Annotated in this window: 52 protein-coding genes, 2 rRNA genes and 1 other RNA gene (2 of these 55 only partly in view); 32 read left to right on the top strand and 23 right to left on the bottom strand. The window is 33.7% G+C overall.

Going from position 1 to position 55,000, the window contains the following annotated elements; translation table 11 throughout:
- The 4 genes from U5A88_RS03465 to cmk form a co-directional block, all read left to right on the top strand.
- A 23S ribosomal RNA gene (locus U5A88_RS03465) occupies window positions 1-2,404 on the top strand; it begins 482 nt to the left of the window's first position.
- Between the two features lie 174 nt (window positions 2,405-2,578).
- A 5S ribosomal RNA gene (gene rrf, locus U5A88_RS03470) occupies window positions 2,579-2,688 on the top strand.
- Between the two features lie 109 nt (window positions 2,689-2,797).
- Window positions 2,798-3,829 (top strand): type IX secretion system protein PorQ, encoded by a 1,032-nt coding sequence (gene porQ / locus U5A88_RS03475; protein WP_354203801.1) that lies wholly within the window; start codon window positions 2,798-2,800, stop codon window positions 3,827-3,829.
- Window positions 3,829-4,530 carry a (d)CMP kinase gene (gene cmk / locus U5A88_RS03480; protein ID WP_354203803.1) on the top strand — a complete coding sequence of 234 codons (702 nt, stop codon included), beginning with the start codon at window positions 3,829-3,831 and terminating at the stop codon, window positions 4,528-4,530. Before porQ ends, cmk begins: the two co-directional genes overlap by 1 nt.
- Here the strand turns inward: cmk and U5A88_RS03485 are convergent.
- Genes U5A88_RS03485 through U5A88_RS03495 form a run of 3 tightly spaced genes read right to left on the bottom strand, consistent with a single transcriptional unit; the run spans window position 4,527 to window position 6,650 of the window.
- A complete protein-coding gene (locus tag U5A88_RS03485; RefSeq protein WP_354203805.1) occupies window positions 4,527-5,525 on the bottom strand; it encodes a DUF3179 domain-containing (seleno)protein in 999 nt (332 codons plus the stop codon). The genes cmk and U5A88_RS03485 overlap by 4 nt on opposite strands.
- Window positions 5,526-5,566: 41 nt before the next feature.
- Window positions 5,567-6,196, bottom strand: a complete 630-nt coding sequence (locus U5A88_RS03490) for a 7-carboxy-7-deazaguanine synthase QueE (protein WP_354203807.1) — start codon at window positions 6,194-6,196, stop codon at window positions 5,567-5,569.
- A 1-nt stretch (window position 6,197) separates the two neighbouring features.
- Entirely contained in the window at window positions 6,198-6,650 is a 453-nt protein-coding gene (locus tag U5A88_RS03495) for a RidA family protein (RefSeq protein ID WP_354203808.1), read from the bottom strand.
- Between the two features lie 121 nt (window positions 6,651-6,771).
- On the opposite strand from U5A88_RS03495, the gene U5A88_RS03500 reads away from it, so the two are divergent.
- From U5A88_RS03500 to U5A88_RS03520, 5 genes are all read left to right on the top strand, one after another.
- Window positions 6,772-8,274 (top strand): helicase HerA-like domain-containing protein, encoded by a 1,503-nt coding sequence (locus tag U5A88_RS03500; RefSeq protein WP_354203810.1) that lies wholly within the window; start codon window positions 6,772-6,774, stop codon window positions 8,272-8,274.
- A 9-nt stretch (window positions 8,275-8,283) separates the two neighbouring features.
- Window positions 8,284-8,829 (top strand): hypothetical protein, encoded by a 546-nt coding sequence (locus U5A88_RS03505; protein WP_354203812.1) that lies wholly within the window; start codon window positions 8,284-8,286, stop codon window positions 8,827-8,829.
- Window positions 8,829-9,326, top strand: coding sequence for a YkgJ family cysteine cluster protein (locus U5A88_RS03510; RefSeq protein WP_354203813.1), 498 nt, complete (start codon window positions 8,829-8,831; stop codon window positions 9,324-9,326). Before U5A88_RS03505 ends, U5A88_RS03510 begins: the two co-directional genes overlap by 1 nt.
- Window positions 9,327-9,393: 67 nt before the next feature.
- Window positions 9,394-9,846 carry a DUF6174 domain-containing protein gene (locus U5A88_RS03515; RefSeq protein WP_354203815.1) on the top strand — a complete coding sequence of 151 codons (453 nt, stop codon included), beginning with the start codon at window positions 9,394-9,396 and terminating at the stop codon, window positions 9,844-9,846.
- A 27-nt stretch (window positions 9,847-9,873) separates the two neighbouring features.
- On the top strand, window positions 9,874-10,332 hold the full coding sequence (locus U5A88_RS03520) for a DUF6174 domain-containing protein (protein ID WP_354203816.1): 459 nt from the start codon (window positions 9,874-9,876) through the stop codon (window positions 10,330-10,332).
- Window positions 10,333-10,380: 48 nt separating this feature from the next.
- On the opposite strand, the gene U5A88_RS03525 is transcribed toward U5A88_RS03520, so the two are convergent.
- Window positions 10,381-11,478 (bottom strand): serine hydrolase domain-containing protein, encoded by a 1,098-nt coding sequence (locus U5A88_RS03525; RefSeq protein WP_354203818.1) that lies wholly within the window; start codon window positions 11,476-11,478, stop codon window positions 10,381-10,383.
- The gene (locus U5A88_RS03530) at window positions 11,478-12,737 is read right to left on the bottom strand and encodes an exo-beta-N-acetylmuramidase NamZ family protein (protein WP_354203820.1); all 1,260 of its coding nucleotides are present in this window, start codon (window positions 12,735-12,737) and stop codon (window positions 11,478-11,480) included. The genes U5A88_RS03525 and U5A88_RS03530 overlap by 1 nt, the downstream gene beginning before the upstream one ends.
- Window positions 12,738-12,742: 5 nt before the next feature.
- Between U5A88_RS03530 and U5A88_RS03535 the strand changes: the two genes are divergently transcribed.
- The 5 genes from U5A88_RS03535 (at window position 12,743) to menD (ending at window position 19,704) form a co-directional block, all read left to right on the top strand.
- A complete protein-coding gene (locus tag U5A88_RS03535; protein WP_354203822.1) occupies window positions 12,743-13,975 on the top strand; it encodes an ABC transporter permease in 1,233 nt (410 codons plus the stop codon).
- Between the two features lie 69 nt (window positions 13,976-14,044).
- Window positions 14,045-15,430, top strand: a complete 1,386-nt coding sequence (gene lpdA / locus U5A88_RS03540) for a dihydrolipoyl dehydrogenase (RefSeq protein WP_354203824.1) — start codon at window positions 14,045-14,047, stop codon at window positions 15,428-15,430.
- A 268-nt stretch (window positions 15,431-15,698) separates the two neighbouring features.
- Complete coding sequence (locus tag U5A88_RS03545; protein ID WP_354203825.1) at window positions 15,699-16,556, top strand: PPK2 family polyphosphate kinase; 858 nt, start codon at window positions 15,699-15,701, stop codon at window positions 16,554-16,556.
- A gap of 68 nt (window positions 16,557-16,624) precedes the next feature.
- Complete coding sequence (locus U5A88_RS03550) at window positions 16,625-18,016, top strand: M20/M25/M40 family metallo-hydrolase (protein WP_354203827.1); 1,392 nt, start codon at window positions 16,625-16,627, stop codon at window positions 18,014-18,016.
- A 26-nt stretch (window positions 18,017-18,042) separates the two neighbouring features.
- Window positions 18,043-19,704: a 2-succinyl-5-enolpyruvyl-6-hydroxy-3-cyclohexene-1-carboxylic-acid synthase gene (menD, locus tag U5A88_RS03555; protein ID WP_354203829.1), complete on the top strand. Its 1,662-nt coding sequence runs from the start codon at window positions 18,043-18,045 to the stop codon at window positions 19,702-19,704.
- A 58-nt stretch (window positions 19,705-19,762) separates the two neighbouring features.
- Here the strand turns inward: menD and U5A88_RS03560 are convergent, their stop codons facing one another.
- Window positions 19,763-21,010, bottom strand: a complete 1,248-nt coding sequence (locus tag U5A88_RS03560) for an alpha/beta hydrolase (protein ID WP_354203831.1) — start codon at window positions 21,008-21,010, stop codon at window positions 19,763-19,765.
- A 96-nt stretch (window positions 21,011-21,106) separates the two neighbouring features.
- Here U5A88_RS03560 and U5A88_RS03565 point away from each other — a divergent pair, with 96 nt between their 5' ends.
- The 3 genes from U5A88_RS03565 (at window position 21,107) to U5A88_RS03575 (ending at window position 23,103) form a co-directional block, all read left to right on the top strand.
- Window positions 21,107-21,946 (top strand): 1,4-dihydroxy-2-naphthoyl-CoA synthase, encoded by an 840-nt coding sequence (locus U5A88_RS03565; RefSeq protein WP_354203833.1) that lies wholly within the window; start codon window positions 21,107-21,109, stop codon window positions 21,944-21,946.
- 77 nt (window positions 21,947-22,023) lie between these two features.
- Window positions 22,024-22,632 (top strand): fumarylacetoacetate hydrolase family protein, encoded by a 609-nt coding sequence (locus U5A88_RS03570; protein WP_354203835.1) that lies wholly within the window; start codon window positions 22,024-22,026, stop codon window positions 22,630-22,632.
- Window positions 22,633-23,103 carry a CYTH domain-containing protein gene (locus tag U5A88_RS03575; RefSeq protein WP_354203837.1) on the top strand — a complete coding sequence of 157 codons (471 nt, stop codon included), beginning with the start codon at window positions 22,633-22,635 and terminating at the stop codon, window positions 23,101-23,103.
- 112 nt (window positions 23,104-23,215) lie between these two features.
- Here the strand turns inward: U5A88_RS03575 and U5A88_RS03580 are convergent, their stop codons facing one another.
- From U5A88_RS03580 to U5A88_RS03600, 5 genes are all read right to left on the bottom strand, one after another.
- Complete coding sequence (locus U5A88_RS03580; protein WP_354203839.1) at window positions 23,216-24,031, bottom strand: aminotransferase class IV; 816 nt, start codon at window positions 24,029-24,031, stop codon at window positions 23,216-23,218.
- A gap of 2 nt (window positions 24,032-24,033) precedes the next feature.
- Window positions 24,034-25,602 (bottom strand): ribonuclease Y, encoded by a 1,569-nt coding sequence (gene rny / locus U5A88_RS03585; protein ID WP_354203840.1) that lies wholly within the window; start codon window positions 25,600-25,602, stop codon window positions 24,034-24,036.
- Between the two features lie 98 nt (window positions 25,603-25,700).
- Window positions 25,701-25,824: non-coding RNA, 6S RNA (ssrS, locus tag U5A88_RS03590), on the bottom strand.
- Between the two features lie 54 nt (window positions 25,825-25,878).
- Entirely contained in the window at window positions 25,879-26,169 is a 291-nt protein-coding gene (locus U5A88_RS03595) for a cell division protein ZapA (protein WP_354203842.1), read from the bottom strand.
- Window positions 26,170-26,174: 5 nt separating this feature from the next.
- Window positions 26,175-26,465: a hypothetical protein gene (locus U5A88_RS03600; RefSeq protein WP_354203844.1), complete on the bottom strand. Its 291-nt coding sequence runs from the start codon at window positions 26,463-26,465 to the stop codon at window positions 26,175-26,177.
- A gap of 174 nt (window positions 26,466-26,639) precedes the next feature.
- Here U5A88_RS03600 and U5A88_RS03605 point away from each other — a divergent pair, with 174 nt between their 5' ends.
- From U5A88_RS03605 to U5A88_RS03630, 6 genes are all read left to right on the top strand, one after another.
- A complete protein-coding gene (locus U5A88_RS03605) occupies window positions 26,640-28,328 on the top strand; it encodes a M23 family metallopeptidase (RefSeq protein ID WP_354203846.1) in 1,689 nt (562 codons plus the stop codon).
- A 126-nt stretch (window positions 28,329-28,454) separates the two neighbouring features.
- Window positions 28,455-30,869 (top strand): TonB-dependent receptor, encoded by a 2,415-nt coding sequence (locus U5A88_RS03610; protein ID WP_354203848.1) that lies wholly within the window; start codon window positions 28,455-28,457, stop codon window positions 30,867-30,869.
- Between the two features lie 58 nt (window positions 30,870-30,927).
- On the top strand, window positions 30,928-31,467 hold the full coding sequence (locus tag U5A88_RS03615) for an RNA polymerase sigma factor (RefSeq protein ID WP_354203850.1): 540 nt from the start codon (window positions 30,928-30,930) through the stop codon (window positions 31,465-31,467).
- Window positions 31,468-31,507: 40 nt separating this feature from the next.
- Window positions 31,508-32,089, top strand: coding sequence for a hypothetical protein (locus U5A88_RS03620; protein ID WP_354203852.1), 582 nt, complete (start codon window positions 31,508-31,510; stop codon window positions 32,087-32,089).
- Window positions 32,089-32,547, top strand: coding sequence for a sensor of ECF-type sigma factor (locus U5A88_RS03625; protein WP_354203854.1), 459 nt, complete (start codon window positions 32,089-32,091; stop codon window positions 32,545-32,547). Before U5A88_RS03620 ends, U5A88_RS03625 begins: the two co-directional genes overlap by 1 nt.
- A 65-nt stretch (window positions 32,548-32,612) precedes the next feature.
- On the top strand, window positions 32,613-32,963 hold the full coding sequence (locus tag U5A88_RS03630) for a DUF6515 family protein (RefSeq protein ID WP_354203856.1): 351 nt from the start codon (window positions 32,613-32,615) through the stop codon (window positions 32,961-32,963).
- A gap of 388 nt (window positions 32,964-33,351) precedes the next feature.
- Here U5A88_RS03630 and U5A88_RS03635 read toward each other — a convergent pair whose 3' ends face one another.
- Entirely contained in the window at window positions 33,352-34,977 is a 1,626-nt protein-coding gene (locus U5A88_RS03635; protein ID WP_354203857.1) for an ABC-F family ATP-binding cassette domain-containing protein, read from the bottom strand.
- Window positions 34,978-35,118: 141 nt separating this feature from the next.
- Between U5A88_RS03635 and U5A88_RS03640 the strand changes: the two genes are divergently transcribed.
- A complete protein-coding gene (locus U5A88_RS03640) occupies window positions 35,119-36,522 on the top strand; it encodes a hypothetical protein (protein ID WP_354203859.1) in 1,404 nt (467 codons plus the stop codon).
- A gap of 149 nt (window positions 36,523-36,671) precedes the next feature.
- Window positions 36,672-38,444, top strand: coding sequence for a DEAD/DEAH box helicase (locus tag U5A88_RS03645; protein WP_354203861.1), 1,773 nt, complete (start codon window positions 36,672-36,674; stop codon window positions 38,442-38,444).
- A 101-nt stretch (window positions 38,445-38,545) separates the two neighbouring features.
- Here U5A88_RS03645 and U5A88_RS03650 read toward each other — a convergent pair whose 3' ends face one another.
- Together U5A88_RS03650 and U5A88_RS03655 are read right to left on the bottom strand one after the other, a co-directional pair.
- A complete protein-coding gene (locus U5A88_RS03650) occupies window positions 38,546-39,850 on the bottom strand; it encodes an MFS transporter (RefSeq protein WP_354203863.1) in 1,305 nt (434 codons plus the stop codon).
- A 165-nt stretch (window positions 39,851-40,015) separates the two neighbouring features.
- Entirely contained in the window at window positions 40,016-40,837 is an 822-nt protein-coding gene (locus tag U5A88_RS03655; RefSeq protein WP_354203864.1) for a M48 family metallopeptidase, read from the bottom strand.
- 95 nt (window positions 40,838-40,932) lie between these two features.
- Here U5A88_RS03655 and U5A88_RS03660 point away from each other — a divergent pair, with 95 nt between their 5' ends.
- From U5A88_RS03660 to U5A88_RS03675, 4 genes are all read left to right on the top strand, one after another.
- Window positions 40,933-41,781 (top strand): alpha/beta fold hydrolase, encoded by an 849-nt coding sequence (locus tag U5A88_RS03660; protein ID WP_354203866.1) that lies wholly within the window; start codon window positions 40,933-40,935, stop codon window positions 41,779-41,781.
- Between the two features lie 2 nt (window positions 41,782-41,783).
- Entirely contained in the window at window positions 41,784-42,284 is a 501-nt protein-coding gene (msrB, locus tag U5A88_RS03665; RefSeq protein ID WP_354203867.1) for a peptide-methionine (R)-S-oxide reductase MsrB, read from the top strand.
- Between the two features lie 56 nt (window positions 42,285-42,340).
- Entirely contained in the window at window positions 42,341-42,895 is a 555-nt protein-coding gene (locus U5A88_RS03670) for a DUF1572 family protein (RefSeq protein ID WP_354203869.1), read from the top strand.
- 212 nt (window positions 42,896-43,107) lie between these two features.
- On the top strand, window positions 43,108-44,481 hold the full coding sequence (locus U5A88_RS03675) for a phospholipase D family protein (RefSeq protein ID WP_354203871.1): 1,374 nt from the start codon (window positions 43,108-43,110) through the stop codon (window positions 44,479-44,481).
- A 48-nt stretch (window positions 44,482-44,529) separates the two neighbouring features.
- On the opposite strand, the gene U5A88_RS03680 is transcribed toward U5A88_RS03675, so the two are convergent.
- Complete coding sequence (locus U5A88_RS03680) at window positions 44,530-45,795, bottom strand: Y-family DNA polymerase (protein WP_354203872.1); 1,266 nt, start codon at window positions 45,793-45,795, stop codon at window positions 44,530-44,532.
- 96 nt (window positions 45,796-45,891) lie between these two features.
- Between U5A88_RS03680 and U5A88_RS03685 the strand changes: the two genes are divergently transcribed.
- Window positions 45,892-47,694 carry a TonB-dependent receptor gene (locus U5A88_RS03685; protein ID WP_354203874.1) on the top strand — a complete coding sequence of 601 codons (1,803 nt, stop codon included), beginning with the start codon at window positions 45,892-45,894 and terminating at the stop codon, window positions 47,692-47,694.
- 40 nt (window positions 47,695-47,734) lie between these two features.
- The gene (locus U5A88_RS03690; RefSeq protein WP_354203875.1) at window positions 47,735-48,841 is read left to right on the top strand and encodes a serine hydrolase; all 1,107 of its coding nucleotides are present in this window, start codon (window positions 47,735-47,737) and stop codon (window positions 48,839-48,841) included.
- A gap of 9 nt (window positions 48,842-48,850) precedes the next feature.
- Here U5A88_RS03690 and U5A88_RS03695 read toward each other — a convergent pair whose 3' ends face one another.
- From U5A88_RS03695 to U5A88_RS03705, 3 genes are all read right to left on the bottom strand, one after another.
- Entirely contained in the window at window positions 48,851-49,303 is a 453-nt protein-coding gene (locus U5A88_RS03695; RefSeq protein WP_354203877.1) for a YciI family protein, read from the bottom strand.
- On the bottom strand, window positions 49,300-49,659 hold the full coding sequence (locus U5A88_RS03700) for a TfoX/Sxy family protein (RefSeq protein WP_354203879.1): 360 nt from the start codon (window positions 49,657-49,659) through the stop codon (window positions 49,300-49,302). The genes U5A88_RS03695 and U5A88_RS03700 overlap by 4 nt, the downstream gene beginning before the upstream one ends.
- A 242-nt stretch (window positions 49,660-49,901) precedes the next feature.
- Entirely contained in the window at window positions 49,902-50,801 is a 900-nt protein-coding gene (locus U5A88_RS03705) for a polysaccharide deacetylase family protein (RefSeq protein ID WP_354203881.1), read from the bottom strand.
- A 55-nt stretch (window positions 50,802-50,856) separates the two neighbouring features.
- Here U5A88_RS03705 and U5A88_RS03710 point away from each other — a divergent pair, with 55 nt between their 5' ends.
- Window positions 50,857-51,279, top strand: a complete 423-nt coding sequence (locus U5A88_RS03710; RefSeq protein WP_354203883.1) for a secondary thiamine-phosphate synthase enzyme YjbQ — start codon at window positions 50,857-50,859, stop codon at window positions 51,277-51,279.
- Between the two features lie 6 nt (window positions 51,280-51,285).
- Here the strand turns inward: U5A88_RS03710 and U5A88_RS03715 are convergent, their stop codons facing one another.
- The 5 genes from U5A88_RS03715 to thrS form a co-directional block, all read right to left on the bottom strand.
- Window positions 51,286-52,089: an HAD family hydrolase gene (locus U5A88_RS03715; protein WP_354203885.1), complete on the bottom strand. Its 804-nt coding sequence runs from the start codon at window positions 52,087-52,089 to the stop codon at window positions 51,286-51,288.
- Between the two features lie 108 nt (window positions 52,090-52,197).
- A complete protein-coding gene (gene rplT / locus U5A88_RS03720; RefSeq protein ID WP_354203887.1) occupies window positions 52,198-52,542 on the bottom strand; it encodes a 50S ribosomal protein L20 in 345 nt (114 codons plus the stop codon).
- Window positions 52,543-52,649: 107 nt separating this feature from the next.
- Window positions 52,650-52,847, bottom strand: coding sequence for a 50S ribosomal protein L35 (gene rpmI, locus U5A88_RS03725; protein ID WP_354203889.1), 198 nt, complete (start codon window positions 52,845-52,847; stop codon window positions 52,650-52,652).
- Between the two features lie 34 nt (window positions 52,848-52,881).
- Window positions 52,882-53,397, bottom strand: a complete 516-nt coding sequence (gene infC / locus U5A88_RS03730; protein WP_354208125.1) for a translation initiation factor IF-3 — start codon at window positions 53,395-53,397, stop codon at window positions 52,882-52,884.
- 51 nt (window positions 53,398-53,448) lie between these two features.
- Window positions 53,449-55,000, bottom strand: the 3' portion of a protein-coding gene (gene thrS, locus U5A88_RS03735; protein ID WP_354203891.1) for a threonine--tRNA ligase. 398 nt of this gene lie beyond the right edge of the window; 1,552 of the gene's 1,950 nt are visible here — the last part of the coding sequence; its start codon lies beyond the right edge, outside the window — the gene reads right to left on this strand; it ends in the stop codon at window positions 53,449-53,451.

The following is a 55,000-nucleotide window of genomic DNA, read 5'->3' on the forward strand; positions in this document are numbered from 1 at the left end:
GTACCGTGAGGGAAAGGTGAAAAGAACCCTAAATAAGGGAGTGAAATAGATCCTGAAACCGTACGCCTACAAGCGGTCGGAGCAACTTCGTGTTGTGACGGCGTGCCTTTTGCATAATGAGCCTACGAGTTACTGTTGTTAGCAAGGTTAAATGTTTAAGACATGGAGCCGTAGCGAAAGCGAGTCTGAATAGGGCGACATAGTTAGCAGTAGTAGACGCGAAACCGAGTGATCTACCTATGGGCAGGTTGAAGCTGTGGTAACACATAGTGGAGGACCGAACCAGTTGACGTTGAAAAGTCTTTGGATGACCTGTGGGTAGGGGTGAAAGGCCAATCAAACTCGGAAATAGCTCGTACTCCCCGAAATGCATTTAGGTGCAGCGTTGAGTATAGTTTTATAGAGGTAGAGCTACTGATTGGATGCGGGGGCTTCACCGCCTACCAATTCCTGACAAACTCCGAATGCTATAAAATGATTCTCAGCAGTGAGGGCATGGGTGCTAAGGTCCATGTCCGAGAGGGAAAGAACCCAGACCATCGGCTAAGGTCCCCAAATATATACTAAGTTGAATAAACGAGGTTGGATTGCACAGACAGCTAGGATGTTGGCTTGGAAGCAGCCATTCATTTAAAGAGTGCGTAACAGCTCACTAGTCGAGCGATCCGGCATGGATAATAATCGGGCATAAGTATATTACCGAAGCTATGGCTTCTATACACGAGTATAGAGGGGTAGGGGAGCATTGTAACAGGGTTGAAGGTGTACTGTAAGGTATGCTGGACTGGTTACAAAAGAAAATGTAGGCATAAGTAACGATAATGCGGGTGAGAAACCCGCACACCGAAAGACTAAGGTTTCCTCAGCTATGCTAATCAGCTGAGGGTTAGTCGGGGCCTAACGCGAACCCGAAAGGGGTAGTGGATGGACAACAGATTAATATTTCTGTACTACTTTATATTGCGATGGGGTGACGGAGTAATGACAGCACCGCGAACTGACGGAATAGTTCGTTAAACCGAGTAGGTATAAGTTTAATAGTTAAATGCGTTAGACTTGCTAAATCGGGATAGTACCACAAAGCTTCGGCAGCGTGGATAGTGTGTGTAAAGGCTTCCAAGAAAAACCTCTAAGCTTCAGATATAAAGTACCCGTACCGTAAACCGACACAGGTAGTTGGGATGAGAATTCTAAGGTGCTCGAGAGATTCATGGCTAAGGAACTAGGCAAAATAGACTCGTAACTTCGGGAGAAGAGTCGCCCTACTTCGGTAGGGCCGCAGAGAAATGATCCAGGCGACTGTTTATCAAAAACACAGGGCTATGCTAAATCGAAAGATGATGTATATGGCCTGACACCTGCCCGGTGCTGGAAGGTTAAGTGGAGTTGTTATCCTTTGGAGAAGCAATGAAATGAAGCCCCAGTAAACGGCGGCCGTAACTATAACGGTCCTAAGGTAGCGAAATTCCTTGTCGGGTAAGTTCCGACCTGCACGAATGGTGCAACGATCTGGATACTGTCTCAGCCATGAGCTCGGTGAAATTGTAGTATCGGTGAAGATGCCGATTACCCGCTACGGGACGAAAAGACCCCGTGAACCTTTACTATAGCTTAGTATTGACTTTGGATAAGTAATGTGTAGGATAGGTGGGAGACTTTGAAGCGGCGTCGCCAGGCGTTGTGGAGTCACTGTTGAAATACCACCCTTTGCTTATTCGAAGCCTAACCCCGAGTTCTCGGGGGACAGTGCTTGGTGGGTAGTTTGACTGGGGTGGTCGCCTCCAAAAGAGTAACGGAGGCTTCTAAAGGTACCCTCAGCACGCTTGGTAACCGTGCGTAGAGTGCAATGGCATAAGGGTGCTTGACTGCGAGACTGACAAGTCGATCAGGTTGGAAACAAGAGCATAGTGATCCGGTGGTTCCGTATGGAAGGGCCATCGCTCAAAGGATAAAAGGTACTCCGGGGATAACAGGCTGATCTCCCCCAAGAGCTCATATCGACGGGGGGGTTTGGCACCTCGATGTCGGCTCGTCACATCCTGGGGCTGGAGAAGGTCCCAAGGGTTGGGCTGTTCGCCCATTAAAGTGGCACGCGAGCTGGGTTCAGAACGTCGTGAGACAGTTCGGTCTCTATCTGTAGCGGGCGTTAGAAATTTGCGTGGATCTGATTCTAGTACGAGAGGACCGAATTGGACTGACCTCTGGTGTACCAGTTGTTCCGCCAGGAGCACTGCTGGGTAGCTACGTCGGGAAGGGATAAGCGCTGAAAGCATATAAGCACGAAACCCACCACAAGATGAGATTTCTTTAAAGGGTCGTGGAAGATTACCACGTTGATAGGCTATAGGTGTAAAGGCAGTAATGTCATAGCCGAGTAGTACTAATAACCCATAGGCTTATGTACGAATCCTCCCTGTTGGGCAACCAACAGGGAGCGAAACTCTTTTTTTTATGATTGCACCAAAGCTTTAAGCGACGGTGTATAAAAAAGTCTATTTTAATTTAATTACGATTTTCGATATTATTATTTTCTATATGTCAACTTTTACAGTACCGAGGCTTCGGGACTGAAACAGTTTAAGGTGATTACAACGATAGGGCTCACCTCTTCCCATACCGAACAGAGAAGTTAAGCCTATCAGTGCAGATGGTACTGCCAACAGGTGGGAGAGTATGTCATCGCCTTTCTTTTAAACCTTCATTATTAAATTAATGAAGGTTTTTTTATACTCAAAAGTTAAAATATCATTAAATAATTACGTTATAATTTATATTTCTAGTTTCTTTGTCAAAATATATGAAACAAAAATTAGTCATATTGGTTTTGTTAATGTCCAATACTTCTTTTGCACAAATTGGAGGAGAGCAAGTATTTAATTTTTTAAATGTAAGCACTTCTGCTAGACAAGCGGCATTGGGAGGAGAGGTTTTGACTCTATATGACGATGTTAATCAACCTTTTTGGAATCCATCAACAATTAACAAAGAAATTGACAATCAAGCTTCTGTAAGTTATGTGGATTTTTTAGCTGATATTAATTATGGATCGGCTAGTTTTGCCCACCTAATCAATAGACGTTTTGGGACGTTGCATGGTGGTGTTACTTATGTAAATTATGGTAAATTTATTGCTGCAGATGAAACAGGGCAAGAAACAGGCACTTTTTCTGCAAGAGATTTAGCATTGTCTGTAGGATATGCCTACAGATTACCTAAAAGCAATTTTTATGCAGGAGCTAATTTAAAATATATTAGTTCGAGTATTGAAAACTATACATCAAGTGGTGTAGCTGTAGATTTTGGAATTACTTACTTTAATGATATCAAACCTTATGTTTTTTCGGCTGTAATTAGAAATATAGGTTACCAGTTAAATGTATTTGATGAAGAAAGAGAGTCGTTGCCTCTTGAAATAGCTGTAGGTGCTTCGTACAAATTAGAAAATGTTCCATTGCAATGGCACATTACTATTAATAATTTGCAAAAATGGAAAGTTGCGGTAAGAAACCCTTCTGATAGCCAAACAACAATTGATGGAGAAACAACAAATGATGGTATTACATTTTTGGATAATGCGTTTAGACATGTAGTTGTTGGAGCAGAATTATTTCCCGATAAGGTGTTTAATTTACGCTTAGGATATAATTTTAGGAGAGGAAAAGAATTACGTTTGACTGAAAGTAGAACTTTTGCTGGACTTTCTGCTGGGTTTGGTCTACAATTGGGCAGGTTTAAATTTAATTATGCATTTACAAAATACCATCCTGTAACCAATACAAATACATTTACTCTAAATATTAATTTAGCCAAGAAAAATTTTAATAAATAATGTCGAAAAGAATAATTATAGCAATAGATGGGTTTTCATCTACAGGAAAGAGTACCATTGCCAAACAACTGGCTAAAAAATTGGGTTATGCTTATGTGGATACAGGGGCTATGTACAGAGCAGTGACATATTATGCTATGCAGCAGAATCTGGTGGGTAATGATTTTTTAGAAAAAGAAATTTTAATTGAAAAACTTAGCGATATCAATTTAAAATTCAGGTATAACGAGAAATTAAAATTTTCAGAAATGTATTTGAATAATGAAAATGTAGAAAAAGAAATTAGAACTATGGAGGTTTCTCGTTTAGTAAGTAAGATTTCTGCAATTTCTGAAGTAAGAAAAAAATTAGTTGAACAGCAGCAAGAAATGGGCAAAGAGAGAGGGTTAGTTATGGATGGTAGAGATATTGGCACCGTAGTTTTCCCTGATGCGGAATTAAAATTATTTTTGACTGCATCTGCAGAGAAGAGAGCAACTAGACGTTATAAAGAATTACTAGATAAAGGCGATAAAGTTACCTTTGGAGAAGTATTGCAGAATGTTCAGCAGAGAGATCATATAGATTCTACTCGAAAAGATTCTCCTCTTGTAAAAGCCGTTGACGCAATTGAGATTGATAATAGTGACATGAGTCTAAGCGAGCAATTTGACAGAATTTTATCTTTAGTAACGATGAGACTTAAAGCAATAAACGATTAATCGTTTATGTTAAGGTTAGTAAAAAAGTCTTTCCATGCCCAATTTTGAGCTACATAAGCTACAGGTGATTCTAATTGAGTTCCAGTATCAGGACCTGATACTACATATCCAAAAATATTATATACATTTCCTTTAGAATCAGTAATTATATTTGGAAATTCATCGTCATTTAAAAGTGATAATGTGCTATTGTCAGGAGCATAATATGAAGTAAAAAACTTCTTGTTTTCGCTTCCAATTATTAAAACAGGTCTTTGATTCATTATAACATTAACAGATTGTATTCCTTCAGAGAAATTATCATATTTATAGAGCTCAACCTCTTCATTAATTTTTTTATTAAAAATACCATATGCAAAATCAGCATTATCAAGAGTTGTTTTATTACTTTTTTTAATTTTAGATTTAGTTTTAATGTTGTGGTTAAAGACCTTAGCGTAAGGAAAATAATCTTTTACTAGTTTCCAACGAGTTTCAATTAAGTTAAAATTATCTAATTTCTTATCTGCAAATTCTCCTTTTATACCTTTCATCAACATTTGAGACCAATACATAGCGTAATTTTCGTCAGAAGGCACCATATTGTCTTTATATAAATAACCTGAAGCTACTAAATTATAAACTTTGTTATCAATTTTCCGATTAAAACAAATGGCACTTTTGGTCAACGGACAAAATGATACCGCTATATACTTGTCGTCAAAAAAATCGTTTATTATTTCAAAATGATTTGTGTAATGGTAGGGATAGACACGAACTTCATTTTTAAAACTTACCAATGCCACTTTAGAACTGTCGCGTAAATCGGTAATTTCACTAACAGAATTGAAATTGGGGCTATTCATTAAGTCATAAAGACCTATGGCCCCAGAAATATTACTATTATCAACTGTCCATTCATCCTGAGGTAATTCGGATTCATCAACAATATTAGAGTTGTCTTGGCATGACCAAACTATTATTATGAGTAATATGCTTAAAATATTTCGTATCATATTAAAAGTTCGACGGCAAAAAATAAAATCCTTACATTATTTTAAGGAATGTTCAAATATTTATGAGTTTGCAATGAAATTTTCCATTTAGGATGTTTCATTACATAATCAACTATAAGTGGAGTCATTTTTTTCTGATTACTCCATTCCGGTTGTAAAAAAAGCACACAATCTTTGTTTACTTTGCTTGCTTGCTGTTCGGCAAACTCAAAATCGTTTTTGTTATAAACGATTACTTTGAGTTCGTTAGCTTTATCATAAGCTTTCTGCAGGGGTAATTTGTTCTTTTTAGGAGAAAGGCAAATCCAATCCCATTTACCTGTCAAATCATAAGCCCCAGAGGTTTCGATATGGGTTTTTAGGCCAGACGACTGAAGATGGTTTGTTAGATAGTCCATATTGTACATCAATGGCTCGCCACCTGTAACTACTATTGTATCACAATATTTTTTTGCATTATTGACGATTAAATTTGTTTGTGTTACAGGGTGTAAATCGGCATTCCAACTTTCTTTCACATCGCACCAATGACATCCCACATCACATCCACCAACTCTAATAAAATAGGCGGCAGTACCTGTATGATATCCTTCGCCTTGAATGGTATAAAACTCCTCCATTAAGGGGAGTGTTTCTCCTTTATCTAATAATATTTTGTCTTCTTTTTTCATATTATTCTACAACAGCTATTGCTTCAATTTCTATCTTTGCACCACCTACCAAATTTGCTGCAAAAGTGGTACGAGCTGGATAATTATCATTAAAGTAAGTTTTGTAAATACTGTTCATTGCAGAAAAATCTTCAATACTATCTAATATAACGGTACATTTTACAACCTTGTCTAGACTTGTTCCGTTTGCTTCTAAAACACTTTTAATGTTTTCCATAACTTGCTTGGTCTGATTTTCTATTCCGCCTTTAACCAATTTTCCAGTTTTAGGATCTTTACCTATTTGTCCAGCTAAAAACAATAAATTTCCTGTTTTAACAGCTTTGGAAAACGGATACTTGTTAGGTTGGTCATTGGTAATATTTAAGAATTGGATACTATTGTCATTGTTAGTTTTACAAGAATAAAATGTCATTAACAGCCCAGCAATACATATGATAAATAGCTTTTTCATCTTTAAATAGATTTGTCGCAAAGATATAAAATAGTAAATGGGTTAAGATGAATACTAACTTTTATTAACAGGTAATTTTCTAATTGATAGAATAGCCTTATTTTTGAAAAAATATTAACCTATGTCAGTAACTGAAACGTTTACCAAATCTATTCAAGAAGGATACAAAACAAAGGGTGAATCAATTACACTTGGTTCGGCTATGTTAGGCGAAAATACTATAACAAATGCTTTTATCAATATTCCCCTCAAGACATTAAATAGGCACGGTTTAATTGCCGGTGCTACGGGGACAGGTAAAACAAAAACACTACAAGTTTTGGCCGAAAACCTATCAGAAAACGGAATACCCGTTCTGTTAATGGATGTTAAGGGCGATTTAAGTGGATTGGCAAAAGCAAGTCCTGGGCATCCTAAAATTGATGAACGCCATGAAAAAATTGGTTTACCGTTTGAGGCAAAAGGGTTTCCTGTTGAAATTTTAACCTTATCGGAACAGGATGGAACTAGATTAAGAGCTACCGTTTCAGAATTTGGTCCGGTATTGTTATCGAGAATTTTAGACCTGACCGAAACCCAGAGTGGGATTGTTGCTATATTGTTTAAGTATTGTGACGATAATAAATTACTCTTATTAGATTTAAAAGATTTTAAAAAGGTATTGCAATATGCCACCCAAGAAGGAAAAAAAGAACTAGAAAGTGAATATGGACGGATTTCAACATCATCTACAGGTGCCATTTTGCGTAAAGTTGTAGAAATTGAACAACAAGGAGGCGAACTCTTTTTTGGTGAACGTTCTTTTGAGGTAAACGATTTAACAAGAGTTGATGACAATGGTAAAGGTATTATTTCTGTATTGAGACTGACGGATATTCAAGATAAGCCTAAGTTGTTCTCAACCTTTATGTTGCAGCTTTTGGCAGAGATTTATGATACTTTTCCGGAGCAAGGAGATTCAGGTAGGCCGGAGCTTATTCTGTTTATAGACGAAGCTCATTTGATATTTAATGAAGCATCCAAAGCATTGCTCAATCAGATTGAAAGTATTGTTAAACTAATTAGGTCTAAAGGGATTGGTATTTATTTTGTAACTCAAAATCCTAAAGATGTACCTTCGGATGTGTTGTCGCAGCTAGGTTTAAAAATACAACATGCTTTACGTGCCTTTACGGCAAATGACAGAAAAGCTATTAAACTGACCGCAGAAAATTATCCTGATTCTGAATATTACGATACTGCCGAAGTATTAACGCAATTAGGGATTGGAGAAGCCTTGGTTTCTTGTTTAAATGAAAAAGGAATACCTACGCCATTGGCCAGAACAATGTTAAGAGCACCAATGAGTAGGATGGACATTTTAACAGATAAGGAATTATCTGAACTGATAGCAGATTCCAAACTAGCTAAAAAGTACAATGAAGAAATAGATAGAGAAAGTGCTTATGAAGTGTTAAACGAAAAAATTGAACGAGCAGAAGAATTAGAAGCAAAAGAGAAAGCTAAAACAAGCCGTAAAACATCTTCTAGAAGAAGCACAAGAATGAATCCGGTTGTAAAACTCTTGACCAGTGCTACTTTTATGAGAGGTGTATTGGGGATATTAAAAAAAGCAATAAAATAAATAACACTTATGAAAAAGGCAATATTAATAATTTTGGCAGCTATTGTTCTAGTACAATGTAAAGAGGAATCCAACTTTACTCTGGCCAAAGAGCAAGTTGGTAAAATAACTTCAATTACTCAAATAAAAGAGTTAAAATCCATTTTTGAAAAAGACTCTTTAGTTACGCATTTAGGAGAAGATAACATAGCAGAATCTTCTTATGACGAGTATTTGGTATATAACAAACAAGGAGATCATTTATTGACAATTATTCCTAAAACAGAGCAAGATTCGTCTTCTACCATTGAAAATATTCAAATATTTGATAAAAACTATAAGACTGTAAAAGGGTTGAATATAAAAGGTGTTTTCAAAGATATTGTTGATAATTATACTGTAAATAAAGTGCAATCCACCTTTAGCACTGCTGTTTTATTTGTTGATGAACTGAATGCAACCATTACCATTGACAAGAAAGAATTAGGAATTAAGGATTTTGGTACACAAAAAATTAAATTGGAGCAAATACCTGATTTAGCAAAAATTAAGGGGATTACCATGTGGTTTAAGTAATGAGAGCAATACCAGAGAATTTAGCAAAACTATCTAAAGAGAAAAAAGCTGAAAACGCTAAGTACTTTGCAAAACTTAGAAAGAGAAAACCAAAACGGTTAGATTTAATTATGCAGGATTTGCATAACGAAGAATTTGAAAAATTTGATTGTTTAACATGTGCCAACTGCTGTAAGACTACAAGCCCCATTTTTACCGATAAAGATATTTCCAGAATTTCAAAACATTTTAGAATGAAGGAAATAGACTTCATTTCTAATTATTTACAACGGGACGAAGATGATTTTATGGTTTTAAAACAATCGCCATGCACTTTTTTAGATGTAAGTGACAATACTTGTTCTATTTATGATGTACGACCAAAAGCGTGCAGCGAATACCCGCATACCAATAGAAGGAAATTTATACAGTTAACTCATCTTTCCTTAAAAAATACTGAAGTTTGCCCTGCAACTTATAATATAGTTGAGCGTTTAAAGGAAAAAATACCGCTATAAGCAAGTTAAATTTTGTTCACGCAACTACTAGTTGACTTTTGCATCATAAAAGTATAAAATCAAAAAAATGTTGCGAAGACTTCTTTTTCTACTTTCTATTACCACTATGTTTATTGCTTGTGATGGCGACGATGAAGGCATGACCGAATTTAAACTAGCAAAAGCCAAATGGCAAAAACTCCAATTTGATGAGTATATTATACAAGAAAATTTATGGTGTTTTTGTGGCGGATTGTTGGAATGGACAACTAAGGTGTCAAATAATGAAAAGGACACTATCTATTTTAATGAAGCTAACTTGCCCAAAGGGCAAACTTACCAAATGGTTTTTGATGGAGCAAAAACAGTAGAAGAAGCATTTGATTTTATTGAAAGCTTTGATACTAAAAAAGTAGCATCTTTTGAAGTGGAGTATGATGAGCAATTTGGTTTCCCCAAGAGCATTGCTATTGATCATATTAAAAACGCTGTTGACGATGAGATTACTTATGTGTATAGTAATTTTACACCTACAAAATAAAGGCTTTCATTTAAAAAACTAAAAATAATGTTGAATAAAATTTTAATTCTAACAATTTTAAGTTTCTTTTTTATTTCATGCAGTACTGACGAATTTTCTGATCAAAGGGAAGATTTACATCGGGCGAGAAAACAATGGAAAAATGCTCAAATTAAAAATTATAAATGGACTGAAAATATTAGCTGTGAATGTGGTGGTCCATACATGAGGGATATTCTTGTGGTAAATAGTGTCAAGGATAGCGTTGGCTTTGATGAATCGCTATTGTTTGAGAGGTACACTAGCGAAGATGTTTATAATGCATCCAAAACTATAGAAGAAGCTTTTGTTTATATTCAAGACTTGATAAATCAAAATGTGGCATCATTAGAAGTAGAATATAATGATATTTATGGATTTCCTACTATTATAAGTGTTGACTATAACGTTGATTTTATTGACGACGAAGTATTGTATCGATATATCGACTTCGAGATTCAAAATTGATGAGATTTAGTTTGTTTTATTAACTTACGCTTTGGATGTTTATATAATTTAATGGACAAAGATTGATTCCAATTTATTGCCTAAATCTCTTATTTTAACACCTGATAAGTTCGTTAAGATAACAATAACAATTTTTTCTTCTGGATACATTAAAAGTAGGGCAGTAGCACCAATACCACCACCGGAATGCGAATAGCGGGGCGTATCGTTTTTTGATTTATCCGTAACAAAACCAATCCCGTAGGTGGTTTTCTTGCCATTACTCAATGTCTGAGGCGTAACCAGTTTAGTAGCCGTCTCTTTTTTAATTAAAGTTGGGTTTATTATTTCATTTCCAAAAAGAATCAAATCTTCTGATGTAGATAGAAAACCTCCTCCAGCAGCTTTAAATTCATTATTTACTTCGCGACCTAGCACTATTTTGTCTTGATTGGTTTTGCGGTAAAAATCAGTTTTAAATGGAAGTTGTTTGTCTGAGGTTTCTAAAACCGTATTATTCATTTTTAATGGTTTAAAAACCACCTCTTCCATGTAATCTGCAAAGGGCTTGTCAGCGACTTTCTGTACCACTTCACTTAGTAGGTTCCATCCATAGGTACTGTATTTGTAATCTGTTCCGGGTTTAAATAATAAGGGATCATCTTTAAAAATACCTAAACCTTCTGTAATGGTCATTTTCTTATTTAAAATAAACTCAGAACCCTTGTAATGTCTTATTCCGGCAATATGCCCGCCAACTTGTCTAACGGTAAAGTCATATTTCTTTTTGGGATAGTTTGGTAGGTAATTATATATACTTTCATCAAAATCTAATTTTTCTTTATCTGCTAATATTGCCATAGCAAAAGCTGTCAATGATTTGGAAATACTAGCAATTCTAAATAGGGTTTTGGAGGCATTAACCTTTGTTTGTTTTTCAATATTGGCATATCCAAATCCTTCTGAATACAGAATATCACCTTTTTTAGAGATAGCAATAGTCATTCCGGGAATTTTTTCTTGATCTAAAAACCGTAAAGCTATGGCTTTAACAGAGTCTATTTCTCTATGATAGTCTGTGGGTGGTGGAATATGCTTGGGTGGAGCTACTTGAGCTGAGCCAAAATTAAATATTAAACAAGAGAATATAAGCAGTAATTTTTTCATTAGTTATAGATTAAGTATTTAGCCCTAGTTTTTTTAAAATTTTCAATATCGTTTTTCCATGTTTTTCTGATTTGATCGGTGGTCAGGCCGCTTTCAATTTGCTCCTGCATTTTTTTGGTTCCGGACAATCGCTCCAAATTTTTAAAAAAGGCAGCTTTGTTGTTGCTGTTATTATAAGTTTCAATAAGCCAATCTAAATTAATGGATTTCAAATTTTTAACTTTTCTTAAATCTTTTCCATAACAAAGAACTCCATTATGTTTTGGGTTTTTAGCTCCCTCATTAGGTCGCGGTGTAAATGTAAAAGAGAATTGATCTTTTGGCAGGTTTGGAGATCCAAATATTTGAAATTGCATTTCGGTGCCACGGCCTGCACTAATATCGGTTCTTTCAAAAAAGCAAAGACTGGGGTATAAATTTATAGATGTATCGTTCGGTAGGTTTGGCGATGGTTTTATAGGTAAACTGTAAGGTGTTTGGTGCGTATAGTTTTTTAAAGACATAACGGTTAAATCACATTGCACACCTTTATCAAGCCATTTTTCTCCGTTAATCATTTTAGCGTATTCGCCTATGGTCATACCATATACAATGGGTACGGGGTGCATAGCCACAAAGCTTTTATGTTCTTCTTCTCTAATTGGACCATCAATATAGTGAGCGTTAGGGTTGGGTCTGTCTATTACAATTAATGGAATATTGGCTTCAGCACAAGCTTCCATAACATAGTGTAGGGTAGAGATGTAGGTATAGAACCTGGCACCAACATCTTGAATGTCAAAAATAACAATATCTAAATCTTTTAATTGCTCAGGTGTGGGCTTTCTATTTTTACCATATAATGATATAGAGGGTAGTCCTGTAATAGGATCTTTACCATCGGCAATTTTTTCACCAGCATCAGCTTTTCCTCTAAATCCGTGCTCGGGTGCAAACACCTTTTTCACATCAATATTTAACGAAATTAATGTATCAACTAGGTGTGTAAAACCATTATTTTCATTTTTCACAACACTAGTGTGGTTACCTACAATACCTACATTTTTTTGTTTAATTAAAGATAAGTAATCTACTGGTTTTGTAATTATTATGTCTTTGTTGAAAACATTGTATGACAAGCTGTCATGTACTGAATTTTGACTAATTTCATCATTTTTTCTGGTATTTTCATTTGCTGATTTCCCTTTGCAGGAAATCAATACAAAAACCAAAATAAAAACCCAAAAGAAATACGTACTTTTGAAATTGAAATTTATCATAAGATTTGAATTACGAGTTATTTATAGCTAAGAGAATTATTGTTGGAAAACAGTATAAAAGTAGTATATCTTCATCAATAATAAAAATTGCCATAACGGCAATTGCCTTGGGAATTATTATTATGCTAATTTCTATTGCCACTACCGTTGGTCTTCAAAAAAAGATTAAAGAAAAAATATCAGGATTTAATGGACACATTCAAATTGCGAATTATGAAGATAATAACTCACAAATTAGCATAAGTCCAATTTCCATTCACCAAGATTTTTATCCTGAATTTAAAAATGTTACAGGAATAAAAAATGTGCAAAGTTTTGCCACTAAAGCAGGGATAATAAGAACAGAATCAGATTTTGAAGGTGTAATTTTTAAAGGTGTAAATAGCGATTATGATTGGTCATTCTTTCAAAATTATTTAATAGAAGGTGACTTGTTGGAAATTACAGATAAAACATCTAATAACGTTTTGATTTCTAAACATATTTCAGATAGGTTAAGACTAAAACTTGGTGATAAGTTAAATCTGTTTTTTATAAAAGAAGATGGTTCTCCGCCCAATAGAAGAACACCAAAGGTTGTGGGGATATATAACTCAGGCTATAAAGAGTTTGACGAAAATTATCTTATTGGCGATATAAAGCATGTGCAACGTCTAAATAAATGGCAGTCAGACCAAATTGGTGGCTTTGAAGTATTATTGGATGATTTTGATAGGTTAGAAGAAAAAGGAACAGAAGTTTACAATCAAGTAGGTTCAACGCTTAACGCACAAACTATTTCTGAAAAATACGGTCCAATTTTCGAATGGTTGGAGTTGTTGAATACCAATATTGTTGTAATTATTGTAATTATGATTTTAATTGCTGGTATAAATATGATTACAGCTTTGCTTGTTTTGATTTTGGAACGTACGCAAATGATAGGTATTTTAAAATCGTTGGGTAGCAACAATTGGAGTATCAGAAAAGTATTTTTATATAATGCATCTTACCTAATCGCCAAGGGCTTATTTTGGGGTAATATCATTGGTATTGGATTATTGTTGGCACAAAAATATTTTGGCTTTATAAAATTGAACCCTGAAAATTACTATGTGAGTGAAGCCCCTGTCTATATTAGTATTGGGGCAGTTTTAATACTTAATATTTGTACATTAATTTTATGTATGTTAATGTTGTTAATTCCTTCATATATAGTTAGTAAAATTAACCCTGTAAAAGCGATAAAATTTGATTAAATTTGTAAACTTTTCTTTGTATAAAGAATCTAGTATTAGATTTATTAATAAATTGATAAAAATCATAAAATGAAGTACGACATTATTATCATTGGAAGTGGACCTGGAGGTTACGTAACTGCCATTAGAGCATCTCAATTAGGTTTTAAAGTTGCTGTTGTTGAAAAAGAAAATCTGGGCGGCATATGTCTCAATTGGGGCTGTATCCCAACAAAGGCGTTGTTAAAAAGTGCTCAAGTATATGATTATTTAAAGCATGTAGATGCTTACGGTTTAAAAGCAAAAGAAATTGATAAAGATTTTTCTGCGGTTATTAAACGTAGCCGTAATGTAGCAGACGGTATGAGCAAAGGCGTTCAGTTTTTGATGAAAAAAAACAAGATAGATGTCATTGACGGATTTGGAAAAGTAAAAGCGGGTAAAAAAGTTGATGTTACCCATAATGATAAAACTTCGGAGTATACAGCAGATCATATTATTATTGCTACTGGTGCACGTTCGCGTGAATTACCATTTTTACCTATTGATGGTAAAAAAGTAATTGGATATAGAGAGGCTATGTCTTTGCCAAAACAGCCTAAAAAGATGATTGTAGTTGGTTCGGGTGCCATTGGGGTTGAGTTTGCGTATTTTTATCATGCTATGGGTACAGAAGTAACGATTGTTGAGTATTTACCGAATTTAGTGCCGTTGGAGGACGACGATGTTTCCAAACAATTTGGACGTTCTTTTAAAAAGTCGGGTATTAAAGTGATGACCGAAAGTAGTGTAACCAAGGTAGATACTTCAGGTAGTGGAGTAAAAGCGACAGTTAAAACCAAAAAAGGCGAGGAAATATTGGAAGCGGATATTATATTGTCAGCCGTTGGTATTAAAACCAATATTGAAAATATAGGGTTAGAAGATGTAGGCATTGCCACAGATAAAGACAAAATCATCGTAAACGATTTTTACCAAACCAATTTGCCAGGGTATTATGCCATTGGTGATGTAGTTGATGGGCCAGCCTTAGCTCACGTTGCTTCTGCAGAAGGTATTACTTGTGTAGAGAAAATTGCAGGGTTAAATCCCGAAGCTATTGATTATGGTAATGTTCCGGGTTGTACTTACGCTACACCAGAGATTGCCAGTGTTGGTATGACTGAGGCTCAAGCTAAAGAAGCTGGTTATGAACTGAAAATTGGAAAATTTCCATTCTCGGCATCAGGTAAGGCTCAAGCTGCTGGAAATTCCGAGGGATTTGTAAAAGTAATTTTTGATGCCAAATATGGCGAATGGTTGGGTTGCCACATGATTGGTGCCGGCGTAACCGATATGATTGCAGAAGCCGTTTTAGGAAGAAAATTAGAAACTACTGGTCATGAAGTGTTAAAAGCCATACATCCACATCCAACAATGAGCGAAGCTGTAATGGAAGCTGTTGCTGATGCTTATGATGAAGTGATACATTTGTAGAGGTTAGAGGTTCTTAGATTATAAGTTATTTCAATATTTTTTACTTTAGGATGTTATTATATATTAATTTCCAGTAAAGCATTTGTGGTTTCTTTTATTTTTTAAAAATGTTATTTATTTTGATAATAATTATGTAAATAGTACAAAGATTTAAGTATTTTCTATATTTCTACACTATGTTTTTCAGTAATTTTCATCAGAATGAAAAAACAACAGTTTTACTTAACACATATTATTTCCCTAATTTTAACCCTACTAAACGAAATAAATGAGCATAAATAAATATATAGTTACGAGCCCTATAAAACTAGAAAAAAAAACAACAAAAGAAGTTGATGCCGAGGCTCAAGAAAAACTCAAAAAAGCTAGAAAACAACTGAGCGAACTTCAAGATACCATGTATGCCCATGGTAAATATAGTATGTTGGTTTGTTTACAAGGAATGGACACTGCGGGCAAGGACAGTTTAATACGCGAAGTTTTTAAACAGGTAAATGCTAGGGGAGTTGTGGTACATAGTTTTAAAGTGCCTACGGATAAAGAATTAAAACACGATTTTTTATGGCGTCATTATATTGCTCTTCCAGAAAGGGGTAAAATTGGCGTGTTTAATCGTACTCATTATGAAAATGTGTTGGTTACTAGAGTACATCCTGAATACATTTTAGGAGAAAAAATTCCTTCGGTAAGAGAAATTGAAGATGTCAATGATGATTTTTTCCATAAAAGAATGGAGAATATCAATAATTTTGAAAACCATATTGTTGAAAATGGAACTATCGTTTTAAAATTCTTTTTACACATTTCAAAAGAAGAGCAAAAAAATAGATTATTAAGACGTATTGAGAAGAAAAGTAAAAACTGGAAATTTTCTTCGGGTGATTTAAAAGAACGCAAACTTTGGGATAAGTACCAGGAATGTTATGAAGATGCTATCAACAGAACTTCAACAGAAAAAGCACCATGGTATATTATTCCTGCTGATGATAAACCTACCGCAAGAGCTATTGTAGCACAGACTATTTTAGAAACTTTAGAAAATTATAAAGATATTAAAGCTCCCGAATTGGATGATGAGACCAAAGTTAGGTTAGGGGAATTTAAAGAGCAATTAAGAAATGATTAAATAACTTAAACTCAAAAAGGATTCGTAATTCTTTCTAGGTTTAGTTTCAATTAAAGATAAAATAAGAAATGAAAAGAATAATATTATTACCTATTATATTACTATTCGCTATAAGCTTGTTCGGCCAAACAGAAGCTCAGAAGGACTCGGTACAATTAAGACAAATTTATACAAAAGCACTGACCAAAGGGAAAAGTCACCAATGGCTTCATCATTTAACCAAAAAAGTTGGTCATCGCTTAGCAGGTTCGGAAGGCGATAAAAACGCTGTGGCATGGGCAAAAGCAGAGCTGGACAAGTTAGGCCTTACTAAGGTTTGGCTACAGCCCGTTACAGTACCGCATTGGGTTCGAGGTGATAAGGAAGCAGCTCATATAGAAACCCAATATGGCAATTTTAATATTGATATAAGAGCATTGGGCGGATCTATTGCAACTCCTAAAGAAGGTCTTTTGGCCGAAGTAATTGAGGTTAAAAGCTTAAAAGAGGTTGAAGAATTGGGCGAAAAAGTTAAAGGTAAAATAGTTTTTTACAATGGTACAATGCCAGCCGAAAAAATTGAAACGTTTAGAGCTTACGGTGCTTCGGTTGGTCAGCGTGTTAATGGTGCGGCAGTTGCCGGAAAATATGGTGCCGTTGGTGCCATAGTGCGTTCAATGACTACTAAATTGGATAATGTACCGCATACGGGTACTATGCGATATGGCGATATTGAAGAAAATCGAAAAATTCCTACTGCGGCTATAAGTACCAATAGTGCAGAAATGTTGAGTAAATTATTAGAGCAAAAAGATAAAATGAAGCTTAAGTTTTATTTTAAGCAAAACTGCAAAAATCTACCAGAAACTCAATCCTATAATGTAATTGGTGAAATTGAAGGGCTTAACTACCCTAATGAAATTATGGTAGTTGGAGGGCATTTAGATTCTTGGGATTTAGGAGAGGGTGCTCATGATGACGGTGCAGGTGTTGTACAATCAATGGAAGTATTAAGGTTGTTCAAAGAACTAAAAATAAAACCTAAAAGAACATTAAGAGTAGTATTATTTGCCAACGAAGAGTTTGGATTAAGTGGGGGAACAGCTTATGCCGCTGAAGCCGAAAAGAAAAAAGAGAACCATATTGTAGCTCTGGAATCAGATGCTGGAGGGTTTACCCCACGTGGATTTGGTTTTACAAGTAATGACAATAATTACAATCAGGTTTTGAATTGGAAATCACTATTTGAACCTTACAATATTCACATATTTGCTAGAGGTGGAGGTGGAGCCGATATTGGTCCATTAAAAAAGAACGACAATGTGTTATTGGGATTAAGACCGGATTCTCAACGTTATTTTGACTATCATCATACCGAGGCTGATGTTTTCGAAGCCGTTAATAAACGCGAATTAGAGTTAGGAGCAGCATCAATGGCTTCAATAATCTATTTATTTGATAAATATGGAATTAATAATTAGCAACCTCAATTAAAGGAATTAACTTAATGACCTACTCTAAAAAGCAACTTTCTCAATTAGTCGTAGAAAGCTGTGTGGCTTTTAATATAGAACACGTAATTATTTCTCCAGGTTCTCGTAATGCACCTTTAACTATAGGTTTTACAAATCATTCTAAAATTAAAACATATAGTGTTGTTGATGAACGCTGTGCGGCTTTTTTTGGATTAGGTATTGCTCAGCAAACTCAAAAACCAGTAGCCTTAGTTTGTACTTCTGGTTCTGCGTTGTTGAATTATTATCCTGCAATTGCCGAGGCATTTTATAGTAATATTCCGTTAATTATTGTTTCTGCTGATAGACCTGAGCACATGATTGATATTGGTGATGGACAAACCATACGCCAAGAAAATGTATTTGCTAATCACAGTCTTTTCAATGCAAATTTAATCGAAGATGAAAATTCCTTAAAGAAAAATATTCGATTGGTTTCTAACGCTTTAGAAATTTGTATCGAAAAAAACGGACCTGTGCATATAAATGTGCCTTTTGATGAACCATTATACGAGACAACTGAAAGTTGTAGAATAAATACTATTGATGGAAAGATTATGTCTGTTAAAAAGGAGATAGATTATAATTTGAAAGATTTTATTGACATCTGGAATAAATCAGCGAAAAAAATAGTTTTAATAGGTTCTCATTATCCTGATGAAAGGTTGGAACAATATTTAATTGAATTGGTATCAGATGAATCTGTATTGATGTTTACAGAAACCACTTCTAATGTCCATCATCCAAAATTTATAAATAGTATTGATAAACTGATTTTCCCTTTAGCAGATAATGATTTTGATAAGTTAAAGCCAGATATTTTACTTACACTGGGCGGAATGATAGTTTCAAAAAAAGTAAAGCAATTTTTAAGAATTCATCGACCAAAACATCATTGGCATTTAGATGGTGAGAATGCACCAGACACCTTTCACTGCTTGACACATCATTTTGAAATAAAATCGAGCTCGTTTTTCAGCCTTTTTTTAAAAGAAACAAAACCTGTAAAAAGTACTTATCAAAACTATTGGTTAACTGTTAAAAGGGACAGAAGTAAAAAACATAAACAATTTTTGGAACAAGTCGTGTTTTCTGATTTTAAGGTTTTTGATATTATTTTAAGTAAGCTTCCTAATAATGTGCACTTACAATTGGGAAATAGTTCGATTATACGTTACGCACAGTTATTTGAAAACAATCCAACAGTTAAAGTCTTTTGCAATAGAGGTACAAGTGGTATAGATGGTAGTACTTCTACGGCTATTGGTGCGGCATATAGTTCAACGGAACAAACTATTTTCATAACAGGAGATGTTAGTTTTTTTTATGATAGTAATGCATTATGGAATAAATACATACCCTCAAATTTTAGGGTTATTGTAGTAAATAATGGAGGTGGGGGCATTTTTAAAATTTTACCAGGACCTCAAAAAACAGAGGCTTTGGATTATTTTGAAACTCCTCACAACCTTTCTGCTGAACATTTATGTAAAATGTATCAGTTGGAATATAAAAAGGCTACCAACAAGGAGGAATTGTTATATCAATTAGAAACTTTTTTCAATAATTCTAAACAACCAAAAGTATTGGAAATTTTTACTCCAAATACTATAAATGACAAAGTACTAAAGAACTATTTTAAAACTATTCAATAAAAAACCTCGATTGGTTTGAGCCTAATCGAGGTTTTTTAATTTTGTCTAACGTATAAGCTTAACGTCCAGTCCCTTCACCTTCTTCTGATTCAATAATTTCTTCTTCAAACTCTTCCTCAGGTAATTCACCGTTATTTAAGCTTTTTTGTTTGGCTAATACTCGCTCAACATTTTGATAATAACCATCTGAATTTGTATCTTCAGATGAGATTTTAGCAAAACCATTTTTGTAGTATTTTAAGGCTCTTTTATAATCATTGCCAGTTTCGTAGTACTGACCAATATAGTAATCACCAATTGGAGATTCAGGATATAATCTGTTAATCATTTTACCAAACTCTTCTAAATAAGCTCCATCTTCTTTATCTAGAACAATAGATTCAATGGCAAAAATATCTCTTTGTCTAATTTTTAAATTCGCTCCAAAAAGAAATTGAATTTCAACATACTTTTTTTCTACATATTCTATAGCTTCTGCAGGAGACAAATCTGCAATATTGTTTTCAAACTCTTCTTTAGAAATAGAAGAATACATGTCAAAAATATGAGCCATAGCACCTGGAATTGCCTGACCTATTGACGATATATTTGTAGAGCTATTGAATTCATCGTATTTATACTTAAAATTTTCATTCTCAAAATTTTTAAGCACGTAGTATAAGGTTTCAATACTTTTGCTTTTTTGTTCACCTAAAAATTCACCATTGTTTAAATAATAGTAGGTGTGCCTATCCATAGTTGGCACTTTACCTCGAAATAAATCTGCTATATCTTGCGAATATCTTGGGTTTATATTTACATATGCATTAAATATTGGTGATGGTTCTACCATAAAATAATTGATAAAATTTGCCGTAATAGTATTACCTACAATGGTTCTAAACGGAGAAATTCTATAATTACCTTCAATATAACCAATTAGTTCATTTTTGATGAACTTATAAAATTTTGAGCTGGTTTCGGTTAGCATACTATTCAAATCTACAGCACAATCTAATTTTCGCTCATTTTTTTGATTTTGAAATATACCAACAACAATTTGTTCGGGTGCCTTATCTTTTGCCGCAAATAATTTAGAATTTGCTACATATATATCAAAAAGATATTCTGCATCTAATACAATAGCTAAAGGATAAACCCTAGTTGAATCTTGCTGATAAGAATCGGGTACATAAATTTTTAAAGTTCTGGTGCTGTTTAGCTCGCCACTTAATTCAGATGACTTAAAAGCTTCTAATGAAACGTTCTGTGCAAAGGCATTAAAACTAAATGCTAACACAAGTAATATAGAGTAAACTAATTTCATATTACACAATTTTTGGATTTTTAATCTGGTTAATTTTTTTTCTCTTCCCTTAATTCTATCTTTACAAACGATTAGAATCATATAAAATTGTAAGCAATGATGAAGCCAAACTGGAAAACAGTTAAAAAATTTACGGATATTACCTATAAAAAATCCAACGGAGTGGCCAGAATAGCCTTTAATAGGCCCGATGTTAGGAACGCTTTTCGTCCAAAAACAACAAGCGAATTGTATGATGCTTTTTACGATGCTCAAGAAGACACAAGTATTGGCGTGGTATTGCTTTCTGCAGAAGGACCTTCATCGAAAGATGGAGTATATTCATTTTGTAGTGGTGGGGATCAAAAAGCGAGAGGGCATCAAGGGTACGTAGGTGAAGATGGTATGCACCGCTTAAATATTTTAGAAGTACAACGACTAATTCGATTTATGCCAAAGGCTGTTATTGCTGTTGTTCCCGGCTGGGCTGTTGGAGGCGGGCATAGCCTGCATGTAGTTTGTGATTTGACATTGGCAAGTAAAGAACACGCAATTTTTAAACAAACCGATGCAGATGTTACAAGTTTTGATGGTGGTTACGGATCGGCATATTTGGCAAAGATGGTGGGGCAGAAAAAAGCACGTGAAATTTTCTTTTTAGGACGTAACTATTCTGCACAAGAAGCTTATGAAATGGGGATGGTAAATGCAGTAATTCCTCATGATGAACTAGAAGATACAGCTTATCAATGGGCTCAAGAAATTTTGGAAAAATCGCCAACATCCATAAAAATGTTAAAATTTGCTATGAACTTAACTGATGATGGTATGGTCGGTCAACAGGTTTTTGCAGGAGAAGCAACACGATTAGCGTATATGACCGATGAAGCCAAAGAGGGGCGTAATGCCTTTTTAGAAAAACGAAAACCTAATTTTGAAAAAAAATGGATACCGTAAAATTTTTAAGTCTTAAGCTTGCAGTAGCAGTAAAAACTTTCATTTTTTTTGATTAATTCAATAACTCATTAATAACTATGAAAATAATTTGCATTGGTAGAAATTATGCCAAACACATAGAAGAATTAGCTAATGAAAAACCGGAAAATCCCGTAGTTTTTTTAAAGCCCGATTCGGCTATTCTACCTAAAAAAATGCCTTTTTTCAGACCCCCTTTTTCTGACGATATTCATTATGAGGTTGAGGTATTGGTCAAAATAAATAAAGTGGGCAAACATATTGAAACCAAATTTGCTCATAAATATTACGACGAAATAGGCTTGGGTATAGATTTTACGGCCCGTGATGTTCAAACCCAATGTAAAGAGAAAGGACTACCTTGGGAAAAAGCTAAAGCTTTTGATGGTAGTGCTGTGGTAGGACAATTTTACTCTAAAGAACAATTTAACCTTGAAAATTTACAGTTTCAGTTGGTGAAAAATGAAATTGTTGTTCAAAATGGGAATACGAATGCCATGCTTTGGAAAATTGATGAATTAATTAGTTATGTTTCTCAGTTTTTTACCTTGAAAAAAGGAGATATTATTTTTACTGGAACTCCTGCGGGAGTTGGCAAGGTGAAAGAGAATGATGTTTTGGTTGGTAAGTTACAAGATAATGAAGCGTTTAGCATCAAAATTAAGTAAATGACACTGGAAATTGAACGTAAATTTTTGGTAAATAGTGATGCTTTTAAAAAAGAAGCCTTTAAAAATAAAAAGATTATTCAAGGGTTTTTATCTTCTGTTCCAGAACGAACCGTTCGAGTTCGAATTATTGGTGAAAAGGGTTTTTTAACTGTTAAGGGATTGGGAAACACTTCTGGGACTACAAGGTACGAGTGGGAAAAAGAAATTTCTTTAAGAGATGCAACGGATTTGCTAAAAATCTGTGAGCCAGGTGTTATTGATAAAACCAGATATTATGTAAAATCTGGAGATCATACATTTGAGGTCGATGAATTTTATGGAGAAAACAAAGGATTAATTATAGCAGAAATAGAACTACTTTCAGAAGATGAAAGCCATGAAAAACCCAATTGGTTGGGTCAAGAAGTAACAGGAATTACAAAATATTATAATTCTTCATTAATAAAAAAACCTTATAAAAATTGGTAGTCAGTGTCCTGAAGTGTCGGAAGAAAGCTCCTCATTTACAAAATTTAAATAAGTTTCTAAGCCGATCAACCTGACAGTCATAAAACTTTTTTTCTGAGCTAAATAATACTGATTAAATATTAATTTCGTTCAAACAAAATGTTTTAAATTGTGTATGCAACGCTTTGTAGACGGGGCCAATTTTTCCGTTGCCTATTGATTTTTCGTCAATTTGCACAACGGGCATCAATTCTTTGCTAGAACTTGTTATAAATACTTCGTCCGCATGGTACAATTCATCTAACGTTATAGTTGTCAAACTAATTGAAGGCTGAAGCTCTAACAGTTTTTTACGGGTAATACCTTCTAGAACGTTGGCTGTTGGAGTTGCTATTTTTCCCTTTTTCACGCAAAAAACATTGGAACGTGATGTTTCGGTAACATAATCGGTATGATACAGCACATCGGTGGCACCAGCTTCCTTTAACTCCTGATGCAGCATTTGGGGAAAGAAATAGTCCGTACTTTTTATGTTGGGAAAGGCCCTTTGGTATTTTTTACTGATAAGTTTAATTCCTTCGATATAATTATTAGGATTGTTTGCCTCTAAAACACCTGATAAAATAATCAATGTAGAAGATGATAAGGAACCAAAATTCAATGAAGTCCCTGCCGTTAAGGTTATTCTTATAAAACCGTGTTGGACATTATTGATGTTTTGCAGTTCTAAAACTTTTTGACGCAATTCATCTTTTGTATATGGGTTTGGTATTTTAGAAAGTTGAATGGAATTTATAAACCGCTTTAAATGATCTTCTAAAAAACGAAATTCACTATTGATGATCCTAAAAAAATCGAAAACAGCATAACCTCTATTTAAGCCAAGATCGTAAGCACTTATTTGTGCAGTATCACAATCAATCAGGGTATCGTTTATATAGCCTTTCACATTTACTTTGCAATATTCACAGCTCGGGTTTCTCTAATCACGGTTACACGAACCTGACCAGGATAAGTCATGTCATTTTGAATTTTTTGCGAAATGTTAAATGAAAGCTCTGATGCTTTAATATCATCAACTTTTTCACTTTCTACGATAACACGCAACTCTCTACCTGCTTGGATTGCATAAGCTTTTTGAACACCAGAAAATCCAAATGCAACATTTTCTAAATCTTTTAAACGTTGAATGTATGAGTCTAATACTTGTCGTCTTGCACCCGGTCTTGCACCAGAAATAGCATCACAAACTTGAACAATTGGAGCAAACAACGATTTCATTTCTATCTCATCGTGGTGTGCACCAATGGCATTGCAAACATCAGGTTTTTCTCCATATTTTTGAGCCCATTCCATACCCAACAGAGCATGTGGTAACTCACTTTCAGTTTCAGGTACTTTACCAATATCGTGTAACAATCCAGCTCTTTTGGCCACTTTAGGGTTCAAACCTAATTCGGCCGCCATTAAGGCACAAAGGTTTGCCACTTCTCGCGAGTGTTGTAATAAATTTTGACCGTAAGAAGAACGGTATTTCATTCTCCCAACTACTTTTATTAATTCTGGATGAAGACCATGAATACCTAAATCAATTACCGTCCGCTTACCAACCTCAACAATTTCTTGATTGATTTCTTTTGATGTTTTGGCGACAATTTCTTCAACACGAGCTGGGTGAATTCTACCATCGGTTACCAATTTATGCAAGGATAACCTAGCAATTTCTCTACGTATAGGATCAAAACAAGAAAGAATTATCGCTTCTGGTGTATCATCAACAATAATCTCCACACCCGTGGCGGATTCCAACGCCCTAATATTTCGTCCTTCTCTACCAATAATTCTACCTTTAACATCGTCCGATTCCAAATTAAAAACAGACACACAATTTTCAACTGTTTCTTCAACACCCACACGCTGTATAGTACTTAAAATAATCTTTTTCGCTTCGTTTTGTGCAGTAAGTTTAGCTTCTTCAAGGGTGTCTTGAATATAGCTCATAGCATCAGTTTTGGCTTCCTCTCGTAATGAAGTGACTAATTCTTTTTTGGCTTCCTCAGCGGAAAGGCCAGATATAACCTCTAAATGCTCAACGTGCTTTTTATGCAGTTTTTCAGCTTCTTTTTGTTTCTTTTCCAAAAATTCGACTCTGTAATCGTAATCCGAAACTTTTTCTTCTAATCTTTTATTGAGTTTATTAGTTTTATCAAGTTCTTGAGCTACTTTAGATTCCTTTTCGCGAATCCTTTTTTCTGCTTCTGAAACTTTTCTGTCCCTACTCAAAATCACCTTTTCATGCTCAGCCTTTAATTCGATAAACTTCTCTTTTGCCTGAAGTACTTTGTCCTTTTTTAATACCTCAGCATCTGTTTTTGCTGTTTTAATTATCGACGAGGCTTGCTTTTTTGCATCTTTTAAAATAGCTGAAGCTTTGTTTTTCTCAAGAGTTTTGGCAATTATAAAGCCGATAATCAAACCTACTACAATACCAATTATAATTGGTAATATCATTCCATCCATTGTTTTAGTTTTAGTTTTTGGTAAATTGGTGTTATTAAACTCACCTCTGCAAACAGAAATGAATCCATAAAAAAAGCCTACATCTAGAAAGGTTTTTTAAACTCCTTGTAAGACAAGTTTAGGGCTAACCGGCTGATCAAGGATCCGCTGAAATGCTGAAACAGCAAATACGGCGTGCTTTACTAGCTTAGACTCACCCTTTTTAAAAAAATAATGTTGAGTTTAATGAACAAATAACTAAATGTAGGCAGTAATTGTTATATTTTAAAGAACGTATTATAAATGAGCATCTAAGGCAACACTCATCTCTATTAATTTTTTTTCTATTTCTTCTCCATCTTGGTCATTATAAATACTTTTTACTTCTTGTAACGATGCAAATTGCAGTGCACACATTGCTAAAACATCTTGTTTATCTCTAACTTCATAATTCTCTTCAAAACGCTTTATCAAATCGTTTATTTTTTTTACAGCTTTTCTAACCCCTTCTTCTTCACCCTCGCTATTTATCGTTAATGGATAAACTCTGTCTCCAATAGTTACCTTAATCTTTAACTTCTCTTCCATTGGTTTTACTCACTTAGCTGCAATATGCACTTATCAATTTCTCGTATTAATGTATTTATTTTCAATTTGGTTGTATGTTTATCTTCTTTGCTGCCTACCATCGCATTTGCAACCCTTAATGATTCGTATTTATTTTCAATAGCACTTATAGATTCTTGCCCTTTTTGAACTTCTTGAACTAATTTTTCACTTTTCTCCAACAGTTGTTGGTTTTCTATCTTCAATAATTCGTACTTGGTCAGTAAGTTTTCTAACTTACCTTGCAGGGAATCAACTATTTCTAAAACGTTACTCATTAAATACAGAGATTCTAAACATTACCAACAAATTTAGTATTCTATTTAGAATTAACCAAGATTTTTTAAACTATTATTAAATATTAACGTTAAAGTTTTGACAATTAACACATTAATCAACGTTATGCATAATATTTTTTAATTCAATCTTGAATGATTATTTTTGCCGCTATCATGAGAAAAATATTTTTAACTACACTACTTTTTTTTGTTATACACCAAGGGTTTACACAGGCTAATTATCCTAAAAACTATTTTAGAAGCCCTTTAGAAGTACCTCTAATTTTGTCAGGTACTTTTGGCGAGTTACGTAGCAATCATTTTCATGGAGGGTTAGATATTAAAACACAACAACGCGAAGGATTGGATGTTGTAGGTATTGCAGACGGATATGTTTCTCGAATAAAAATACAACATTGGGGCTACGGTAAAGCCTTATATGTTAAGCACCCTAACGGATACACTTCTGTTTATGGGCATTTAAAGAAGTTTTCTCCTGAAATTGAGGCCTATGTTAAAAAGCAACAATATGCGAAAAAAAGCTATACTATAGAGTTGTTCCCTAAAGCTAACGCACTAAAAGTTGAAAAAGGAAAATTGATTGCTTACAGTGGTAATTCCGGTAGTTCGGGAGGCCCCCATGTGCATTTTGAGATTCGCGATGGCAATTCCAAGCCTATAAACCCTATGTTTTTTGGTATTGACATCCCAGATTCTCAAAACCCTTTAATTAGGGCAGGTGTGGTATATTCTTTTGGAGATTCTACGCATGTTGATGGTACCAATGCTTTAAAAGAACTAATTATCAAAAATAAAAATGGAAACTTAGTAGCAAACCCCATAGAAGCCTATGGTAAAATAGGTATTGGCGTAAACGCTGTTGACAAATTGGATGGAGCACTAAATAACAATGGTATTTTTAACCTAAGGATGACGGTTAATGGTAAAAAAGTATATGAACACGAAGTAAATACCTTTAGTTTTGCCGAAACAAGGTATCTTAACACCTTGATAGATTATGAAAGGTATCACAAAAAAAGGCAAAAAATCCAAAAATGTTTTGTAGAGCCTTCCAACAAACTAAGTATTTATAAAGCTCTGGAAAATAATGGCTATGTAACCATTGAAGGTGGGTTATCTTATAATATCGAAGTTATTGCTAAAGATTTTAAAGGGAACTCAACCAAACTTATTATTCCCGTTAAAGGTAAAAAAGCAGATAAAATTGTAAAAGAAGAAATCAAAAAAACACCGCATTTTTTCAGGGCTAATGAATTTAATAAGCTCAACAAAGAAAACGTTAGTGTGGCCTTTCCTAAAAACAGTTTTTACAAGGACATTTATTTTGATTTTAATTACGACGGTAGAATTGCCAAATTACATAATGGTGGCATCCCTTTGCATCGCAATTTTACCTTGACTTTTGATATTTCCAACCATCCTGCCAAGGATAAAAGCCAGGTTATTATAACCTCTATTAATAAAAAAGAGAAGCTTTCCTATGCTTCGACCAGACGTAAAAACAATAAAATTTATACGTTAAGCAGAAGTTTGGGCAATTATACTTTAGCAATTGACTCTATAGCTCCAAAAGTAAAACCTGTTAATTTTAAAAATAAACAATGGTTATCTAATTACAGGTATTTAAAACTAAAGATTACCGATAATTTATCTGGAATCAAATCGTATAGAGGAGAAATTAATGGTAAATGGGTATTATTTGAATACGAACCGAAAAAAAACTTGTTAACTTACGATTTTAACGACGGTAAATTAGAAGGTAAAAAACACGAATTAAAACTGACGGTAGTTGACAATGTAAACAATACTAATGTGTATATTGCAACGTTTAATACTAAATAGAAAGCCCACCCATCCCGATGATTTTTGGGACTCCAACATGGAGGGAGTTTCATGAGATAATAAAGAAACCGTTGACCAGTGAACCAGAAAATCTTCATTTTCTTTTTTATGTTTTGTTTTTTGACAATGTCCATCATTGCACAAACGGCAACCATAAAAGGTACTGTAAAAGATGAAAAAGGCAAACCCATTGAAGGTGTTTCGGTAACCTATAATCAACAAGGAACGACTACGGATAGTAATGGAAAATACGAACTTAATATTCCCGCAAACATTGAAGTTACTATAACGTTTAGTCATATTGCTTATACCACCCTTACTAAAAAGGTAAAAGTTCCCAAAAACAGAAATCTGTTTTTTTCTCCCAAACTCAAAATAAAAATCGAGGAAATAGAAACGGTTACTATCAAAGATAAAAAAGATGATGCCCAAGGCATTGACAAAGTACCTATAGAAACCATAAAAAAATTGCCCAGTGCCAATACCGGAATTGAAGGCACGTTGAAGAATATTGGTTTGGGCGTAAGCGGTAATAACGAGCTGAGTACACAGTATAATGTCCGTGGTGGTAATTACGATGAAAACTTGGTGTATGTAAACGGAATAGAAGTGTATCGTCCATTTTTGGTGCGTTCAGGGCAACAGGAAGGGCTAAGTTTTGTAAACCCTAACCTTACGCAAAATGTAAAATTTTCAGCAGGTGGATTTCAAGCAAAATATGGTGACAAACTCTCGTCCGTACTAGATATTACTTACAAAAAACCTCGAAAGTTTGGTATTGGTTTGGAAGCGAGTCTTTTAGGCGGAAGCCTGACTTTAGAAGGCACGTCTAAAAATAACAAGCTTTCGGCAATTTTAGGTGCCAGATATAGAAACAACAGTCTTTTTGTCAATAAAAAAGATATTGAAACCAATTTTAAACCCAATTTTACGGATATTCAAACGTATGTTTCTTATCAATTTAATAATAGATTTGGTCTCGATTTTTTAGGAAATTTCTCCTTAAATAATTACAACTACACACCAATTAGCCGACAGACAAAATTTGGAACATTAGCCGACCCAAAAGCTTTGGTTGTCAATTACAGAGGTAAAGAGGTTGACCAGTATTTAACACTTTTTGGAGCACTAAAAGGTTCTTATCTAGTTAATGATAATTTAAAACTAGAGCTGACTACATCTGTTTATAATACACAAGAAGAGGAATATTACGATATTCTGGCGTTTTATGGCATTGGCGATGTCAATGCCGATTTTGGCAGTGATAATTTTGGCGATGTTGAATTTTCTCAAGCTATTGGTTCACAATTAGATCATGCCCGTAACGATTTGGATGCTTTAATTACAAATATCCAATTAAAGGCAACATTGAAAAAAGATGAACATCTTTTTGAATTTGGAGCAAAGTATCAATTGGAAGACATTAAAGACAGGATCATTGAATGGGAAGTGATTGACTCCGCCGGGTTCTCTATACGACCTCCTCACTTATTACCTAGAAATGACGAACCTTACAATCCTTACACAGGGCCAATTGTACCTTTTACAAGCCTTCGGGCGACAAATAATGTTCAAATCAATAGAATTTCTGGTTTTGGACAGTGGAGCAAAACGGCTTATGTCAATGACCATCAACTATGGTTTAATATGGGCGTTAGGGCTCAAAACTGGAAGGTAAAAGCAGATGGTGTTGAAGAAAAAGGACATACGGTTGTAAGCCCTAGGGCTCAATTTGCCATAAAACCCGATTGGGAAAAAGATATGCTTTTTAGAATTTCTGGCGGATACTATTATCAACCTCCATTTTATAGAGAGTTACGAGATTCTTTGGGTACGGTTCATCCTGAAGTAAAAGCACAACGTTCCATTCACTTTGTACTGGGCAACGATTATAGTTTTAAATTATGGAATAGACCTTTTAAATTGGTTACCGAAGCCTATTATAAAACCTTGTCGGATGTAAATCCGTTTACGGTAGATAATGTACAGATACGTTATCGTGCCAAGAACAACGCAACCGCGTATGCCGTTGGTTTCGATGCCCGTATCAACGGAGAATTCGTGGAGGGCACGGAATCGTATTTTAGTTTTGGGTATTTGAAAACCGAAGAAAATATTAACAATCAAGGTTATATCTCTAGACCCACCGACCAGCGATTAAAATTTGCTGTGCTGTTTCAAGATTATGTCCCTAATTATCCCAACCTAAAAATGTATTTGAATATGGTTTATAATACGGGTGTTCCCGGCGGTTCACCCTCGTATGCCAATCCTTACGTTTTTCAGAATAGATTAAAAGATTATTTTAGATCAGATATTGGTATTTCGTATGTATTTAAAGATGTCGAAAACACAACCAACATAAAATGGCTAGAAAATTTTAAAGAATTTTCACTCGGTATAGAGCTTTTTAACATGTTTGATGTTCAAAATTCCATAACCAATACTTGGGTGCGTGATATCGCTGCATCACGCTCCATAGGTATTCCAAATTTTTTATCGGGTAGGGTGCTGAATGTAAAATTGAAGATTGGGTTGTAAATTTAATCCAATTTTAAACCTTTCTTAACGTTAATAGTCTAAAGACAAAACCTATTTATTGGTAGCCGAAACTGAACTTATATCAGAATTAAAAAACCCGCTAACGCAAGAAAAAGCGTTTAGGGGGCTTATGTCGTTATATAAAGAACGTTTGTACTGGCATATTCGTAAAATAGTAATTTCTCATGATGATGCCGATGATGTGCTGCAGAATACTTTTATTAAAGTGTATAGAAATATTGATAAATTTAATGCTGAAAGCAAAATTTATTCTTGGATGTACCGAATTGCCACAAATGAGTCCATTACCTTTATCAATAAACGGGCTAAAACTCAAAATGTAGATGTAAATGAAATGCAGGGCCAAATGGTTCAAAATTTAGAATCAGATGTGTATTTTGATGGTGATGAAATTCAACTAAAATTACAAAAAGCAATTGCTACATTACCTCAAAAACAGCAGTTGGTATTTAATATGAAATATTTTGATGCTATGAAGTATCAGGATATTTCAGATATATTAGAAACATCGGTGGGTGCATTAAAAGCGTCGTACCATCATGCCGTAAAAAAAATTGAGAAATATATAACTGAATAACTATTAAACCATTGTAAGTAAATCTAGTCTTATAAACAGAATGACAAAAAATAAACTAGAACATATCAAAAAATCGGGATTTACAACACCAAAAGGGTATTTTAATACGCTTGAGGATGCTGTTTTTGATGAAATGGCTAGTGAAAAGTTTTCTAAAAAAGATGGATTTGAAAGTCCAAAAGGATATTTCTCTACCCTAGAAGATAATGTGTTTAAGAAACTGAAGCTAGAAGAAGATAAAAAAGAAACAGGATATAAAATTCCTGAAAATTATTTAGAAACTGTTGAAGATAAGGTATTTACCACTATTAATGATAAACCTAAAGTAATTGATTTTAAAACTATTTTATTAAAGAGGTTAATCCCAATTGCGGCGGCGGCTTCGTTGTTATTGTTTATTTTTATAAACTATAACCAAACAACTGATGATGTTAACTTAGATCAATTGGCTTCAACCGAAATAGAACAATGGATTGATGATGATTTGATTACCTTTGACACTCACGAAATTACGGAAGTATTTAATGACATAGAATTGGAAAGTCAACCCATTTTTGAAGAAGAAGATCTTGAAGACTATTTAAATGGCACGGATATTGAAAGCTTAATACTAGAAAATTGATGAATATAAAAAAATTCATATTTGGAATATTATTATTTACGGTGTTTACTGGAGTTGCACAACGTACTGACAATGATAAAATAAAAGCGTTTAAAACTGCTTTTATAACAGATGCGTTAGAACTCACTGTTAAAGAAGCCGAAAAATTTTGGCCAGTCTATAATGCCTATGAAAAGGAATTTCAAAAAATAAAGATTGTTAAAACACGTCAACTATTCAGGAAAGTTAGGGCTGCTGGTGGTATTGACAAGTTAAGTGATACTGAAGCAGATGCTATTTTAGAGGAGTTATTGGAAGTAGACGTTAAAGTAGCTAAGGCTAGAGAAAAATTAAAAAAAGATTTGACGGGCATAATATCGTCCAAAAAAATGATAAAATTAATAAGTGCAGAACAGAATTTTAATAAAGAATTATTAAAACGATTCAGAAATAGAGCGGGCAACCCCAAAAGAAAGTAAGTTACCAAGAATTTGGCAGGATGCCTTTATTTTTTAAATTTGCACTGGAAAAAGGAAAGAAAAAGATGAAAAAGTTACAATTTATTGCCGTTTTAGCCATTGTTTTGTTGTCGTTTAATAGCTTAAATGCTCAATCTGATACAGATACTAAAACAAAAAAAGCTACCATTAATAGTTCTGAAAAAAAGCCTGAGAAAATTACACACAAAAACATTGATTATTATATAATTGACGGTGTTTGGTATGCTAAAATCAATAAGCGTTTTGTCTTAAGAACTGCTCCTAAAGGTGCAAAACTTAAAAAATTGCCCGAAGGTGGTGAAAATGTGGTGATGGGAGGTATAAAATACTACAAATATCACGGTGTTTTTTACAAAAAGTCAAAAGGTGGTGGTTACGAGGTGGCTAGACCTTAAGTTTATTAACTTTTCAGTATAAAAAATATTAGCTTGATAGTTTCTTAAATTTCATTGGGATTTATTTTTCGTAAATTTGTTTTATTACTTCATTTTGAAGAATTAATGTCCAAACAAAATGAGTGAATACTGAACTAATAGTTCCAAAAATCCAAAAGCTAAGAGTTACTCCCATTATTGGCATTCCACAATTTACTCCATCCGTTCTTGGTTCAGGATAAAAATAAGATGGAAAAACAAAAAAATGCCCGATCAAAATTATAGCCAGAATAATGCTATTTGGAATTTTGTTTTTAAATTTTCCATTGAGATAATACAGTGATAGTTGAATTATTATTAATATTCCTAGAAACTTTAATATCATAATGGTTCAAGACTTCTATAACATTTAACTCGTAACCATATACATTTTCTCACGTTGCTCTTTTATTTTGGCATTTTCAAAATACTCATCAAAGGTCATATACCTATCAATAGCTCCTTGTGGGGTTAATTCTATAACTCTATTGGCAACTGTTTGAGAAAATTCATGATCGTGCGTTGCAAACAACACTGTTCCTTTAAAGTTTTTTAATGAGTTATTAAATGCTTGGATGGATTCTAAATCTAAGTGATTTGTAGGTTCGTCTAGCATTAACACATTTGCTCTTAACATCATCATTCTTGATAACATACAACGTACTTTTTCACCACCAGAAAGTACATTGCATTTTTTTAGAGCTTCTTCTCCGCTAAAAATCATTTTGCCTAAAAATCCACGAATATATACCTCTTCACGTTCTTCTTCAGTAGTTGCCCACTGCCTTAGCCAATCTACCAAACTTAAATCATTATCAAAAAAATGAGAATTTTCCAAAGGTAAATAGGCTTGTGTAGTAGTTACTCCCCAAGCAAATTTCCCTGAATCTTGCTTTAAGTTTCCATTAATAATTTCAAAAAAAGCAGTTACCGCTCTTGAATCTTTTGAAAAAATTACAACTTTATCTCCTTTTGCCAAATTAATATTGACATTATCGAACAACACTTCACCCTCAATGGATTTCTGTAAACCTTCAATATTCAATATCTGGTCTCCAGCTTCGCGGTCACGATCAAAAATTATTGCAGGATAACGTCTGCTAGAGGGTTTAATATCAGAAATGTTCAATTTTTCAATCATCTTTTTTCTACTCGTTGCTTGTTTAGATTTAGCAACGTTGGCAGAAAACCTACGTATAAATTCTTCCAGTTCTTTTTTCTTTTCCTCAGCTTTTTTGTTCTGTTGGGAACGTTGACGAGCAGCCAATTGACTGGACTCATACCAGAATGAATAATTACCAGAATAATGGTTTATTTTTCCAAAATCAATATCAGAAATATGTGTACAGACTGCATCTAAAAAGTGCCTATCATGCGAAACAACAATTACCGTATTTTCATAATTAGCTAAGAAGTTTTCTAACCATTTAATTGTTTCATAATCCAAATCATTGGTCGGCTCATCCATAATCAATACATCAGGATTTCCGAATAAAGCTTGTGCCAATAGCACTCGTACCTTAGCTTTACCGTCCATATCCTTCATCAGTGTATAATGTTGCTCTTCTTTTACACCTAAATTGGACAATAATGCAGCTGCATCGCTCTCGGCGTTCCAACCGTTCATTTCTTCAAATTCAACTTGCAATTCACCAATTCGTTCCGCATTCTCATCTGAATAATCGGCATATAGTGCATCAATTTCAGTTTTAACTTTAAAGAGTTGTTTGTTACCTCTTAATACTGTTTCCAATACTGGATACTCATCCGCAGCGTTATGGTCTTGTGACAATACGGACATACGTTTTCCTTTCTCTAAAGACACGCTACCTGAAGTAGGGTCAATATCTCCGGCCAGTATTTTTAAAAAGGTTGATTTTCCTGCACCGTTAGCACCGATTATCCCATAACAATTACCTTGTGTAAAAATGGTATTTACATCATCAAATAATACACGTTTTCCGAATTGTACCGATAAGTTAGAAACTGATAACATTCTTGTTTTTTTAAATTCCGTGCAAAAGTAAGCAATGCTTAGTAATTGGCGAAACTAACAGAGTCATAATTTAACATCACATTAACTAAATTTAGCATTATGAATGGCTAATTTTGTCTTGTTGAGCAAAACCTGATGAATTTGGCAAAACTATTACATTCATTTTTTTCTTATAGATACTTCTTTTTATTTTTTGCAACGCTTCTTACAGTTGGTTGTAATGATAAAGCAGCGACTAATGTTGCCTACTTTGGCGGACAAATAATTAATCCTAAATCCGACAAGGTTTATTTTTTCAAAAATGATGAACTATTAGATTCTTCAAAACTATCTATTAACAATAAATTTTTAATAAAATTAAACGATTTTTCCGAAGGGTTTTACAAGTTTGAACACGGCAACGAATATCAAAATGTATATATGGAGCCCGATGACAGTTTGCTTATTCGGTTAAATACATGGGACTTTGACGAGTCGTTGGTTTTTAGTGGAAAAGGTGCTGAGCGTAATAATTTTCTAATCAATTTGTTTTTAATTAATCAAAAAGAAGACAGGGCTTTTAATAGATTTTACAAACTTAATGACAGTTTATTTCAACTGAAAATAGATTCGGTATTAGCATTAAAAAACCTACTTTATTCACAATTTAAATCTGAAGTACCTGAAAACCCTGCACTGTTTGACAAGTTGATAAATGCTGCAATTAATTACCCCATCTATACAAAAAAGGAAATCTATCCTTATAACAATATGAAAGTTCTAAAGTCGGAAAAACATCCTGAAATTGATCCGATCTTTTTTAGATTTAGAAAAAACATTAACCTTGATGATGAAGAATTGTTCGGATTTTATCCTCATGAAAGTTATGTAAGAGCTTATTTGATTCATTTGGCTTATGAAAAACAGGTGCTGGATAGCTTTAAAAGTGATCTGGATGTAAATATGATGCAAGCTGCACTTGAAAATGTTAAAAATGAGACCGTAAAAAATAAATTTTTACATATTGGCATTTGGTACACGTTGTTGAACCAAAACATTTCTCCAAAAGAAAAAGAAAGAGCAATACGTCTGTTTTTTGATCATTCAACTGATAAAAAAAGTGTAACGGAAATATCTAATTTAATAGAGGTTTCTAAAAAATTAGCAAAAGGAAGTGCATTTCCAAGAATATCGCCTTATGACTATGAGAATAATACCGTTAATCTTAATAAGGTTATTAAAAATAAAAATACAGTAATATGTACTTGGCCCGATGACTCTAGCCAAATGGATAATTTTGCCAAGCGTATTAATTATTTAGAAAAAAAATATTCTGACATTTTGTTTATTGGTCTTACTTCCGCCTATCAAGAAAACGAATGGAGAAATCAAATTAAAATAAAAAAATTAAATAAAGACCATCAATATCGCATTGACAAAGGTATTGATTGGTTGGACATTAACTTCCCAAGAGCAATTTTAATAGACAAAGAAGGCAAAGTTCAGAACAACATGACGCATTTAGCAAATCGTAGTTTTGAAAAGCAACTAAAACAGCTTAAATAATTTACCAGTTTATCAAATTTTACAATTATTGTTTAAATTAAGCGTAAATCGTTAAAATAAGTCTACTTTTGCACACTCATAAACAAAAAGGCTTATTTATCTGCTAGGACAGCACAATTGGGAAGCCTTAGTTTGATAAATTTTAATAGATGTCTTTATTTAATGAACTTGGCTTACGTCAAGAAATTGTCAACGCTTTGACAGATTTGGGTTACGAAAAACCTACCCCTATTCAACAACAAGCCATACCACAAATAATAAGTGCCGCTGATGACTTAAAAGCATTTGCACAAACTGGTACAGGTAAAACCGCTGCTTTTAGTTTACCCATTTTAGAAAAACTGAATACTGAAAGCAAAACCACTCAAGCAATAATTTTATCACCTACACGGGAGTTAGCCATTCAAATTGGAAAAAACATAGAAGAGTTTTCTAAGTACATGAAGCGTGTTAATGTAGTTACTGTTTACGGAGGAGCTAATATTGACGAGCAAATTCGTGGACTGAAAAAAGGTGCACAAATTGTTGTGGGCACACCGGGCAGAACGGTCGATTTAATTAAACGCAAACAGCTAAAACTAAAAGATATTGAGTGGGTTGTACTTGATGAGGCAGATGAGATGTTAAACATGGGCTTTAAAGACGACTTGGATCAAATTCTAGAAGTTACCCCAAGAGAAAAACAAACCCTGTTATTTTCAGCTACTTTTCCCAGAGAAGTAGATGCAATTGCTAAAAACTATATGACTAAACCTGTTGAAATTAGTGCAGGTAAAAAGAATGCCGGTGCCGATAAAGTTTCGCATGAATATTATTTAGTTTCAGAAAAAAACAGATACCCAACGCTAAAAAGATTGGCAGATGTAAACCCTGATATTTATGCCATAGTATTTTGTAGAACGCGTAGAGAAACTAAAAATGTAGCGGCAAATTTAATTGACGATGGTTATAATGCAGATGCTTTACACGGCGATTTATCGCAAGCTCAACGTGATATAGTTATGGAAAAGTTCCGATCTAAACATTTGCAAATTTTAGTTGCTACCGATGTTGCCGCAAGAGGTTTGGATGTGGATGACCTTACTCACGTAATTAACTATAAATTGCCCGATCAAGCTGAAAATTACACGCACAGAAGTGGTAGAACAGGTAGAGCGGGCAAAGAAGGAATATCTATTGCTATTATTAATAATAGAGAAAAGAATGCTCTAAAACCTATAGAGAAAAAAATTGGTAAAAAATTCGTTCACCAACAAGTACCTGGTGGGAAAGAAATTTGCGAAAGACAATTGTTTAAACTGATAGAAAAGGTAAAAGATGTTGAAGTAAACGAAGAGCAAATCAGTCCCTATTTAGAAAGTATTTATGATCAATTAAAGGATATTGACCATGACGAATTGATAAAACGATTTGTTTCTATTGAGTTTAACTCATTTTTATCCTATTACAAAGGTGCACCAGATTTAAATGGTGATGATTCAAGAGAACGTAGAAGAAGTGCAGATGAAAACTTTACAAGATTCTATATTAACATCGGTAAGATGGACGGATTGAATCCTGCTAAGTTAATGGGATTAATCAATGAATATCTTAAAAAGAGAGATGTAGAAATTGGTCAGATAGAAATTCTTAAAAGTTTCTCTTTTTTTGAAATTGACAAAGCCTTTGCTGATAAAGTAGTAGATGCTTTTAAACATGCAGAATTTGGAGGCAGATCGTTAATTGTAGAAGTAACCACAAAACCTAAAGGTGGTGGAAGAAGAAGTGGTAAAAAACGAGGCTTTGGTGGTGGAAGATCTGGAGGTGGCGGCAGAGACAGACGTTCTGGCGGAGGAGGTTATAAGGGTAAAAACTCTGGCGGAGGCTACAAAGGAAAAAAGAAAGGTGGTTTTGGCGGAGCCAAAAGAAGTGGAAGACGCTAAATAGACAAGAGGTGCGAAGAAAAAAGTTCTGAATTTGGAGTTATGAGTTCAGAGTTTTTTAAGTTCGACATACTGTCAATTACCCTATTAGCACTAAAATATTACTTCACATACTTTGATGCTTTCATAAAACTAAGTACGATAAAACCTGCAATAAAAAATACACCTAAAATTAATATGAACAACTTAAGAGAGTTAGTATAAGAAGTTACAATACCAGCAATAATCATTCCTACCACTATTGCAACCTTTTCTGTGACATCGTAAAAGCTAAAATAGGTAGCATGATCATGCGTTTCATCAGGAATCAATTTAGAATATGTAGATCTAGATAATGTTTGTATAGCACCCAATACTAAACCTAAAAATCCACCCAGAGCATAAAATTTCAAATACACATTCGGGTCTTCTCTATTTAATAGATAAGCACCAACGCAAGCAAAAGCCCAGATTATTATCGTAATTTTTAATGCCTTTATATTGCCAATTTTAGTAGATAGCCTGGAAAAAAAATAGGCACCCACTATTCCAACAAGTTGAATTAACAATATTGTAATTATTAAATTACTGGTCTCTAAACCTAAATCTTTAGTGCCAAAAACAGATGCTAACAATATTATTGTTTGAACGCCAACACTATATAAAAAAAATGAAATCAATAATATTTTTAATTGTGACTGTGTTTTAATCTCTTTTAGAACTAATAATAACTCTTTATATCCTTTAAAAATGAAATCTTTTTCGGGCTTACGTTTATAGGGGTTATTTGGTAAATTATTAAAAGTATACTGTGCAAAACCTATCCACCAAATACCAACTGTCAAGAATGATATTCTTGCCGGTAACGTTGAGTCAGTAATGCCATATAATTCAGGCATCATAACCATTGATAAATTAAATGCTAATAAAATTACTGAACCTATATAGCCTAACATAAAACCTTTGGCACTCACTTTATCTTGTTGTTCAGGAAAAGCAACTTTGGGCAAATAAGCGTTATAAAAAACAATGCTTCCCCAAAAACCTATGCTCGCCAAAATGGTAAAAACAATACCAATCCAAATCGTTTCTTTACCTGTAAAGAAAAATAGCATCATCACTGATAAAGATCCTAAAAAACAGAAGAATTTTAAGAATTTTTTTTTATTGCCTGTATAATCTGCAATTGCAGACAATATTGGTGATAACAAAGCAACTATTAAAAAGGAAAAACCTAGGGCATACGAATATATAGTTGTATTGTACCATTCTGTACCTAAAAAATTCACTATACCATTTCCCTCCTTAGTTACCGATTCATAATAAATAGGAAAAACGGCCGTACCAATTACTAAAGAATATACTGAATTAGCCCAATCATAAAACGACCAAGCATTGATTAGTTTTTTATCTCCTCTTTTTAACATAGGTTTGGGGTAGGTTGATAAATTAAAAAGCCGTATATCAATTGAAATACGGCTTACAATGTACTAATTATTTTAAAAGGAGTAGCGAAAATTTGATTATTCAATATCAGCTATTCCGAACGTTTTACTAGATATCAAAAGAAATACTAAATCCACCTATAGTGGTTAGTTGGCTAATGCTTTGGCATTAAATTTTTTAGCCATTACTCTTGCTTTCGGTAAATAAGCCTTTAAATCGGCTATTCTTGACTGGTTAGATGGGTGTGTACTTAAAATTTGTGGCGGTGCTTGACCAGCTCCATCGCGTTGGCTCATTCTGACCCAAACCTCAGCAGCTTCTTCACCATTATAGCCTGCCATAATCATAAATACCAATCCCAGTCTATCGGCTTCACGCTCATGGGTTCTACTAAAAGGTAACATTACGCCAACTGTTGAGCCAATTCCGTAAGCAGTATTCCAAATTTGACGTTGTTCAGGTGATTTATTAGCCGTTGCTACCGCTACGGCCACACCTCCTAATTGTTGTAACGTACCTGTTGACATACGCTCTTGGCCATGTTTGGCAAAAGCATGGGCTACCTCGTGACCCATCACAGCAGCAATACCATCTTCATTTTTACAAATAGGTAAAATACCGGTATAAAAAACCACCTTGCCACCTGGCATACACCAAGCATTTACAGTTTTATCTTCAATTAAATTGAACTCCCATTTATAACTATCTGCTTCTGCTTGCATACCGTTAACCCGCATAAATCGATCTACTGCTTGAGATATTCTAGCACCAATTTCTTTTATTTGCTTTGTTTTAGCTGCATTTGTAGATAATTTATTTTCAGCTAAAAATCCTTGATACTGAGCAAAAGCCATCGGCAATACTTGTGCATCACTTACAAAATTTACTCTTTTTCTACCCGTAATTGGCACTGTACTACAGCTTATTAAAAATAGGGTTACTACAGTCAGGGTAATTATTTTTTTCATCTTTAATATGTTATGTTTTTAAATTGTAAAAGTAAATATACAAAAATTGTTTAACTTCGTAATTATATATTATTACAGCCAATAATTCAAAATTAATGCCAAAAAAAAACACCTTTGAGGTACCCAGTTCAATTATCGGAACCGGACAGTTCTTACAATTATTCTCAAGTAAATTAGCTTCAAATTTTGCATTAAAACTTTTTACTGCACCTCCTAAGTTTAAAGTTCCCGAAAGAGAAGAAATGATGCGTAAGAGTGCAAAAAATATTATGGTTAATATTGCTGCTATAGAAAAAGAAGTGAATATTTATGAATATGGATTTTCCAAAACAAAAATACTATTAGTACACGGTTGGGCTGGGCGTGGTACACAACTCTATGAAATTGCAGACAAATTATTGGAAAACGGCATGATGGTTATTAGTGTTGACCTGCCATCACACGGATTGTCCTCTGGGAAAACGACCAATTTAATTGAATGTATTGCCACTATCGAATTTCTAAATGAAAAATTTGGTCCTTTTGAAGCTGCTATTGGACATTCATTTGGAGGTATGGCATTATTGGCATCCTTATCAAAAAAATCTTTTTTAAATAAATTAGTTACAATAGGCATTGAAGGTTCAAACAATAAAATTTTAGATGTTTTTGTGCAAAAATTGAAGTTAAAACCAAAAGTTGCTGAAACAATGCGTAAGCAAATTAAATCAAAGTTTAAAGTACATCTAGAATCATTAGCTGCACTTACAAGTGCAAAAAAAGTAAAAATTCCCACCTTGGTAGTTCACGATACCCAAGATAAAGATGTAGATGTAAGTTCGGCTTACAAAATACGACAAAATTTAGCAAATGGTAGGCTCATAATTACGAACGGTTTAGGGCATCGAAAAATACTAAGAGACCATAGTACTATAAATAAAATTATAGATTTTTTAAAAAGTTAAAAATGAAGAATACACTTATATTATTAATTATTTCATTAACAATGAGTTGTACAAGTACAGCTCAAAAAAATAATACTAAAAGTAAAAAAACAACTGAAAAAAAAGATAAAATCGTGAAAACAGAAGCAGAGTGGAAAGCTCAATTGACAGATCAAGAATATTATGTTTTACGTCAAAAAGGTACTGACAGACCAGGTGATGGTGGTTATACAAAACATTTCGAAAAAGGCACCTATGTTTGTAGAGCTTGTAATGCCCAGTTATTTGAGTCTGGAAGTAAATACGAAAGCCACTGTGGTTGGCCTTCTTTTGATGATGCCATTCCTGGCACTATAGATTTCACCAAAGATATAAGTCATGGTATGATTAGAACTGAAATAACTTGTACCAAATGTGAAGGCCACTTAGGGCATATTTTTGATGATGGACCTAAAGAGACAACTGGGAAACGCTATTGTGTTAATACTAGTTCCATTAAGTTTGTCCCAGCTGAGAAAAAATAATTGATAATATTTTATTAACTTTAGAGTCCTTGTAATGAGGACTCTTTTTTTGCAGCATGAATAAAAATTATATCAAAAGCATACAGAAGCAATTTGCCTATTACAAAAGTTTGGGAGATAAGACTTTTGAACAACTTAACGACACCGAAATTCATTGGCAGTTTAATAATGATAGTAATAGTATTGCTATTATAACAAAACACATAGTTGGAAATATGCTATCGCGTTGGACTAATTTTTATACTGAAGATGGTGAAAAAGATTGGCGGCACAGAGATACCGAATTTGAAGATACCTATACTTCAAAAACCGAAATGACAACAGCTTGGGAAAAAGGTTGGGATTGTTTATTTAATATAATCAATCAACTTAAAGCAGAAGATTTAGAACGCATTATTTATATAAGGAACGAAGGCCATACTGTTTTAGAAGCAATAAATAGGCAATTGTGCCACTATTCATATCATGTTGGGCAATTGGTTTATGCTGGTAAATTGATTAAAAGTGAACAATGGAAAAGTCTTTCAATTCCTAAAAACGAATCTTCAACTTACAATAAAGAAAAATTTGACAGAGAAAAACATCGTGGTCATTTTACGGATGGCCTATAATGCCTTTAAATAATCAATCTTAAGATTAAAACTTAATGATATATCCCTCTTCTTTAAAATGCTTTTCGATAAGGTTTCTATTGATTATTTTTTTTATAGCATCTTGTAAAAAGCAAATATCCGAATCAGTTACTACACAAAATTTTTGCGATTCCATACAAAGAAATGATAGCATCACCCTTTCTAAGGAATTAGCTGATATAGCTGAAAAAATGCAAGCTAAAACCGGTGTTTACGTTTTAGAAGATGGCGGTGGCTCGTTAATTACTAGAGCTTGGCTTACCGATTATGCTGAAAAAACTATTGATATTCAGTATTTTATTTTTTCTACGGATAACGTGGGACTTATTGCTTGTGATTATTTGGTTAGAGCAGCAGACCGAGGTGTAAAAGTGCGAATTTTGGTTGATGATATTATGGTTGACGCGGATTTAGAAGATGTTTTAATGATGGACTCCCACGAAAATATCAGCATTAAAGTCTATAACCCAGGTGTTAATCTAGGTAAAAGTATTGTCGGCAAACTTAAAAAGTTTGCTACCGACTTTAGAAATGCTAATTTACGAATGCATAATAAAACCTTTATTGTTGATAGTAAAGTAGTTGTTACAGGCGGGCGTAATATTGCTGATGAATATTTTGATTATGACCACGAGTATAACTTTAGAGACAGGGATGTACTTTTATTGGGTAAAATTGCTCCAAAAGTAGAGCGATCTTTTGAACAATTTTGGAATAATGATTTAAGTGTTCCCATTCAAAGTTTAACGGATGAGTTACCAGAAAATTTTAATGATTCCAACCGATTTGAAAAATTACATCAATATGCGTGTAATCCCGAAAATTTTTGGCCTCAAATTCGTTCACAAATTGAAAATTTACCTACTGCATTTAAAAACATTAAAGAATCTGGTGGTTTGGTTTGGACCGACCAAGTAGAATTCGTCTCCGATGCACCAGGAAAAAATGACGGATCCGAAGGTTTGGGCGGCGGTGGTTACACTACTGACGCTCTAATTAAATTGGTTAAAAACGCCAAAACTTCTTTAGACATTCAAACGCCTTATTTAATTACTACTGAATTAAGTCGTAATCTATTTAGTGATGCCATAAAACGCGGAGTAAAAATTAGGATTCTGACCAATAGTCTAGCTTCAACAGATAATTTAGAAGCCTTTAATGGTTATCAACGGGACAGAAAAGCTTTGTTGGAAACAGGTGTAGAAATCTACGAATTTAAACCCGATGCCGAAGAACGTTTTAAAATAATGACAGGTGAACTGCAGGCAAAATTAGATTTTAAACCCATTTTTGGGTTGCATTCAAAATCTATGATTATTGATAATGAAACAACGGTTATAGGCACTTTTAATCTCGACCCTAGAAGTGCCAATCTAAATACTGAATGTTTAGCAATTATTCATGACAAAAAAGTAACCGAAGGTGTTTTAAAAGGTATGGAAATAGAATTTAAACCTGAAAATTCTTGGCGGACAACATTGGATTTTAATCCCGACAATAAAGTCAAAATAGGTAAACGTATAAAAACTTGGACACGCAAAATTGTACCTAAAGAGATTTTGTAGAAGTTTTGTTAAATATCAAAACAGCAAGATTTAGGCAATAAAAAATGATTAATAATCGGCTTTAACTTTGAGTATTTCGTTGATATTTGTTGTGTATTTTGGAGATAAATGTTCTTGACGCATTTTCCACGTTCGTTTCAGGTCTTGATTGGCCAATTTCAATTTATAGTCGCCATATTTATTGTTTAGTTCATCCAATGCGGACATCAACGGTCGGTGCTTAGGATTCTCATGGTTAAATAAATCCAATTGATGATTATCGGTAGGTACCAATCCTGTAACAATAACACCTGCACGTTTATATTTTACACCTTTTTTAAAGATTCTAGCAACCGCTTTAACGGCAGCATTACTTATAACCAGTGATGAATTTGTAGGATAAGGAAATGCCACTGTAGTATTTGCCCTATGGCGTGGTGTATCTTTTTTATGTCTATCGCTGCTTAACAGTACAATTATCATATGACAGCTTGAATTTTGTTTTCGCAACTTTTCGGCACAACTACTGGCAAAAGTCGATACGCGTTCTTGTATATTTATTAAATCAGAAAAAGTATATTCAAAGCTTCTGGTGGTAGCAATTGCTTTTTTAGCTTTATAATTATCTAATTGCAACGTGGCAATACCTTCCAAATCTTTTTTTAATTTCCATTCAGTTATCGAGAAATTTTTCAGTACCCACTCATCTGACAATTGTGAAAAATCGTAAGCTGTTCTAACATTTTTAGCTTTTAAACGCTTTTGCAAGCCATAACCAATGCCCCAGACTGAGGCTATTTTAGTCCATTTTAAGGCTTTTATACGTTTTTCATCAGAATCGATTACAAATATGCCATTGGTTTGTTCGGGGAATTTACGAGCAATTTTATTAGCCACTTTAGACAAGGCTTTTGTCGGGGCAATGCCAACACAAGTAGGAAGTCCAGTCCATTTTAAAATGCGTTGTCTGATATCGTTTCCGTAACTATTAAAATTGTAATTTTCAAATCCTTTAAATTGTAAAAAAGCTTCATCAATACTATATACGTCAACATCGGGTGTAAATTGTTGTAAAATGGACATTACCCTGCTGCTCATATCACCATACAGCGGGTAATTTGAAGAAAACACATGGATGTTATTTTCTTTAAAGAACAGTTTGTACTTAAAAGCAGGAGCTCCCATTGGCAACTCTAAAGCTTTTGCTTCATCGCTTCGAGCGATTACACAACCATCATTATTTGATAAAATAGCAATTGGCTTATGACGTAAATCAGGGTTAAAAGCCCTTTCGCACGAAGCATAAAAATTATTACAATCTACAAGTGCAAACATTTTGTAAAGGTAAATAAAACTATTTTTATACTATTGATTTGATTAGTTTATGCTTAACAAATTTACCTATATTTGCCGCAATTATAAAACTTGGTAATGCTAAAAAAAATAAATCTTCTATTAGTGTTTTTTTGCTTTATAAGCAACTTAGTTGAAGCCCAAAACGATACCGTAAAATTAAAAGAAGTAGTCATTTCTACAAACAGAATATCAATACCTTATTTTAAAACTTCAAGAACTATAAACTTAATAACTGCTAAAGAAATTAAAAACTCTACAGCCACTAATGTTGTTGATGTTTTGCAACAGGTTGCAGGAATAGATGTACGGCAAAGGGGTGTTGACGGCACACAATCCGATCTTTATATTAGAGGGGGTAGTTTTGATCAAACCCTTATTTTAATTGATGGTATTAAAATGGATGACGCACAAACGGGTCATCATACTATGAATGCTATGGTTTCTTTAGATAATATTGAACGCATTGAAATCATTAAAGGCCCAGCTGCTAGAGTGTTTGGTCAAAATGCCTTTGCTGGAGCTATAAATATTGTTACTAAAAAAATTAGTTCTGATGGGTTAAATGCATCAGTAGGCTATGGTTCATATTCAAATTTAAAAATAGCAGCAGGGTATAGAAGGGCATTCGCTAATGGTGATTTGCAAATCCATGCTCAAAAGCAAAAATCAGATGGGTATAGAGCTAATTCTGATTTTGACAATACTTCGGTATTTTTAAAATCGAAAATAAAAAGTTATAACTTTTTGGTTTCGTTGAGTGAACGGAAATTTGGTGCGGAAAATTTTTACACCTCGAATCCAGATTGGAATGAATATGAAGAAACACAGACAAGTTTATTTGCAATATCGTCTGAATACAATACTAAAAATCTAGTTATAAAGCCAAGAATTTATTGGAGAAGAAATCAAGATATGTTTTTGTTAAAACGGTTTGACCCAAGTTTTTTTAGAAACTTTCATATCTCAAATAAAATTGCTGCCGAAACCAATTTTGAACTGACCTCTGGTCTGGGTAAAACAGGATTTGGAATAGACCTAAACAAAGTGTATTTATCGAGTAATAATTTGGGCAACCGCGATAGATTAATGTTAACTTCTTTTTTAGAACATCGTTTTGAAATCGGTAATCAATTGGATATAACACCAGGACTGGCATTTACCTATTTTTCTGATTTTGACACACAGATTTTCCCTGGTTTAGATGTGGGTTTTTCGGTTTCCGACCAAATTAAAATTTACGGGAATATAGGCTACACATATCGTATTCCTACATATACGGATTTATATTATTCCGATCCGGCAAATGAAGGTAATCCTGATTTAAAACCAGAATCTGCTCTTTCTGAAGAGATCGGCTTTAAATATACTACACCTAAAATCCAATTCAATTTGGCTTTTTTTAACAGAGATTCAGATAATTTAATTGACTATACCAAAGAAAACGAAGCTGATAAATGGAAAGCTCAAAATTTTAGCAAGGTCAACACCAAAGGTTTTGAAACATCGTTCCGTTATAATTTTAATGCGGCTGGTTTTAATCAATATATAAAATTGGGCTATAATTTTATTGATGACGATATTAAAGATGTTGATGCAACCTTTACTAGATATGGACTAAATAGTTTAAAACACCAAGTTACATCGAGCTTTCATACGCAATTTTTATCTTTTTTAGATCAAAGTGTCAGTTTTAGGTTTGTGGAAAGAACAAATGGACAAACCTTCAATTTGGTAGATGTTAAGTTAAGAGTCAAGTTCAACAAAATGGAAATTTCTGCAAATGCAAATAATATCTTTAATACGGAATATAGAGAGCAAGGTTTGATACCAATGCCAAAGGGAAATTTTATGTTTGGGCTATCCTATAATTTTCTATAGTAGTACTTTTCGTATATTTACCTAGTCCAAAACCCTAGTCATGAGAGCTTTATTTTTTATTATACTGCTGTTTAGTGCTGCATGCTCACAAACACAAAAAAATCCACTTGAAAAAGCATTGACCTCTAAAGAAGAGAAGATACGTGCTGTAATGGATAGCTTGGAACAGTATGAGGTGCAAATTTTATTTACCGAAGTAAGTAGAGATATAGAAAATAATATTGTCTTTAAAGATTTCGAATTTCAGGTTAATGATAACAACTATTTTTATCCAGCAAGTACGGTAAAATTCCCAACCGCCATTTTAGCCTTGGAAAAACTGAACGAAGATAATCGGTTTGACAGAAATACCAAGTTTTTTGTTGAAGGTGATTCGCTCACCACTACTTTTGCTAATGAAATCAAAAAAATATTTGCCGTAAGCGATAATGAAGCCAATAACAGGTTGTTTGAATATCTGGGGCAAGATGAAATCAATACTCGCCTAAAAACCAAAGGTATAAAAGCACGTTTTTCACATCGATTATCTGTGCCAGATTCAGACGAGCTTACCACCAAACCGCTTCTTTTTTATATAAACGATAGTACTACAACGCCCACTACTCAGATAGTAAACAAGTCGTTGGAATCTTTGAGCATTGAAAAATTAAGTAAAGGGAAAGGGTATTTGGACAAGGGCGAATTGGTCAATAAACCTATGGATTTTTCTTTTAAAAATTATCTACCTGTTACTTCTTTACACAATACGATGAAACAATTGATGTTTCCTGAAATTTATCCTAAAGAAAAACAATTTCATTTATTGGAAAATGATAGGAAGTTTTTGATGGATATGATGAAAATTTCGCCCAAAGAAGCGGGTTATAATGGCGATGAATATTATGATAGTTATGTGAAATTTTTGATGTTTGGCGATGATAAATCGGCCATGCCAGACCACATTGAAATATATAATAAAGTAGGGTATGCCTATGGGTATTTGACCGATTGTGCATATATAAAAAACAGAACAACCAACAAAGAATATATCATCACCGCTACCATACACGTTAATAAAAATAGAATTTTTAACGATGGCGTCTATGAAACCGAAACCATTGGTATTCCTTTTTTAGCAGAGCTAGGCAGACAATTGGTTCTTAAATAAATTTGAAACTTACATTTTAACTTTAGAAATTTTATCATGATATTTAGCCACTAAACCTAATGCTGCAGAACCGTACCAAGGGTGAAGCTCCATAACCAAGCTTCCTGCTTGTATTGCAGGGTCGGTTTCTGTTAATTTTTTAGCTTCATCAACGGTTTCAACGTTAAAAATGTAAATACCCCTTAATTCTCCATTATCTAAAAATGGTCCAGCAATTGCTAATTTCCCTTCTTCAGCCAGTCTTTTTATATTTGACATATGTGCCATTTGTAAATTCGTCGCTTTAATAGAATCTTTGGTTCTATTTGGTCCTTTTTTTAAAAAGGCCATTACATAACGCTTCATTCCATAGTTATCCGCACCTAGTTCATTAGCCAGTTTTTCATCAAAAGTTGCTGTTTCTTCTTGAGCGTAAAAAGAAGTTGATATGACCAGTGCAAAAATTAAAAGTAAAGTTTTCATATAAAAATATTTTTATTGTTTTTTGATGATTTCACTCTTTCATTGAACTTTAAATACAAGTTAATCCAATGTTTAAAAATCCTTTGGGTTCTGACCCCTTCGGAAAGTACATAGCAATAGCCTTTTAAGGTTTTACCTTTCATAACCATGGGTTCGTAACCATGTTTTTCTGCCAACTTTTCTTCTAAAATTGGATCAAACCTGCACATCCAACAATTCTTACTCACGCTGACGCACATTTTTCCATTAACCATAAAAGCCAGCCCGCCGAACATTTTCTTTTCTTCAATGGTTAAATCGGAGAAATTAATTACGTATTCTCTTATTCTGTCGGCAAGTTTGGTACAGTAGGACATAAATTAAGCCAAGTGTTAAGATAATTTACGCATAAAGTTTTGCTAAAATGCAAACAAAGTTAGAATATTTTTGTAAATCGTTATAGAATAAAATTTTATTAAGTAGTTGTATTAGGTATTGAAGATTCGTGTTGTCATCTAGTAGCAGATATCAAAAAGTTCATAAAAGGATTGGGTATGTATAAAGGGCTGTAAATCATATTAAGTTAAAATATATCCACTTTTTGTAGGGCATTTTTTAATCACAATCCTAACTTATCCATTTTAGCTTTTTCGTACTGGCTGTCTTCCGCTGGATATCTTATTAAATGCTTAAGTTTATCCGAATCTTTTGCCAAAGACCAAATTAAACTCTCACCAGCACTTTTAGGTTTTGAATCAAAAATAGGGTCTTTAAAAGCATCATCGGCATCAATAAGTTCCCAACCTTTTTCCTTAAAATGTAAAATCAAATCATCTAAAAACAGAGCAGCAGCTAAATTATGATGTAATAGCAAAGTATGTTTAATATGTCTGCCCGTTAACTGGAATGAGATTTTCTCGTAATATTCTGCTTTTTCAAAAAGATGGTCTAAGTAATATTTTTTAAAACCTTCAATATCTGCTTTCGGATTTTCTTTTAAGCGTTTTATTAATCGACTATCCACATACCAATCTGAAGCATCAATAGTTACATAACCGTTTTTATAATCTTGTTCTATCAGAAACTTTCTGATGCTATCTACTTTTGCTTGAGTGTTACCCTCTTTTAAATAAGGAAACCGGAAAAGTTTAATATAGTTGTCATACTTTTTAATAACTTTATCGGTCTTGATGATTTCTTTTTTAAAATCTTCAAAACTTATTTTTTCATTATTGTAATTTGGGTGCGTAAAAGTATGATTTGCAATATTATGACCTTTATCGTTCCAGCTTTTCAATAGAAATTTACCTTTTTCATTTGTTTTATTACGACCAGTAACAAAGAAAACTGCTTTTAAATCGGCATCATCTAAATTGTCAAGTAACATTTTGTTCCATTGCTCAAAAGGATAACCTGGCCTGTTTGCTGTTGAGCCATCATCAAAGGTAAAGCTCACTTTGGGTTGGGCGGAAAGTGTAATCGTGGTAAGAAATAAAAGAAATAAAATTTTATTTTTCATTTTGCTTATGTAAAGTAGAATGCTAAATTAGACTTTTTATAATAAATTTTAGTTCATGAAAACTTTTCAAAAAGAAATAAAATTAAAACCTTTTAAAAGAGGGTTTCATCTAATTACGGATGTAATACTTAAAGCCATTCCCGAAATAGAAGAAATTAAGATTGGAATGTTTCAAGTGTTTATAAAACATTCTTCGGCCAGTTTAACCATAAACGAAAATGCCGACCCAACAGTAAGACAAGATTTTGAAAGCCATTTTAACGTAATGGTTCCAGAAAATGCTTCGTATTACATGCATACCTATGAAGGAGCAGATGATATGCCTGCCCATATAAAAGCATCACTTTTGGGAGCTTCTGTGCAGGTGCCAATTACAAATGGTAAATTAAATTTAGGAATATGGCAAGGTGTTTATCTCTGCGAGCATCGTAATTATGCTAATTCAAGATCTTTGGTTATTACAGCTTTTGGAAATTAAAACCAATTAACATTTAGATTTAAGTAATTGTTCCAAAACAATTTCAACACCTTGTTCATTGTTGCTCTTCGTTGAAAAATTAGCGATTTTTTTTACGTTAGGATGGGCATTTTCCATAGCATAACTAAAATCGGCCAATGATAACATCTCCAAATCGTTGTTATAATCACCAAAAACCATAGTCTCAGCTTTACTAATTCCCATTTTTTGTTGTAAATGTTCTAAGGCATAACCTTTATTTGCATTGGCATGCGACATGTCCAACCAATTTTTACCTGAAACTTTGATTTTTATCTCATGCTCTAGATGCTTTAAAGCAGGGTAAAGATATTTCTCGGAAGATTTAAAATGGTAAACAGCTATTTTTAAAATATTGTCATCCATAACCTCTTTAAGATCTTTAACAATTTTGTATTTACTATAATATTCATCAAATAATGATATAAAATCTTGATCTTCAGTTTCAATATAGGCACTTTCCTTTCCGCATAGCACCGCGTAACCACCATTTAGTTGACGGATTATTGAAATTAATTGTTGCGTTTTTTCCGCTTCTAAATCTGTAAATAAGAGTTCTTTATCTCCTTGCATGGTAATGCCCCCATTTTCGGCAACAATAGTTATATCTTCTAAAATGGACTCAAATTTAGAACGCATGCTGTGATATTGTCGGCCACTTGCAGCAACAAAATGAATATGATCTTTTAATTGATTAAACAAGTTGAAAAATTCATCACTGACTTCATGTTTTGAGTTCAGTAATGTTCCGTCCAAATCTGTTACTACTAATTTAACTTTAGATAAATCCATCAAAAACATTAATTTAAGTAAAAAATAGTTTAATAAAAAATCAAATGCTAATAAACAAAAATCCCGAACAAAAAGCTCGGGATTTTCAATAAGTAAGAATATTGTTATTTATTTAACTTTATCTACGATTGCTTTGAAAGCGTCAGGATGATTCATTGCTAAATCAGCCAACACTTTTCTGTTCAGTTCAATATTATTGGCTTTTACTTTGCCCATAAATTGAGAATAAGACATTCCATGTTGACGAGCTCCAGCGTTTATCCGCTGAATCCACAATCCTCTAAAGTTACGTTTGTTGTTTTTTCTATCACGGTAAGAATAAGACATTGCTTTTTCTACCGCATTTTTAGCTACTGTGTAAACATTTTTACGTCTTCCAAAATAACCTTTAGCTTGTTTTAATATTTTTTTTCTACGAGCTCTTTTAGCTACTGAGTTTACCGATCTTGGCATAGTTTTAATTGTTTTTGAGTTAGGCAGCCTTAATTTTTATTGGCATTTTAATGAGCACTAACACATGGTTAATAATAATTACCTATACACTTAACTTGTGGTTAAGTCTATTTTAATTTTAACATTTTTAACACGTTCATTTCATCAGCTTTATGTACTAATCCTGAATGTGTTAATTTTAGCTTACGCTTTTTAGATTTTTTTGTCAATATATGACTCTTAAAAGCATGCTTTCTTTTAATTTTACCAGTACCTGTTAGCTTAAAGCGTTTTTTAGCACTAGATTTTGTTTTCATTTTAGGCATTTTCTCCTACTTTTTATATTTATTCTTACTTACTTTATTTTTTCTTTGGAGCAATAAACATTGTCATTCGTTTCCCTTCTAATCTTGGTAATTGTTCTACCTTACCGTAATCTTCCAAATCGGTGGCTAACCTTAATAATAAAATTTCACCTTGATCCTTGTAAACTATCGAACGACCTTTAAAAAATACATACGCCTTAAGCTTAGCACCTTCGCTTAAAAACTTAATAGCATGTTTCTTTTTGAAATCATAATCATGGTCGTCAGTATTTGGACCAAAACGGATCTCTTTCATTACAACTTTACTCGCTTTAGCTTTTAAAGCTTTTTCGCGTTTCTTTTGTTCGTATAAAAACTTTTTATAGTCAATAACTTTACAAACTGGTGGTGATGCATTTGGCGATATCTCTACAAGATCTAACTCTAACTCTTCAGCAATTTTCTTTGCTTGTGCTAAAGGATAAACTCCTATTTCTACGTTATCTCCAACTAAACGAACTTCTTGAGCTCGAATGTTACCGTTTATGCGATGTGCATCTTCTTTTTGTATTCTCCAAGGTTTTCTACCCCCTTTTCTTCGTATTGCTATGGCTATAAAATTTTAATTAAACTTAAACTGTTCTAATGTACTATTTATTTCTTTGTTTACCAAAGATGAAAAATCTTTAACTGTCATTTTTCCTAAATCTTCACCTCCGTGCTTTCTAACTGAAATAGTTTCAGAGTTTTCCTCATCTTCACCTATAATAATCATAAACGGAATCTTAGTAACTTCTGCGTCTCTAATCTTTTTACCCGTCTTTTCGTTTCTATTATCAATCAGGCCGCGAATTTCGTAATTTTCCAGCAATTGTAAAACTTTTTTACTATATTTTTCATATTTCTCACTGATTGGCAGTAAAATAACTTGCTCAGGCATAAGCCATAGTGGAAAGTTGCCTCCAGTATGCTCTAATAATAAGGCAATAAAACGTTCCATAGATCCAAAAGGGGCTCTATGAATCATTACAGGTCTATGTAATTGATTGTCAGAGCCTTTGTAAGATAAATCAAAACGTTCAGGCAAAGTATAGTCAACCTGAATGGTGCCTAATTGCCATTTTCTACCTAAAGCATCCTTTACCATAAAGTCTAGTTTAGGCCCGTAAAAGGCAGCTTCACCACTTTCTATAATATAAGGCAATCCTTTGTCTTCAGCGGCATTAATAATTGCTTGTTCAGCCTTATCCCAAAGTTCAGGGTCTCCAATGTATTTATCAGGATCATCCATATCCCTAACTGAAACTTGAGCGGTATAATTGTCTAACCCTAAAGAATTTAGTACATATAAGGATAAGTCAATAACATTTTTAAATTCTTGGTCTAATTGATCAGGGGTACAAAAAATGTGAGCATCATCTTGAGTAAAACCTCTAACACGAGTTAAACCATGTAGCTCACCACTTTGCTCATATCTATATACCGTACCAAATTCTGCAAAACGTTTTGGTAAATCTTTATAAGAATACGGTTTGTTATTGTAAATTTCACAATGATGTGGGCAGTTCATCGGTTTTAGCAAAAATTCTTCATCCTCTTTTGGGGTATTAATCGGTTGAAAACTATCCTCACCATACTTAGCATAATGTCCTGAGGTTACGTACAATTCTTTTTGACCAATATGTGGTGTTACCACCATTTCGTAACCTGCCTGTTTTTGTGCTTTTTTCAAAAAATTCTCTAATCTTTCACGCAAAGCAGCACCTTTCGGTAACCATAAAGGTAAACCTTGTCCCACTTTTTGCGAAAAAGTAAACAATTCAAGTTCCTTACCTAATTTTCTATGATCACGTTTTTTAGCTTCTTCAAGTCGATGTAAATATTCAGTTAGCTCCTTTTGTTTTGGAAACGAAATACCATAAACACGGGTTAGTTGCTTATTGTTTTCATCACCTCGCCAATAGGCACCGGCTACACTCATTATTTTAACTGCTTTTATGAATCCAGTATTAGGGATGTGGCCACCGCGACATAAATCTGTAAAATCAGCATGATCGCAAAATGTAATCTCACCATCAGTCAAGTTTTCGATCAACTCAACTTTAAACTCATTATTACGCTCCTTATAATAATTTAAAGCATCCGCTTTTGAAACCGCACGCAATTTAAATTCA

The organism is Aureibaculum sp. 2308TA14-22, assembly GCF_040538665.1.
GTDB lineage: Bacteria > Bacteroidota > Bacteroidia > Flavobacteriales > Flavobacteriaceae > Aureibaculum.

Coding starts and splice junctions, on each gene's coding strand:
- U5A88_RS03550 (WP_354203827.1), top strand. CDS start 16,625: ATGAAAAGAATAATATTATTACCTATTATATTACTATTCGCTATAAGC.
- U5A88_RS03625 (WP_354203854.1), top strand. CDS start 32,089: ATGAATATAAAAAAATTCATATTTGGAATATTATTATTTACGGTGTTT.
- U5A88_RS03610 (WP_354203848.1), top strand. CDS start 28,455: ATGTCCATCATTGCACAAACGGCAACCATAAAAGGTACTGTAAAAGAT.
- U5A88_RS03635 (WP_354203857.1), bottom strand. CDS start 34,977: ATGTTATCAGTTTCTAACTTATCGGTACAATTCGGAAAACGTGTATTA.
- U5A88_RS03620 (WP_354203852.1), top strand. CDS start 31,508: ATGACAAAAAATAAACTAGAACATATCAAAAAATCGGGATTTACAACA.
- U5A88_RS03485 (WP_354203805.1), bottom strand. CDS start 5,525: ATGATACGAAATATTTTAAGCATATTACTCATAATAATAGTTTGGTCA.
- U5A88_RS03515 (WP_354203815.1), top strand. CDS start 9,394: ATGTTGCGAAGACTTCTTTTTCTACTTTCTATTACCACTATGTTTATT.
- msrB (WP_354203867.1), top strand. CDS start 41,784: ATGAAGAATACACTTATATTATTAATTATTTCATTAACAATGAGTTGT.
- U5A88_RS03505 (WP_354203812.1), top strand. CDS start 8,284: ATGAAAAAGGCAATATTAATAATTTTGGCAGCTATTGTTCTAGTACAA.
- U5A88_RS03670 (WP_354203869.1), top strand. CDS start 42,341: ATGAATAAAAATTATATCAAAAGCATACAGAAGCAATTTGCCTATTAC.
- U5A88_RS03715 (WP_354203885.1), bottom strand. CDS start 52,089: ATGGATTTATCTAAAGTTAAATTAGTAGTAACAGATTTGGACGGAACA.
- U5A88_RS03495 (WP_354203808.1), bottom strand. CDS start 6,650: ATGAAAAAGCTATTTATCATATGTATTGCTGGGCTGTTAATGACATTT.
- U5A88_RS03675 (WP_354203871.1), top strand. CDS start 43,108: ATGCAAGCTAAAACCGGTGTTTACGTTTTAGAAGATGGCGGTGGCTCG.
- U5A88_RS03645 (WP_354203861.1), top strand. CDS start 36,672: ATGTCTTTATTTAATGAACTTGGCTTACGTCAAGAAATTGTCAACGCT.
- U5A88_RS03570 (WP_354203835.1), top strand. CDS start 22,024: ATGAAAATAATTTGCATTGGTAGAAATTATGCCAAACACATAGAAGAA.
- U5A88_RS03660 (WP_354203866.1), top strand. CDS start 40,933: ATGCCAAAAAAAAACACCTTTGAGGTACCCAGTTCAATTATCGGAACC.
- U5A88_RS03520 (WP_354203816.1), top strand. CDS start 9,874: ATGTTGAATAAAATTTTAATTCTAACAATTTTAAGTTTCTTTTTTATT.
- U5A88_RS03565 (WP_354203833.1), top strand. CDS start 21,107: ATGATGAAGCCAAACTGGAAAACAGTTAAAAAATTTACGGATATTACC.
- rpmI (WP_354203889.1), bottom strand. CDS start 52,847: ATGCCTAAAATGAAAACAAAATCTAGTGCTAAAAAACGCTTTAAGCTA.
- lpdA (WP_354203824.1), top strand. CDS start 14,045: ATGAAGTACGACATTATTATCATTGGAAGTGGACCTGGAGGTTACGTA.
- U5A88_RS03685 (WP_354203874.1), top strand. CDS start 45,892: ATGCTAAAAAAAATAAATCTTCTATTAGTGTTTTTTTGCTTTATAAGC.
- U5A88_RS03680 (WP_354203872.1), bottom strand. CDS start 45,795: ATGTTTGCACTTGTAGATTGTAATAATTTTTATGCTTCGTGCGAAAGG.
- U5A88_RS03605 (WP_354203846.1), top strand. CDS start 26,640: ATGAGAAAAATATTTTTAACTACACTACTTTTTTTTGTTATACACCAA.
- U5A88_RS03705 (WP_354203881.1), bottom strand. CDS start 50,801: ATGAAAAATAAAATTTTATTTCTTTTATTTCTTACCACGATTACACTT.
- U5A88_RS03695 (WP_354203877.1), bottom strand. CDS start 49,303: ATGAAAACTTTACTTTTAATTTTTGCACTGGTCATATCAACTTCTTTT.
- rplT (WP_354203887.1), bottom strand. CDS start 52,542: ATGCCAAGATCGGTAAACTCAGTAGCTAAAAGAGCTCGTAGAAAAAAA.
- U5A88_RS03650 (WP_354203863.1), bottom strand. CDS start 39,850: ATGTTAAAAAGAGGAGATAAAAAACTAATCAATGCTTGGTCGTTTTAT.
- U5A88_RS03655 (WP_354203864.1), bottom strand. CDS start 40,837: ATGAAAAAAATAATTACCCTGACTGTAGTAACCCTATTTTTAATAAGC.
- U5A88_RS03500 (WP_354203810.1), top strand. CDS start 6,772: ATGTCAGTAACTGAAACGTTTACCAAATCTATTCAAGAAGGATACAAA.
- U5A88_RS03490 (WP_354203807.1), bottom strand. CDS start 6,196: ATGAAAAAAGAAGACAAAATATTATTAGATAAAGGAGAAACACTCCCC.
- U5A88_RS03600 (WP_354203844.1), bottom strand. CDS start 26,465: ATGAGTAACGTTTTAGAAATAGTTGATTCCCTGCAAGGTAAGTTAGAA.
- U5A88_RS03595 (WP_354203842.1), bottom strand. CDS start 26,169: ATGGAAGAGAAGTTAAAGATTAAGGTAACTATTGGAGACAGAGTTTAT.
- menD (WP_354203829.1), top strand. CDS start 18,043: ATGACCTACTCTAAAAAGCAACTTTCTCAATTAGTCGTAGAAAGCTGT.
- U5A88_RS03510 (WP_354203813.1), top strand. CDS start 8,829: ATGAGAGCAATACCAGAGAATTTAGCAAAACTATCTAAAGAGAAAAAA.
- U5A88_RS03630 (WP_354203856.1), top strand. CDS start 32,613: ATGAAAAAGTTACAATTTATTGCCGTTTTAGCCATTGTTTTGTTGTCG.
- U5A88_RS03690 (WP_354203875.1), top strand. CDS start 47,735: ATGAGAGCTTTATTTTTTATTATACTGCTGTTTAGTGCTGCATGCTCA.
- U5A88_RS03710 (WP_354203883.1), top strand. CDS start 50,857: ATGAAAACTTTTCAAAAAGAAATAAAATTAAAACCTTTTAAAAGAGGG.
- U5A88_RS03700 (WP_354203879.1), bottom strand. CDS start 49,659: ATGTCCTACTGTACCAAACTTGCCGACAGAATAAGAGAATACGTAATT.
- U5A88_RS03545 (WP_354203825.1), top strand. CDS start 15,699: ATGAGCATAAATAAATATATAGTTACGAGCCCTATAAAACTAGAAAAA.
- porQ (WP_354203801.1), top strand. CDS start 2,798: ATGAAACAAAAATTAGTCATATTGGTTTTGTTAATGTCCAATACTTCT.
- U5A88_RS03560 (WP_354203831.1), bottom strand. CDS start 21,010: ATGAAATTAGTTTACTCTATATTACTTGTGTTAGCATTTAGTTTTAAT.
- cmk (WP_354203803.1), top strand. CDS start 3,829: ATGTCGAAAAGAATAATTATAGCAATAGATGGGTTTTCATCTACAGGA.
- U5A88_RS03575 (WP_354203837.1), top strand. CDS start 22,633: ATGACACTGGAAATTGAACGTAAATTTTTGGTAAATAGTGATGCTTTT.
- rny (WP_354203840.1), bottom strand. CDS start 25,602: ATGGATGGAATGATATTACCAATTATAATTGGTATTGTAGTAGGTTTG.
- U5A88_RS03525 (WP_354203818.1), bottom strand. CDS start 11,478: ATGAAAAAATTACTGCTTATATTCTCTTGTTTAATATTTAATTTTGGC.
- U5A88_RS03530 (WP_354203820.1), bottom strand. CDS start 12,737: ATGATAAATTTCAATTTCAAAAGTACGTATTTCTTTTGGGTTTTTATT.